Source organism: Pseudidiomarina sp. (assembly GCF_048267825.1).
Classification (GTDB): domain Bacteria; phylum Pseudomonadota; class Gammaproteobacteria; order Enterobacterales; family Alteromonadaceae; genus Pseudidiomarina.
The window spans coordinates 1-57,382 of the sequence record NZ_JBLWWR010000011.1; the positions used below are offsets into that span (position 1 = coordinate 1).

The window sequence follows — 57,382 nt, forward strand, 5'->3', positions numbered from 1 at the left end:
CCCGCCTCTGCAAAGAGGCGGGCTTTTTTTATTTATATTTACAATCAAATGGTTTAATTGCACTTCTGGGCTTGTGAAACGGCTTTGTTTTAATTAATATCGGGTGATGTCGGGTGTTTTTTATGCATGCGAATGCGTTAAAACGCACGATTTATAAGACGCACGCGGGCGTTCACGTGCCGACTTTAAACCTAGTAAATCACGTATAAGTGATCCAGGGAGAACACAGTATGTATACTAATAATAAATTAGCTAAGTCTATCCGCTTGGCTCTTATGTTCGGTGGCGCTTCACTTGCGTTGTCAGGCACTGCGGCAGCGCAGGACCAGTCTGGCGATGACCAAGCTGAAGAAGCTCAAGAACGTATTACCGTAACAGGTTCACGTATCAAACGTACTGACTATGAGTCATCTAGCCCAGTACAAATCACCTCTTCTGAAGAAATCAAAAACTCTGGTTTTACCCGTATCGAAGATTTGATGAACAGTCTTCCACAGGTAGAAGCAGCACAAACGTCATTTATTGCGAACGGTGCATCTGGTGTAGCAACACTTGACCTTCGTGGTATCGGTACGAACCGTACCTTGGTACTTATGAATGGTCGTCGTCTGCAATCAGGCGGTATTTATTCGCAAGCAGCTGACGTTAACCAAATTCCATCAGCTTTAGTTGAGCGTGTTGAAGTGCTTACCGGTGGTGGTTCTGCAACTTACGGTGCTGACGCCGTAGCTGGTGTTGTTAACTTCGTAATGAAAGATGATTTCGAAGGCTTAGAAGTTAATGTAGGTGCCTCTGGTTACCAGCACAGCAATGGCAACGACTACATGCAAGGCCTGATGGATGACGCGAACTTCGGTTACCCTACTGGTGGTAGCGGTATCGACGGTAAGTCGTACAACATCGACGTAACCATGGGTAGCAGCTTCGCTGGCGGTAAAGGTCACGCAACTGCATACGCAACATGGCGCCAAATTAACGAGCTTCGTCAGGCATCACGTGACTATTCATCATGTGCTCTGAACGCAGCCGGTACTGCTTGTGGTGGTTCATCTACTGCGCCATTACCAAACACGTTCTTCGCGCCAATCGTTGACGGCGAATACGATCTGAGCCAAGAAGTTTGGTGGTCATTGAATGGTGACGGCAGCTTCTCTCCGTATGACGGCACCAACGTTTATAACTACGCGCCAGTTAACCACTTCATGCGTCCAGACACCCGTTACACTATGGGTGCGTTCGTAGACTATGAAGTAAACGACTCATTCCGTCCGTACATGGAATTGAGCTATATGCATGACCGTACTGTTGCTCAGATCGCTGAGTCAGGTACTTTCTACGCATTCCGTCAAGATATCGACATCAACAGCGCGCTATTCAGTGACGCACAACGTGCTCAATTCCGTAGCGAATTCGGGCCAGACGTTGAAACTGTTGGCGCTTACATCGGTAAGCGTAACGTTGAAGGCGGCCCACGTATGAACAACCTGGAACACAGTGCGTTCCGTATGGTTGTTGGTGCTGAAGGTTACTTGAATTCAAACTGGTCATATGATGCGTCATTCCAGTATGGTTCAACTTCTTCAAACACTGCGTATGTAAATGACTTCTACATCAAGTATGTACAAGATGCGTTAGAAAATGCTGAATACGACGTGTTCACGCCAGGCGGTGTTACTGCAGAATCTGCTGATGCATTAGGTGGCGTTGCAATCATGACCGGTATCACTTCACAGCGTATCGTGAACGCATTCGTGACCGGTGAATTGGGCGCAAGCTTACCATCTTCTGATTTGCCAATGGCTGCAGTATTTGGTGTTGAAAACCGCGAAGTGGATTTCGAGCGTACTGCTGACACTATCTATCAAGAAGGCGCGTTGGCTGGCCAAGGTGGCCCAACTAACAGTTTGACTGGTGGTTACAACGTTAAAGAATTGTTTGGTGAGTTGAGCGTACCAATTGCTGAAGGCCGTGACGGCATTGATAGCATGACCTTAGATTTAGGTGTACGTTTCTCTGACTACAGCACTTCTGGTAACGAAACGACTTATAAAGCAGCTTTAGATTACAACATCACTGCTGACTGGAAAGTTCGTGCAAGCTACAACCGTGCAGTACGTGCTCCAAACGTTGGTGAATTGTTCGCTGCAACCTCTATCGGTTTGTGGGGTGGTACAGACCCATGTGCTGGCGATACTCCTGAGTTCACTGCAGCGCAGTGTGCGAACACTGGCGTAACTTCAGCGCAATACGGTAATGTTGATGCTAACCCTGCATCACAGTACAACGGTTTGTTCGGTGGTAACACTGAATTGCAACCAGAAGTAGCTGATACCTTAACATTCGGTGTTGTTGCGAACCCAATGGACAACTTGAACTTCACAGTTGACTACTGGATGATCGAAATCGACGAAGTTATCGGTACCTTAGGTGCTTCAAACACACTTCGTTTGTGTGGTGAAACTGGTCAAGCAGTTTACTGTGACAACGTAAACCGTGCGCCATCAGGCAGCTTGTGGCGTGGTAACGATGGATTCGTTCGTGCAACTAACATCAACGTTGGTTCAGAAGAATATAGCGGTGTTGACTTAAACGCTAACTATACTCTGGAAAACGTTCTTGGCGGTACTATTACTGCGCGTATGAATGGTTCATTGTACCTTGAGAAGTACGCAGATAGCGTAGGTCAAGACTGTGCGGGCTTAATCAGTTCAAACTGTTTCCCACAGCCAGACTGGCGTCACTCGTTAACCATGACGTACACTCCGGATGATATCTGGACTGCACAGTTGAAATGGCGCTACTTCGGTGGTGTTGACTATGAAGGATCTACTGACCAGTTATTGGTTGGTAAAGGTATTGGTTCACAAAGCTACTTAGACGTAGTAGGTACGTTTGATGTGAACGAAAATACTTCACTTCTTCTTGGTATCAACAACATCTTAGATAAAGAGCCACCATTGGTTGGCGGTTCACTGTCTACTAACGCAAACACTGTTGCTGGTTTCTACGACACATTGGGTCGTTACATCCACGCAAGCGTAACTTTCCGCTTCTAATAGCGAAAGAATTAGCGTTTAATAAAACGGCGACATTAGTCGCCGTTTTTTATTTCCGCTTCAGTAAAACAACAGCATTCCAGGATAAGTAACATGAGTGAGCAGTCATCGGTAACCGATATTCAAACCATAACAAAATACGTATCTACACTCGTGAAAGGCGGGCAGCACCAAGCCGCACGCGACTACATTGACGATGCGCTCGGCAAAGCGCCAGATTCGGCTGCATTACTTCATCTGGCTGCGCAGGTATGCAATCAGCAAGGCGACCTGCAGGGCGCGTTGGCTTATTTGACCCGCGCAATTAAAGCCATGCCAGAGCAAATCGTATTCCATATTGACCGGCTGTATGTGCTTGACCGCTTGAATGAGCGCAAACAATTGGCAACTGCGCTAGAAGCTGCAACCAAGCTCGCGCAAGACAATAAACAGTACCAACAACAGCTCGCACGTTTTTATACGCAGCTGGATCAGCCAGCGAACGCGTTGGCGATAATTGAAAACCTGCTCAAACAGCACCCAGACGACGTTGTTTTAGCCTTCGATGAAGGCCTGAACCGCTGGTTCTTGGGCGATACCAAAGCTGCTGAAAAAATAATTAAGAAAGTTTGTGATAACGAGCAAGCGCCGAGCATGGCGCATTACGTGCTGGCGTTGCTGCGCAAGCAAACCAAAACGCGTAACCATATTGATGCATTGAAAGAGCGGGCGCGCGCCGACCAGGTTGCGGATACGCCGCTATGGTTCGCATTGGCAAAAGAATATGACGACCTTGGTGAACATGAGCTGGCATTTAATGCTGCTAGCACGGGCAATGCGTTGCAGAAGAAAATCACGCCATATAACGAAGCTGCAGAGCTTGACGCGCTGCAGCAACTCACCCAAGTTGCGAAAACCTGGAACACACAAGGGCGTGGCAATAAGAAGACCGCGATAACACCTGTATTTGTGGTGAGTATGCCCAACAGCGGTGCGACCTTGGTTGAGCGCTACTTAGCGGCACACCCAAATGTTAAGTCACTGGGTGAGTTTGCTGATTTCCCGTTACTCCTTAACGAAGCGATAGCGAGCTACCTAGCTGAACACAGCGGGGCGACACGCGAACAAGCGCTGCAGAATTTAAACTACACCGACCTTGGCAAAGCGTATTTGGCTAAAGTTTCAGAAGTTGCTGATGGGCACGAATTTGTTGTTGATAAACTGCCATTCAACTTCTTGTACTGCGGCTTGATCAAAAAGGCGCTGCCAACCGCGAAAATCATTCACGTGCAACGTGATGCGTTGGACACCTGTTGGTCAATTTACCGCACATTGTTCAGCGACCGTTATGCCTACGCGTACGATCAAGCTGAACTGGGCCATTACTATTCGCACTACCAGGCCTTAATGAGCGCGTGGCAATCAACACTTGGTGATGAGATGCTTAGCGTTGATTATGAAGCCATGATTAGCGACAGCGCAGCAACTCAGCAACAGTTGCTTGAGTTCTGCGGCCTAACCGCTGACTCTGCGCAAGATGACTATGTAAGCATTGCGACCAGCGTTACTACAGCGCGGGGCGAGCCTATGAGTCAAAAGGTGTACGCGAAAGCTAAAGGCCGCGCGAGTGCCTACAGTAAACACTTGGCGCCCTTAACTGACGCTTTAACTGCGCTTAAATAACTATTGGGGTTAATGCGGTGACACCTCAGGGCTTACAGACACAACTTGAACGCCTTTGCCAGCAGTTGGTTGAGCAGCCAAATAATCTTGGTCTGCTTGACCAAGCTGCTGCCGTGGCAAGTCAGTTGAAGCTGCCTGAGCAAGCCGCTGAGCTTTACCGTACCTATGCACACCACCATAAGCAGCATGCTGGCGCGCACTTCAATTGCGGTTATTATTTGCGTGTTGCCGGGCGTTATGCCGAGGCGATTGAGTATTACCGACAGGCGCTCGCCTTGGGTATCAGCCAGCCGGAAGAAGTACACACGAACATCGGCGTTATTTATAACGAAGGTTTGTTGGATAACCAGCAAGCACAGCAAGCTTTTTTTCAGGCACTAAAAATTGCGCCGAACTATGTACCCGCTTTGTATAACTTGGCAAATAGCTACGAGCAAGACGGCGACAAGCAGCACGCCGCGCACTATTTCAATGAAGTAATAAAACGCCACCCTGATTATGCCATGGCGTATGTGCGACTTGCTGATGTGCAAAAAGCCGAACGTAGCGATGATGCCTTGATTCGTCAGTTGCGAGAATTTTTAGAAAGCGGCAAGCAACCTTTAAACGAACGCATTGATATTGCGTTTGCGTTGGGCAAGCTGCATGACGATTGCGGCAGCTATGACTTAGCCTGGCAATTTTACCAGCAAGCCAACACGTGGAATGCGACGACCATGCCAGCGTGGGATGTTGCACAGCAAGAGGCTTTGCTTCGAACCATTACAGAGCATTATGCGGCGCCAGTTGCGGTGACAGGTGGCGTAAGCCAACCCAAACCGTTGTTTATTTGCGGCATGTTTCGCTCGGGCTCTACGTTATTGGAGCAAATGCTGGGCGCCCATGACGGGGTAACCAGCGGTGGCGAGCTGGAGTTCTTCCCACGCCTTTGGCAGCAGGTGCAGCGCGAAGGCATCGCCGCTTTTAGCCAGCGTACAACTGTGCAAGACTATGCGGCAATCGGGCAGGACTACCTTGATTTCGTGCAGCAGCGCTTCGGAAGCCAAGGTTGGGTGACGGACAAGCGCCCAGACAACATTTGGTTGTTGGGCCTTATTAAACGGGCGTTACCTGATGCGAAGTTCATCGTCACGCGTCGGCAGCTTTTGGATAACTGTTTGTCGGTGTATTTCACCCGTTTAGGTGCATCAATGAATTATGCCAATAGTATTGAACACATCCAGGCGTTCTTAGCACTCGAGCAGCAGTTGCTCGCGCACTGGCAACAGGTGTTTGGCGATGACCTGCATGTGGTGGACTATGATGCCTTGGTGGTGGACCCCGAAACCGAGTTAGGCCGCGTGTTGAAGTGGTTGGAATTACCTTGGCAAGAGCAGTGCCTGGCGTTTCATGAACGCACTAACGCCGTGCGCACGGCGAGTGTCTGGCAAGTGCGACAACCTCTTTATAAATCATCGTCGGGTCGCTGGCGGAACTACCAAAAATTTCTAAAGTAAGTACGCACTTACCATGCTGGCGAGATATCGCAAGGTGCTGTCATACGAATGCCGTCACCTTGGAAAGGCACCGTACCGTGGAAGAAGTAGCTAGGAAAGAATACGCAGTACCCCACCTTCGGACAAACCGCATGCACTTTCGGCTTAACATTCGGTAACTGCATGCCCGGATCACCAAATTGAATCCAACCGGCTTTCGTCGTGTCATCAGGCTTTACCTGTGGCGGCAGTTGAATGTAGGTACAGCAAGATATCCAACCCTCTGGGTGCACATGATTGGAGTGGAAGCCCTTTTCGGCTAAGCGTACCGACCACGCTCCAGTAAACCGGGTGCCGAGGCTTTTACGTTGCAGAAATGGATGGCTCGAACTATCGGGGAGGCCGTTAACATACTGTGCCGCAGCCGCCTTAACCATGGCTTCAAATTCGGCGATAATCGGAAGCTTTTGGGCAAACAAGTTGCCGACCGTTTGCGTGCCGTGGCGCACACTTTGATCAAGTGGCTGTTGCTGGGTCTTGTGTAAACCTTGCAGCGCTTGTGCGAGCTCAGCCATGAATTGTTCTGTGTTGGCATAAGTTTTGGGCGCTTGCAGTGGAATGATTTTGACGAATTGGTCGTAATTATTTAGCGCATCGGCTTCAGCACGCCCTAATGCGTGCAAGCAAAGTGCTTTGTAGGCCAAGGCTTCTTGGCTGTACGGGTGAAATTTTTCCACCGCTTTTAAATGCTGTAGCGCAGTTTCGTATTCCCCCAAGCGCATCATGGTGGTGGCGTAATCAATACGATGACGCAATACGTCCGGCTGCAATTTTAGCGCCTGTTCATAGGCGGCTACAGCATCGTCGAGTCGCTCTAGTCGCATGAAGGCGGAACCTTTTAAATGATGAAATTCGGCACCGCCGGGCAAGTCTTTTAGTGTTTCTTCGCAGGATTCCAAGCATGCCTGCGGCTGATTCGACATTAACAAATGTGCCGCGAGGCTATAGCGTAATTGACGCGACTGCGGTAATTTTTCCAGCGCTTTGGTTAATGAAGTCAGAAATTTTTCCTGCGGGCCGTGTTCCCAATACAATTTATTCAAGGCAACATGCGCGTCAATATATTCAGGAATTTGGCTGACGAGGTTCTGCAATATCGCTTCGGTTTGCTCGTACTGGGCCAGATCGTAATGAATGCAGGCTAAGTAGTAGTCAACAATTGGCAGCGGCTTGGCCAGCCGTTGGCGTGCCTTTTCAATGGCCTGCAGTGCCTCGTCGGTTAACCCCATCGTGCGATATAACTGAGCCTGCAATAAATAGGGTTCAAATTGTTCCGGTTGTTGCTCACGCAGTGTGTCGCATTCAGTTTGCGCACCAGCAAAGTTACCCTGCTGGATATAAAGCGAAATTAAACTTTTGCGTGAAGGTGCATGGTTGGGGTTATGTTTGAGTGACGTTTTTAAGTAATCAGCTGCAGCTTTAGGTTGATGTTGATTCTGTAAACACAGCGCAAGAATATGCAGTACATCGGGGTGCTTTGCGTTAAACCGCAATAAATGACGGAACTGTTGTTCGGCTGAGCTAAACTGCCCAGCCCGAAACGACGCAACTGCTTGCTGGAATAACTTCTGAATATCAGCCATAACGACACTTTCTATTATTATTATTGTGTAGTTTTTGTACCAGAGTGCGACGAACTAATCAAGTATTGCGATGAATTGCGGGTAAAGTGCGATTTGGCGTCCCCGGCAGGAGTCGAACCTGCGACCTGCCCCTTAGGAGGGGGCTGCTCTATCCAGCTGAGCTACGGGGACCTTGCGGTGATTCTTACTTTTATATCATAGGCACAAAAAAACCAGCCGCAGCTGGTTTTTTCAATCAAACGCGGCTGTGTATTACAGCGCGTTGATTTTTGCGTTCAAACGGCTCTTATGACGAGCAGCTTTGTTTTTACCGATAAGACCTTTTGTTGCGTAACGATCCATAATCGGTTGAAGGCCAGTAAATGCCTGCTGAGCAGCCGCTTTATCGCCTGCTTCAATTGCAGCAGTTACTTTCTTCAACAAGGTACGCATCATTGAGCGACGGCTCGCGTTGTGGCGACGGTTTTTTTCCGCTTGAACCGCACGCTTTTTAGCAGACTTAATGTTAGCCAAGGTGAACTCCTAAAATTCGTTATCTAAATGCAATGGTTTATTAGGGCGGGGAATATGCCTGTTTTTGCCCTTAAAGTCAAGTCCGATATTAGCTATTAGCCATTAGATATTAGAAAAATCAGGCTAAGATTATGCGTGACATGGAGGTGGTTATGTTTAAAGATTTGAAAGTTTACCAATCAGCAATGGACTTGTGTGTATCAATCTATAAGATAACAGACAGTTACCCAAACCATGAGCTATTTGGCCTCGTGAGTCAAATGCGCAGAGCTGTTGTTTCGGTTCCGAGCAATTTAGCTGAAGGGGCTGGTAGAGGTTCATATAGAGATCAATTGCGGTTTTACTATATTGCTCGTGGCTCCTTAGCTGAACTCGAAACTCAGTTAGAAATAAGTTTCCGACTAGGTTATGTCGAGGGTAGGTTGCACAAAGAAACTCGTTTTGTGTATCGGTTGCTCAATGGTTTAATAAGTGCAACCAAGAAAATGATAGTAGTAGATTCAAATAACTAGGTTTTACTAATATCTAATGGCTAATATCTAATATCGCGCTCGGGGCTCTCTTGTCAAAATCACTTGCAAAATCCGGCATTATCGTAAGCTTCATGACGCTTATTTCGCGCGTTATGGGGTTGGTGCGTGATGTGGTGATTGCCAATTTGATGGGGGCAGGGGCTGCGGCGGATGTGTTCTTCTTCGCCAATAAAATTCCGAATTTCTTGCGCCGTTTATTTGCTGAAGGCGCCTTTGCGCAGGCGTTTGTGCCGGTGTTAACTGAGTACAAGCAGGGGCAGACCATTGAGGCGCAGCGGCTGCTGATTGCGCGCGTGGCGGGTACCTTGGGCACCTTGGTGACGATTGTTACCTTGATTGGTGTGATTGCTTCGCCGGTGGTGGCGGCTATGTTTGGTACGGGCTGGTTTCTTGATTGGTATCACGATGGGCCGCAAGGGCATAAGTTTGTACTGGCCTCTGATTTGCTGCGAATTACCTTTCCTTATTTGTGGTTTATTACTTTTACGGCGTTAGCCGGTGCGATTCTAAATACCATCGGTAAGTTTGCTGTGGCTGCGTTTACGCCGGTATTTTTGAATATTGCCATTATTGCTTTTGCAATATGGGTGGCGCCGCAATTAGAGCAGCCTGAATATGCGCTTGCTTGGGGCGTATTTGTGGGTGGTGCGGTTCAGTTTTTGTTCCAGATTCCTTTTTTAAAGCGCGCTGGGCTTTTGGTTTGGCCGCGGTGGGGGTGGCGTGATCCTGGCGTGACCAAGATTCGCACCCTGATGATTCCCGCGCTGTTTGGGGTGTCGGTGAGCCAAATTAACCTGCTCTTTGATACGTTTATTGCTTCGTTTTTAATGAGCGGTTCGATTAGTTGGCTGTATTACTCTGATCGACTACTGGAGTTTCCGTTGGGGCTATTTGGCATTGCCATTGCGACGGTTATATTGCCCGCTCTGAGTTCGCGCCATGTGGATAAATCATCGGATGAATTCAGTAAAACGCTGGACTGGGGCATTCGTACTGTGGTGCTACTGGGTTTGCCAGCCATGAGCGGTTTGATTGTACTGGCTGAACCTATGCTGATGGTGCTATTCATGCGTGGTGAGTTTACCCCTGAAGATGCGCGCTTAGCGTCGTATAGTTTATTCGCGTATGGTTCAGGCTTGTTGAGTTTTATGTTGGTGAAGGTGCTGGCAACGGGGTTTTACTCGCGCCAAGACACCAAGCGGCCCGTTAAGTACGGCATTATTGCCATGGTTACCAACATGGTGTTTAACGTAATTTTCGCGATTCCTTACGGTTACGTCGGCCTCGCTATAGCGACCTCGCTGTCCGCCGCGGTTAACGCAGGCCTGCTGGGTTACAATTTATGGCGCGACGGCGTACTTAAACGTTACCCTGGAACTTTAACGTACCTCACAAAAGTAGCGCTGGCAGTCGCCGCAATGGTCGCTGCGGTGCTCTATCTTGTTCCTGCTCGTCCGTGGTGGCTGGCTGCTGAATTCATTGATCGCGTCTGGCAGTTGACGCTGTTGATTGGCGCTGGTGCGGGAACCTATCTTCTGTCGCTCCTGCTGCTGCGCGTTAAGATCCGTTAATCGTTAGCCGTTAATGAGCCTTAGTGTCTGGTTAGCTTTTGGCTAGCCTGTTATAATCGCCGCTTTGTTAATCACTCGACTCACGACACGTAACGACAGGTTTGCTAAGCATTGATGCAACTGATTCGCGGAATTCATAACATTCGCCCTAAGCACCGTGGGTGTGTACTGACTATTGGTAACTTTGATGGTGTGCATTTAGGCCATCAGGCGGTGCTGGCACAGGTGAAAGCGCAAGCTTTGGCGCGCGGTGTTCCAGCAACGGTGATGACCTTTGAACCGCAGCCGCAGGAACTGTTTCAGCCAGATAAAGCTCCGGCGCGCTTAACCAACTTTCGCGAAAAACATTTAGCGCTTCGGGCGCAAGGCATTGACCGGCATGTGGTGATTGAGTTTAGTCGTAAGTTCGCCAACTTGCCGGCGCGGGAGTTTATTGAAAAGGTGCTGGTTGAACAACTTGGCGTGCAGTTTTTGGTGGTTGGCGATGATTTTCGTTTCGGTCACGGTCGCGAAGGTGATTTCGCGATGTTGCAACAAGCCGGTGCTGAGCTAGGCTTTGAAGTAGTTGATACACACAGTTATCGACAGCAACAGCAACGGGTTAGCAGTACTGCAATTCGGCAAGCTTTAACTGCGGGGGATTTCTCCCAGGCCGCGGCAATGTTAGGTCGGCCCTATGCATTTGAAGGTAGAGTAGTGCATGGCGAGAAAAAAGGCCGTACTATTGGCTTTCCAACCGCAAATATCCAGTTAAAGCGCTTGCATTCGCCCCTACAAGGCGTGTTTGCTGTAACTGTTGAAACCGCGGATGGTCGTAGGCACGCTGGCGTCGCAAATGTTGGCCGTAGGCCCACGCTGAACGGCGAACGGATGCAACTGGAAGTACACATTTTTGATTACACTGGTGACTTGTATGGTCGGCAGTTGAAGGTAATACCAACGCAATTTATTCGCGGCGAACAGAAGTTCGCGGATTTCGCGCAGTTGAAGCAGCAAATCGAAGCCGACGCTGAAAAGGCAAAGGCGATATTAGCGGTTGGATATTAGAGCTGATGTATCGGGTATTTATGTTTTGTCTAATATCAAATATCCAATAGCTAATATCCTATTCGCATTCAAACATTGAAATAAGTCATGGGGCAAGTAACTCCCCCGAAAAAGGAACCAACAAAAATGACCGACTACAAACACACGCTGAATCTGCCGGAAACCGAGTTTCCGATGCGCGGTAATCTTGCGCAGCGTGAGCCGCAGATGTTGAAACAGTGGTACGCGGACGACGTGTATGGCTTGATTCGCGAAGCGAAGGCGGGTAAGCCAGTGTTTATTTTGCATGACGGACCTCCGTATGCGAACGGTGATATTCACATTGGTCACGCAGTTAATAAAATTCTAAAAGATATGATTGTGAAGGCGAAAACCTTGGGTGGGTTTGATGCGCCCTATGTTCCAGGCTGGGATTGCCATGGGCTACCGATTGAGCTGCAAGTTGAGAAAAAACACGGCAAGCCGGGCAAAAAGCTGACCGTTGCTGAGTTTCGTCAGAAGTGCCGCGAGTATGCGTTGACGCAAGTTGATGGTCAGCGTGAAGACTTTAAACGCTTAGGCGTGTTTGGTGATTGGGATAACCCTTACCTGACGATGAATCCACAGCAGGAAGCCGATAGTATTCGTGCGCTGGGAAAAATTATTGCCAATGGGCACATGCAGCAAGGCTTTAAGCCCGTGCATTGGTGTACTGATTGTGGTTCTGCTTTGGCTGAAGCCGAAGTTGAGTATCAAGACAAACGTTCGCCAGCTATTGATGTTGGTTTTACTGCGGTAAACGAAGCTGAGTTGGTGGCAAAGTTTGATCATCCGCATGGTCACGCTGGTGAAGGCGAGGTGATGGTGGTTGTTTGGACCACGACACCTTGGACTATTCCTGCCAACCGCGCTATTGCACTGCATCCGAGCTTGGATTATGCCTTGGTGCAAGTAGAAGCAACCGATGAAAAGCCTGCGCATCGTTTGATTATTGCCGACGAATTGGTGACGTCTTCGATGGAGCGTTGGGGTATTGCCGACTATCACAAGTTAGGCTTCGCGAAAGGTGAAGCACTGGAAAACTTAAAAGTGAATCATCCGTTGTTTGCGGATATTCAAGTGCCCCTTATTTTAGGTGAGCACGTTACCACTGAGTCAGGCACGGGCTGCGTGCATACCGCCCCAGGGCATGGTGTGGATGACTTTATTGTGGGCCAGCGTTATGGCATTGAAGTTTATAACCCTGTTGGTGACAACGGTGTGTATAAAGACGACACGCCAATGTTTGCTGGCCAGCATGTGATGAAGGCCAACCCAAATATTGTTGATGCGCTGCAAGAAGCAGGGCGCTTGGTACACCACGAAGCATACAATCACTCGTATCCGCATTGCTGGCGCCACAAAACGCCAATTATTTTCCGTGCAACGCCACAGTGGTTTATTAGCATGGATAAAAAGCATTTACGTGCGACCGCACTGGAGCAAATTAAGCAAGTGCGCTGGGTGCCTGAGTGGGGCCAAAGCCGCATTGAAAGTATGATTGATGGGCGCCCGGACTGGTGTATTTCGCGTCAACGCACTTGGGGTAACCCTATTGCGATATTTGTGCGCCGTGATAATGACGAGTTGCACCCGCGCACGCTGGAACTCATGGAAGAAGTCGCCAAGCGCGTTGAGAAAGATGGTGTTCAGGCTTGGTTCGATTTAGAGCCCGAAGAGTTGTTAGGCGATGAAGCGAAAGATTACCGCAAGGTAACCGATACCTTAGATGTGTGGTTCGACTCGGGTGTGACGCATGAAGCCGTTTTGAATAAAACGCCGGGTCTGCAGTGGCCTGCCGATTTGTATCTTGAAGGGTCAGATCAGCACCGTGGCTGGTTCCAGTCTTCATTGCTAACCGGTGTGGCGATGTATCAGCAAGCGCCTTATAAACAAGTGCTTACGCACGGTTTTACTGTAGACGGGCAAGGCCGGAAAATGTCGAAATCTATCGGCAACGTCATTGCTCCGCTGGAGGTTATGAACAAACTTGGTGGCGATATTCTGCGCTTGTGGGTTGCTGCTACCGATTACTCCGGTGAAATGACCGTTTCTGATGAAATTTTAAAACGTGCGGCGGACAGCTACCGTCGTATTCGTAATACATCGCGCTTCTTACTGGCGAATATTAATGAATTTGAGCCGAGCAAACACGCGGTAGCGCCTGCCGATATGGTGGCCATAGATAAGTGGATTGTGGCGCGCGCAGTGAGCCTGCAAAAAGAAATTTTATCCGCTTTAGATGATTACCAGTTCCACGTGGTGGCGCAAAAACTCATGCACTTCTGCTCAATTGAACTGGGTAGCTTCTATCTGGATGTCATTAAAGATCGCCAGTACACCGCGAAGCAAGACAGTGTTGCGCGCCGTTCGTGTCAGACGGCCTTGTACCATATCGCTGAAATGTTAGTGCGTTGGTTAGCCCCTATTTGTAGCTTTACCGCCCAAGAAATTTGGGATGCATTGCCACAACAATTATCTGACGGTGGCGCACGCAGCAAGTACGTTTTCACTGAAAGCTGGTACTTAGACGCAGAACACATCAGTGTTAGCCCGGCCGACAATGAGTTGTGGCAAACCATTTTAGAAGTGCGTGATGAAGTAAACCGTACGTTAGAGCAAGCGCGTCGTGACGACGTGATTGGCGGTTCACTGCAAGCCGAGGTGACCGTCTTTGCGGTCGACGATATTGCCGCGCAACTGAAAAGCTTGGGCGAAGAACTGCGTTTTGCCTTTATCACCTCTGCTGTGTCAGTAGAAACCGTCACCGAAGCGCCAGCGGGCGCTGTTGCGACGGAACTCAAGGGCGTGTGGGTGAAAGTGGCTAAGTCGGCCCATGCCAAATGTGATCGTTGTTGGCATCACCGTGCCGAAGTTGGCACGATTGCCGCGCATCCAACCTTGTGTTCACGCTGTGTGACCAATGTGGATGGAGCCGGAGAGGAGCGTCGCTTTGCCTAAATCAACTGTCGAATTAAAGAAGCGTGTGAGTGGGCTACGATTTTTGTGGCTTACTTTCATTCTTATTGTGCTGGATCAATTTACCAAGCAATGGGTGATTCGCGTATTCGATTTATACGAAAGCATTGAGGTGATGCCGTATTTAAATCTGACTTATGTGCGTAACATGGGCGCCGCGTTCAGCTTCTTGAGCGATCAAGGTGGCTGGCAGCGTTGGTTATTTACATTTTTCGCGATTGCCATCAGTGTTGTTTTACTGGTTTGGTTACGCCGCAACCCAGTGAACTTATGGCGTCAGAATACTGCCTTTGCGCTCATTTTAGCGGGCGCCATCGGCAATGTTATTGATCGTATTATGTATGGTTATGTTATTGATTTTCTTGATGTGTATGTAAATGATTGGCACTGGCCGGCATTTAATGTGGCCGATATGGCAATTACTATCGGTGCGGTATTAATGTTACTAGAGGCGTTTTTTGAACAACGTCAGGAGCCCCAAGCATGATCAGTCGTCTCCCGATCGAACACGGTCGCGAAGTGGTTTTGCATTTTACGATAAAACTTACCGATGATTCCGTTGCGGACAGCACCAAAATGTCTGGAAAACCGGCTAAATTTCGGATGGGCGATGGCTCATTAACCGAGAATTTTGAAGCCTGTCTGGTTGGTTTAAAAGCAGGCGATGACCGCGAGTTTGAGCTGGCGCCGGAAGATGCGTTTGGCATGCCGAACAAAGACAACTATTATCAGGTAGACACCACAAAATTTGGCCAGGATAGGCCTGCGGTAGGGCAAATATTTACCTTCCCGCAACCCGATGGCACTGAGTTGCCAGGCATTGTGCGGGCAATCAATGATCAGTTTGTGACCATTGATTTTAATCATCCGTTGGCAGGCCAACGAGTACGATTTGCCGTTGAAATTATTGAGGTAAATCCTTAGGAAAACGAAAACGATATTAGCTATTGGATATTAGATATTAGCTCGAAAATATCGGCTTTTTTTAATATCTAATATCCAATAGCTAATATCGTAGTTGGAGTTTTTATGAATATTGTGTTGGCGAATCCGCGTGGTTTTTGTGCCGGTGTTGACCGGGCGATTACTATTGTTGAGCGCGCATTAGAGATATTTGAACCGCCTATTTATGTGCGTCATGAAGTGGTGCACAACAAATATGTGGTGGACTCGTTGCGAAACCGCGGTGCGGTATTTGTGGATGAGCTGCACGAAGTGCCGGACGACAGTATTGTGATTTTCTCAGCACATGGTGTTTCGCAAGCGGTGCGTCAAGAAGCGAAAGACCGCGGATTGCGCGTATTTGACGCAACCTGCCCATTGGTGACAAAAGTGCATATGGAAGTGACCCGTGCCAGCCGTAAAGGGCATGAGTGTGTATTGATTGGCCATGCGGGGCATCCGGAAGTAGAAGGCACCATGGGGCAGTACAACAACGCTCAGGGCGGTATTTATTTAGTCGAGTCGACTGATGATGTTGCCAAATTAACGGTTAAAGACCCAACGCAACTGCATTACATGAGCCAAACCACGTTATCCGTTGACGATACCGCTGATGTGATTGATGCCTTGCGGGAAAAATTCCCTGAGGTACAAGGGCCACGCAAAGACGATATTTGCTACGCCACTCAAAATCGTCAGGATGCCGTGCGCGAGTTGGCTGCTGAGGTTGATGTATTGTTGGTGGTTGGCGCGCGTAATAGCTCCAATTCCAACCGTTTGCGCGAACTTGCTGAAAAAATGGGCACCCCAGCTTATTTGATTGATGATGCAACCTGCATCGATAAAGCATGGTTGGACGGTAAAATGAATATTGGTGTCACCGCCGGCGCGTCAGCGCCTGAAGTGCTCGTGCGTAACGTGGTGAAGCAATTGCAAGCTTGGGGCGGCACAACGGCGCAAGAGCGCAGTGGCCGTGAAGAAAATATTACTTTCTCCATTCCCCCAGAACTGCGAGTCGTCGAACTCTAACGACGTTACTGCCAGCAGGTAGCTGGCGTTTTTTGATCGTTTTGATTAATGCTCATCGTGGCGCAATCGGTGTCCGAAGTTTGGGCTCCGGTTGCTGTAGCCGTTAACGTATAGGTTTCTGCGCCTATATTGGTAACGCTGAAAGTGTAAAACTCACTTGACGATGTAAAGCCCAAATCAGCTATAGTTGCATAGCTGGCATTACGTAATCTGTACTCTTCCTGGGCCATCTGTAATTTCATCAATTCGCCCATGGCGTCTGCCCTGCGGCCCTGTTTCACGTAGTTAGTGAAGTTCGGGTAGGCGATTGCTGCAATGATGCCTATAATTGCTACCACAATCATTAATTCGATGAGTGTCATGCCAGATAACTTTTTTTCAACTTGCATTTATTCCACCTGTTTATACTATGATTAATGCATCTGCTCATTAGTACGATAATTTTGGAACAAACGCAATGCGTCAAGGATTTACTTTACTCGAGCTTATCGTCACCTTATTAATTCTCAGTATTGTGCTGGGTTGGGGTGTGCCTGCGACTATTGATTTAGCGCGCACCATGCGCTTGCAAGGCGCTGCTCAAGACACCTATGCGTTACTGCAGTATGCCCGTTCGGATGCACTCAGTAGTGGCGAGAACCGTTTTGTGGTTTGGGATAACCTGAACGGCCAGTGGTGTGCGGCAGTAGCTGACAACGCTGATTGCGATTGTTTAACGGAAGACTGCGCTATTGATGGCGTATTGCGGCAAATAAACGGAAACGAGTATTCTGGCGTCACTTTTGCATCGGCCGCTTTCTCTGCAGGAGACCACACACGGTTTGATGCCATGCGTGGCTTAGCTGAGGGTAATGCGGGCACTGTTAGCTATCAATTAAAAAGTAATAATAATGTTATTGAGCAAGAGGTTCGGGTGGTGGTAAGTCAACTCGGACGCTTGCGTTACTGCCAGGTAGGCGGCGTGGGGAGTTATCCAGCATGTTAAAGCAACGTGGCTTGTCGTTAGTTGAATTGATGATCACGATTACCTTGGGCTTGATTTTGATGGCCGCCTTAACCTCTGTGTTCTCTGCCACTTTGGGTACCAACTCGCGCAGCTTAAAACTGAGCCAGCTGCAGGAAGAGTCAACGGCTGTCATGGATTTACTGGTTGGCGATTTACGGCGGGCTGGCTATCGCGGCAACGCCCACTTATTGGTGGTAGACCCGGATAATGCGGTTACCGGTTTTAACAATTCGATTGTGGTTTCGCAACATCCTAGTGAAGTTGCGGCCAGTTGCTTATTGTTTGATTACGATGCCAACAGCAGCAGCACGCACGACGGCGACCCGGAGCGATTTGGTTATCGCTTGCGCGATGGCCAGGTACAGCGCCGCCAGGCAGGGGCTGCATGCGGCGATGCCGGTTGGGAAGGCTTAACCAGCCCAGACCTCATTCAAGTGGATGTTTTAGAATTTGTTTTAACCGAGCGTATGCTCGATGCAGTGAACGAACAGGTTGTCGAAGTTTTAATGGTGGTGTCCTTGCCAAACGATGCTCAAATATCACGTGAACTTGCAACAGAGGTGGTGCTTCGCAATGCATTCTAAACAAACAGGCTTCGCCACCATCACACTGACTGTGTTGTTATTGTCGATTATTATTTTGGTCACGCTTTATACCGCGCGATTTAAAGTGCAAGAGCAACGTATTATGCGCAACCATGCCAGCATGCAAGAAGCATCGCTGGTTGCTGATGCAGCCATTGAGCAAGTTATTATGGAAGTCGACGGTGACCGCTCAGACTTGAATCGAACCATTGCTGGAACTATTGGCGGCGCGCAGTATTCAGCCATTCTAGCAAGCACACTGTTTGAAGAAACCATTCGTGGCGACGTGGAAATTGTCGATATTGTACTAACAGCAAACTCGGCGGACACTCGCGCTACACGCACCGTGCAGCAACAGATTGCGGTGTTACCGATGATTCGTTCGGCCCCTGATACGCCGGTAGCAATTAAAGGGAGTATGAACGTTTCAGGTAACTTTGAGGTGGTGGCCAATCCTAACGGCGGTGGCGATGGCGTACCGCTATCAATTTGGACCGAAGGTGATGTTGATATCAACGGAAGCGGCACCACCTGTGGGCAGCAAGAATATACCGAAGGCAATTGTTCATCCCAACCTTTTAGTGAGCGTGGCGAACATGGTGTCGATATTCTCGATAATGACCCGAATTTCCCCGATGATTTGTTGGAGTATTTATTTGGTGTGTCCGAACCTAAGTGGCAGGACTTACGTGACTCAGCCACAGCGATTGTTAATGGCTGTGACAGCGTTGGGCCGGCATCTACAGGTTTAATCTGGGTCATCGGTGATTGTGCACCGACAGTCGATATTGGATCTACCGTAAACCCTGTTGCTCTGGTGATTCAAGACGGAAGCTTGTTAATTAACGGTAGTACGGAAATTAATGGCATGGTGTTTGCGTTTAGAACGCCCGGTAGCACGTTGAACCACGCCTTGAAGTTAAACGGCGGCGCGACCATTAATGGCGCGGTGATGGCGAATTTCGACCCTGATTTATCTAACGGTACGCTGTTAGTGCGCTACCATGAAGAAGTGTTGACCAATTTGGTCAACAATGATGCATTTAAGCGAGTGACTCGAGTGGGAGGTAGCTGGCGTGATTTCTAATCTAGCATATGCACCGCGTAAGCGTGGTTTTACCTTTGTGGAAGTACTAGTAGCGCTGGTGATTATCGCCGTTGGCGTGACCGGGTTGGTGAGTTTGCAACGTACCTTTATGCAAAGCTCAACCCGGGCAACTGAGCATTCTGCAGCATTAGAGATTGCGCAGCAACGTCTGGAAGAGCTCAGGTTCCAGCTGTTTGAAGATATCGCGTCGGGTACCGATAACGTGCTGCGCGATGACAAAACCTATGCCGTAAGCTGGGCTGTTGCACCGCAATATTTTGACGGCCTGTGGCGCACGACGGGAGATCCAGACTTACCTAACCCATTGCCACCTGCACCGGATGCCAAGATGGTAACCATTGATGTTGCTTGGCAAATGCGTGGTGGTGAAGATCAAATTTTAACCTTAGAAGGTTGGTTAGGCCGCATCGCGATGCGCGATGGTGGCTTAGCGGTGACCACACCGCCACCACGTAATGAGCCGAGTGTTACTTATAACCCGGGTGCCGCGCCTGAAGTTATTGCGGTAAAGCTAACCGAAGACGACACGGCGCTGAGTTACCAAGTCAAGGAAACGACACGACCCACACCAACAGTTTTTCGCAGCGGTGAACGGCTAACCGTGCGATTTGATACGGTAACCTACGATGAAGCGACGCAGACGCAACGGGTCGAAGACTTTATTACGCTCAATTGCTCATGCATGTTCACTGGCTTTGAGTCGAGCTCGATTACCCCACACCGTTTGATACTAAAAGACGACCGTTTAGTGCTCGACCCAAATGGCGGTGCGGAAACCACCAAAATGACTGGCGTGTTAAATCCAGCAGTTAGTGGGCAGCCGCAGCTATGTGAACAATGTTGTAAAAACCACCATGACAACGGAACCATGGTTAATGAAGGAAATATCTTTAAGAAAGATACGCAACGTAAGCAAAATGGTAACCATCGCCATTTTTATCGCGACGCTAGCGGACTTTTAGTTGAAGCGAACCAAGGCTCGAACAATGTGTACGAAGAGTCGTGTCGCATGCGGCGTATCGACGGATGGTACGCCATGTACCCTGATTGGCAGTTTGACGCGGTGACGGTAACTTCGGCAGATTATCTGATAAATCCAAGTGGTGCAGCCACGTATACGAGTTATGTGCGGGAAGTGGTTAAATCTTTGGTGATGGATTCTGCGTTGCCAGCAGCGCCTTCGGATCGTGATATTACTGTGACGCCAGGCTCGTATCAAATGATAGGCCGTGGTATTTATTTGGACGATATGTCAGCGGACCACCTGCAAACGGTGCGCACGGCAATCTTGAATAACGAAGCCGACTGGATTTCAATGGTGCCTTTTTATGAGGTTAACCTAACCTTATTGGGAGCATGGGAAACATCGAATCAACCCGTGGCTGACATTACCAATGAGCCCGTTCAAACCATTGTGGACCCAGAACTGAATTATTATGGTACCTACAGCCGCGGTCGTGTCAGCGCGCGCGATGCGGGTATAGCGACTGTAACGATGGATGCCAACTTAGGGAATGCCAGTGTGCTTGGTAGTCTACCCGTACATCCGCTAGAAGATAGCGTGCTCAGCAGCACTGTCAATGTGACTGTTGATGCGTCGGAGGGAACGACACCGTTGTACTCCGTAACCGGTGAGATTTATTGCCTGCAGTTTAACGGGCAGCCATGTAAGAACACCCACTACCGTGATGTGAGTGTTAGCGGCGTGAATGTAACCTGTAGTTTCTCGAAACAAGGTAATGCCGATACAGGTTCGTACGCGTGTAATGGTATTCCGGCGGGCACGTCAACGACGATTAATTTTGCCAAGGCTGGTTTTACGTTCACGCCTTCGTCGGTCTCCGTTGTTAACTTAAGTACGAACGAAGTACATAACGTGCGAATGGACGAAAATTGATACGTGAGGCTTATATGGCCTTGCAAACCTGTGGTACTATCGGGTCACTTTTGTTGACCCGATAGGTTGCCTAACTTCCAATGTCTGTTGTTATTGAAACGAAACAACTCACGTCGGTTCGTGCGGGACGCACGCTCTTCTCATCGCTTTCGCTGCAACTTTGCGCCGGGGAAATTCTTCACGTTGAAGGCCCCAACGGTGCTGGCAAGTCGACACTACTACGAATTATCGCCGGTCTTTTGAGTCCGCAAGAGGGGCAGGTACTGTTGTTTGGCCAGTCTCAGCATGAAGACCCTGAACTGTGGCAACGTAACACCCTGTTCATTGGTCATAAGCCTGCCGTAAAAGCTGAACTTACCGCGTTAGAAAACCTGCATTATCAAAGTCAATTCGATGGGGCCGAACATGTTGATGCGTGGCACCTGCTTGAAACGGTTGGGTTATTGGGGTTAGAAGATATTCCAGCCCAGCAACTTTCTGCGGGGCAACAGCGCCGAGTTGCGCTTGCCCGCTTGTGGTACAGCACAGCATCGTTATGGATTCTTGATGAACCCTTTACCGCGCTAGACAGCCGTGGGATTGAATTGCTCCACGAGCGTTTTCAACATCATATTGACCAGGGAGGCACCTTGTTGCTTACCTCGCATCAACGATTAACCTGGCCCGGGGAACGATTACAAAAAATACGCATCGAACCTCATGATGAGGCGCTTGGTTATGAATAACGCAAGCACGTGGCACATATTAAAAACACTGATGCGGCGTGATTTAGCAGTAGCGCTGCGGCGGCGCAGTGATGTGATTAATCCACTGTTATTTGTATTAATCGTGGTCACTTTATTCCCACTGGCCGTTGGGCCGGGGCCTGATATCTTGGGGCGCATTGCCACGGGCGTGATTTGGGTGGCGGCGTTGTTGTCTGCGTTACTTGGTTCTGAGCGTTTGTTTCGGGATGACTTTCTTGACGGCAACCTTGAGCAAATGGTGCTGCTGCCGGCGCCACTTCCGGCACTTGCGCTGGGTAAAATTGTGGTGCACTGGTTGCTAAGCGGGTTGCCGCTAGTGATCTTAGCGCCGCTTTGCGCATTATTATTAAAACTGCCCTTTGAAGCTTGGGGCACGTTAATGCTCACACTCTTAGTGGGTACCCCAATGTTGAGTGCTATGACTGCCGTGGGAGCAGCGCTCACAGTGAGTTTAGGGCGCGGCGGTGCGCTGTTGAGTCTGTTGTTATTGCCGTTGTTTATCCCTTTGTTGATATTTGCTGCTGCGGCAGTTGAAAGTACGCTAGTGGGTACATCTGCATACGGGCAAGTGGTATTATTGGCAGGGTTAATGTTACTGACGCTAACGTTAGCGCCTCTGGCGGTGGCTGCAGCAATACGAGTGAGCGTGAATTAATATGTGGAAATGGTTACATCCATACGCCAAAGGCGAAGCAACGTTTCGACTGTTAGGTACTTGGTTGCCGTGGTTGAGCGGTTTGGCGTTCATCTTGGTTTCCGTGGGTTTGGTGTGGGGGCTGTTTTATGCGCCACCCGATTACCAGCAAGGTGACAGTTACCGAATTATCTTTATTCATGTACCGGCCGCCATGTTCTCGATGGGCGCCTACACTGGCATGGCCATTGCTGCGCTGATTGCATTGGTTTGGCAAATCCGCACAGCTGAATGGGCCATTGCTGCAATTGCCCCTGTTGGCGCGGTGCTAACCTTCGTCGCGTTGTTTACTGGCGCCGTTTGGGGCAAACCCATGTGGGGCACATGGTGGGAGTGGGACGCGCGGCTCACATCGGAATTGATCTTGTTGTTTCTTTATATCGGTGTGTTGGCGCTGTATTACGCATTTAATGATGCACGCACTGGGGCCAAGGCGGCAGCCATTTTGTCGTTGGTTGGCGTGGTGAATGTGCCGATTATTCATTTTTCGGTGTATTGGTGGAACTCGTTGCACCAAGGCGCCACCATCACCAAATTTTCAAAACCTTCGATGCCGCCGGAAATGTTGATTCCGTTGTTAGTAAGCATCGCTGGCTTTTTGTTCCTAACGGCTGCGCTGATCACACAGCGTTTACGTAATGAAATATTAAAGCAAGAGCTGCACCGCCCGTGGGCTATGCAGCAATTGGGTGTGGAGGCCAACAATGGCGTTCAATAGTTGGCAAGAAGTGATTTGGATGGATGGCTACGGATTTTATGTGTGGCTTTCGTTCGGCGTCTCAATTTTAGCGTTAGGTATATTGGTAGTGCACGGGTTGCTCACCAAGAAAACGTTGGCACGCATGGCCGTTCAAGAACAGCAGCGGCAACAGCGGTTGGCGCGTCGTAAACAGCAAGAGCGTAGTAGGAGTAAGAGTACTGATGATTCCACGTCGTAAAAAACGCCTCGCATGGGTGCTGTCTTTAATCATTGGCGTAGCCGCCGCGATAAGCTTGATTCTGTATGCGTTAACGCAAAATATTGATTTATTCTATACCCCATCAGAAATGGTTGAAGGCAAAGGCGCCGACAAGATACGCCCTGAAGTTGGTCAACGATTACGGGTTGGCGGTATGGTGGTTGAAGGTTCGGTTAAACGCGACCCACAAACGTTAGAAGTCAGTTTTCAAGTTACCGATACCGGGCCGGAAGTTACCGTGTTGTATACCGGGATTTTGCCGGATCTATTCCGCGAAGGTCAGGGCATTGTGGCGCAAGGTGTGCTGGTTGAGCCGCGTGTACTGAAAGCCACCGAGGTGTTGGCTAAGCACGACGAAGAATACATGCCGCCAGAATTGGCAGAGGCCATGAAGGGCATTAAGCACGTGAATCCGAACCAACCGGATTATACCGGTTCTGATAGCGACTCGAATGACGATAAAAAAGAGTCGGGGAATTACGAATGATTGCTGAATTTGGTCAATTGACGCTGGCGGTTGCGCTGGCGTTTTCTGTATTGTTAGCGATTTATCCGTTGTGGGGCGCGTGGCGCGGCCACAGCGGTGCAATGTTGTTGGCGCGGCCGCTGGCCTATGGTCAGTTTGTGTTCACCGCGCTTTCATATGCGGCGTTAACGTACGGCTTTATCGTTAATGACTTTAGTATTTCGTACGTTGCTCATAACTCGAACACCGCATTGCCATTGGCGTATCGCATTACTGCGGTATGGGGTTCGCACGAAGGTTCGTTCTTGCTGTGGATGCTGATGCAGGCGGGCTGGATAGCCGCCGTTGCGATGTTCTCACGCCGTATGCCGCTGACCATGATGGCGCGCGTGCTGGCGGTGTTAGGCTTGATAAGTATCGGCTTCTATTTATTTATGATGAGTGTGTCGAACCCGTTCGACCGCGCGCTGCCGCTTATTCCGGTTGATGGCCGCGATTTAAACCCGTTGCTGCAAGACCCCGGCATGATTGTTCATCCGCCTTTGCTGTACATGGGGTACGTTGGTTTCTCGGTTGCCTTCGCGTTCGCGATTGCGGCATTAATTAGTGGCAAGTTGGATGCGTCATGGGCCCGTTGGTCGCGCCCTTGGGCAACAGCAGCCTGGTGTTTTCTAACTGTCGGCATTGCGCTGGGTAGTTGGTGGGCTTACTACGAACTTGGCTGGGGTGGCTGGTGGTTCTGGGACCCTGTTGAAAACGCAAGCTTTATGCCTTGGTTGGTGGGTACCGCTTTAATCCATTCATTGGCGGTTACTGAAAAACGCGGTGCCTTTAAATCGTGGACCGTGCTGCTGGCTATTTCCGCATTTAGCTTAAGCTTGCTAGGCACTTTTCTGGTGCGCTCTGGCGTGATTGTGTCGGTGCACGCGTTTGCGACTGACCCAGCGCGTGGCTTGTTTATTCTTGGATTGCTCGCCGTGGTTATTGGCGGTTCGTTATTGCTGTTTGCACTGCGCGCAGGTGCAGTGAACAGCCATACGAAATATGAAGCGGTGTCACGTGAAGTGATGCTGCTCGGCAACAACATATTATTGATGGCGGCCACCTTGGTGGTGCTGCTCGGTACCTTGTTGCCATTGGTGCATAAAGAACTTGGTTTGGGCTCGATTTCAATTGGCGAACCCTTCTTCAACAGTATGTTTACCTGGCTGATTGTGCCGTTTGTATTTCTGATGGGGCTTGGGCCGCTCTTCCGCTGGCGGCGGCAGGAAGTCAAAGCCATTCGTAGCGACTTGATATTAGCCTTTGTGCTGGCGCTCGGATTAGGCTTGGCGTTACCGTATCTGCTGGCTGATCAAGTGATTGCCATTACGGTACTTGGCTTGGTGATGGCGTTATGGATTGTGTTAACGCTACTCACCGAGTTGAAACAACGAATTCAGCAGCGTGGTCAGGGTTTGGCGAGTTTAACCAAGTTGGGCCGCAGCCACTGGGGCATGGTGCTGGGGCACTTGGGCTTCGCAGTGGCGTTAGTTGGCATTGCCGCGGTAAGCCAATACGAGGTGGAGCGAGATGTAAGGTTAGCACCGGGCGAGTCGGTGCAGATTGAACAGTATCGTTTCCAGTTCGATTATTTAAGCGAACAGCAGGGGCCGAACTACATTGCCGACCATGCAGAATTTTCGGTATATAAAAACGATCGCAAGATAGCCGACTTGGTTACTGAGAAGCGTTTTTATACGGTACAACGTATGAGCATGACCGAAGTGGGGCTGGATTCAGGTTTCTTACGTGACTTGTATGTGGCGTTAGGTGAGCCGTTGCAAGATGCAGACAGCCCTGATGCGTGGGCTGTACGAATTTACATTAAGCCATTTGTGCGCTGGATTTGGTTAGGCGCAATTATTATGGCCCTAGGTGGCGCGCTGGCGATGAGCGACAAGCGCTACCGTTCACAACGCAAACAACGAGGTAGTTATGGCACAGCGTAGTCGATTGCGTTGGGTGGTGTTAGCGCTGCCCCTGTTAGCTTTTTTGTGGTTAACGATATTTCTTTTACGTGGTTTATTTTCAGACCCGACCGAACTCAGTTCGGCGTTGGTGGGTAAACCGGTGCCGCAATTTGAACTGCCCGATATTTATGATACCCAAAAAATTCATACTGAAAGCGTGCTGCAAGGCCGCCCGATGTTGATGAATGTTTGGGCCACGTGGTGCCCGACATGCCGTGCTGAGCACGCGTATTTAAACAAGTTAGCTGAGCAGGATGTGTACATTGTTGGGCTAAATTACAAAGATGACTCACGTGCAAAAGCAGTCAATTGGCTGAATACGCTGGGCGACCCTTACCAGGTTAATCTGTTTGACGAGCGTGGCATGGTTGCGATTGATTTCGGTGTATACGGCGCCCCGGAAACCTTTTTAATTAATGCCGCGGGTGAAGTTGTGTATCGCCATGTAGGTGACGTCAACGAGCGGGTTTGGAATAACGTGCTGGGGCCGCAATATGAGCGTTTAATGGCGGATTACACTGCGGCAGGAGGTACACCATGATACGTTCATTGTGGCTGGCTGCTGTGTTGGCATGCGTGACTGTTATCAGTGTGGCCCATGCGGTGAATCTGGAAACCTACAAATTTGACGACCCGCAAAAAGAAGCGCTTTTTCGTGAACTCATTGACGAAATACGCTGCCCGAAATGTCAAAACCAAACCATCGGTGATTCCGATGCGGCGCTGGCAAAAGACTTGCGCGACAGAACCTATTTGATGGTTCAGCAAGGTGCTAGCAAGCAAGATGTGGTTGACTACATGGTCGCGCGCTACGGCGATTTCGCGTATTATCGCCCGCCAATGAAGCTAAGCACGCTGGTGTTGTGGATTGGCCCTTTGTTGGTGATTGTTATCGGTGCAGGCGTTATTTTTGTGCGCGTTCGTGCGCGCAATAATGCTGAAGTGGAAATGAGTGCGCAGGAGCAACAACAGCTTGATGCGTTACGCGCCGGTAAACAACAGGATAAGTCGTCATGATTGTACATATCGCTTTAATTATCGCTGTGGCATTGGCAGGTGGGCTATTTTTCTTGCTCATCGGTCGGCGGCAGCGTGATCAACAGCGCACGCGACTTGACGTAAACCGTGAATTGTACGAACAGCGTAAGCTTGAACTGGTGCAAGAACGTGAAGATGGCCTGCTGAACGAAAATGCATTTAACCGTGCTAATTCTGAACTGGATAAGCGTTTTGTTACCGAAAACTCGGAATTAGAGCAGGTGCACGATCAGCAAGTAGGGCGCCATATATGGGTGCCAGCGATAGTTATCGTGGTACTTACGGTAACGCTTTATAGTTTGTTTGGCAGTTGGAGCCTGCAACGTGAGGCAGATAATGCCTTAGAGCGGTTGCCCGAGCTGGGCAAAAAGGTTTTAACCAACAGTGACGCGCAAACCACGCGCGAAGAACTGGAGGTTTTCGCTTTGGGCCTGCGTCAGCGTTTAGCGAAAGAGCCTGATGATGCAGTGGCATGGTTGGTTTATGCGCGCTCCATGAGCGCCTTAGGGCAACTGGAGCAATCGATTGATGCATATAAGAAATCATTAAGCATTGAACCGAATCGCGTTGGTACCTTACTGAGTTACGCGCAATTGTTACTGCAAACTGGCGATGAAAGTTTCATGCCAGAAGCAGCGCGTAAGCTGCAACGTGTGTTAGAACAAGAGCCCGCAAACGAAGAGGCACTCTCACTGCTTGGTTTTGTGGCGTTTCAGCGCGGCGATTGGGAACAAGCAATTACTGCGTGGGAATTGCTGTTGCAACAAATTCCAGAAGCCGATGAACGTTACCAGCCAGTTGCAACGGCGGTTGCTGATGCCAAGCAACGTTTATCAGCAACTGAGCAGCAACTCACGGTGACGGTAACCGTTTCAACTGCGATACGCGAGCAAATTCCCGCAGGCGCGACATTGTTTGTATATGTGCGCGCACCCGAAGGGCCTGGCATGCCAGCAGCGGTGATTCGTCAACCTGTAGGGGAATTTCCGGTAACCGTGACCTTATCGGATGCCAATGCCATGTTGCCTGACTATCGCATGAGTCAGTTGAACCAATGGCAGGTGATGGCGCGTATATCTGCTGATGAACAAATTGATGCGGCACCCGGCGACTTTGATGCCGAACCCGTGATTATTGAACCGTCTACCACACAGGTAGAGCTGAAAATTCAATAACCATTAACGAATAACGATCAACGATTAACGATTAACGAATAACGGACATCGGAGTAGTCATGAAACGAATGTTAGCCATCGCTGCAGTTGCCTTGCTGGTAAGCGGTTGCGCCACCACACCCGAAGAAGATACTTGGGCCGATGAGCGCGATCCGTTCGAACAAGTCAACCGCGAGGTATGGGACTTTAACGAAGAACTGGACGATGCTGTACTCCGCCCTACTGCGAAAGCCTACAGCAAGGTGCCGCAACCAATTCGCACCGGTTTGCTTAACGCCGTTGAAAACCTCGATGAAGTGTCATCGATTGTTAATAACGCCCTGCAGGGAAAAGCCGTTGATGCAGGTGTAAGCTTTTGGCGTTTTGCTATTAACAGCAGCGTCGGCGTTTTGGGCGTATTTGATGTCGCAACAGAAATGGGAATCAACCGTCGACAAGAGGGGTTTGGCGAGGTGCTGGCGTTCTATGGCGTTGGTGATGGCCCGTATTTGATGTTGCCAGCTATGGGGCCTACCGTACCGGTCGATCGTGGCGGCGACGTGGTTGATGGCATGTACTTTCCGCTTGATAACCTCAATGGGCCGACAAGCGTGGCGCGCTGGGTGATTAAAGGCTTGGAAGCGCGCATTCAAGTGATGGAACTTGAACCGATGCTGGAAGATTCATTGGATCCGTATTCGTTCGTAAAAGAGTCGTATTTCCAGCGCTGGCAAGACAAAGTTTACGACGGTAATCCACCAGCTCCCCCTGAAGAGGAAGAGCTGGACGAAGATTTTTACGACCAGTTTTAACCCCTGAAGCCTTGCGCCGCGCAAGGCTTCTGCGTTATAAAAGCCAGTCACTTTTATAACTTTAATAACTATAACTAAATTACTTGAGGAATATTTATGAGCCAGGCGCCTTCTAAGTCAGAACTTTGGGGTCACCCAAAGGGCCTGTATGTGCTTTTTACCGCCGAAATGTGGGAACGCTTTTCTTACTACGGTATGCGTGCACTATTAGTTTTAACCCTAGTTGCAGCAACTGAAGCCGCAAACCCTGGTTTTGGTATGACCGACGCAGAAGCGTTGTCGCTGTACGGTATGTATACCGGCTTGGTTTATTTTACGCCGCTTATTGGTGGCTGGTTGGCAGATAATTTCTTAGGCCAACGAAAGTCAATTCTGCTTGGTGGCCTGTTAATGGCGACAGCGCAATTTACCTTATTCGCTGCAACACCACATAGCATTGAGTTGTTTTACGTTGGTTTAGGTATTTTGATTGCCGGTAACGGTCTATTTAAGCCGAATATCTCCACCATTGTGGGTGACCTGTATACGCAAGGCGACGCCCGTCGTGATAGTGCGTTTTCAATTTTCTATATGGGGATTAACCTCGGTGCATTTATTGCGCCTTTGATTACCTCAACGCTGGGCGAAAGTGCAGATTACGGTTGGCGCTGGGGTTACTTCGCCGCCGGTGTGGGTATGACACTTGCAGTAATCACACAAGGCCTGTTTTTCCAAAAATACCTTGGCGATATCGGTAAAGTACCCGGTGCTAAACGAGATCGTGACGCCGCTGGTGGTGTGAAAAAGCCACTGACCAAAATTGAACACGACCGTTTACGCGTTATCTTGTTCTTGTTCGTATTTGTTACCGTATTCTGGCTAGCCTTTGAGCAAGCGGGCGGCTTAATGAATATCTATGCTGACCGTTTCACGGATCGGATGATAGGTACCACCGAAGTGCCAGCAGGTTACTTCCAGTCGTTAAACCCATTATTTATTTTGTTGTTTGCGCCAGTATTCTCGTTTTTGTGGATGTGGTTACACAAAAAAGATAAGAGCCCTGACGCGCCGATTAAAGTATTTACTGGCCTAATTCTTACCTCAATTGGTTTCGTGTTCTTGATTCTCGGCTTGTTCGAAATTCAGGTAACCGGTAAAGCCAACATGATGTGGCTGGTACTTGCGTACATGTTCCATACCTTAGGTGAACTCTGTATCTCACCAGTTGGCTTGTCATTGATGACCAAATTGGCACCGTTACGCCTCGCATCACTGGTTATGGGTATCTGGTTCTTAATGCCTGCTATCGCCAGCTATTTAGCCGGTATGGTTGGTGCATTTAGCGAAGAAGCAGACAAGTATTCGTTCTCGATTAATCTCGCTCAATCGATAGGCCTTGAAGCACAATACTCAGGACTACTTGTTGTGTTTGGCGGTGTCGCGGTAGGGCTGTTGTTCTTTGCCGTGGTGCTGTGGTTGATTTCTGGCATGCTGGTGAACTGGATGCACGGTGCTGAACGCGCTGCACCAACCACCGCAGTTGAAGGTGTTGAGCAAGAACTTGAAGCAGTTGCCGAGCATGAAGGCTTAGGCGACAAAGCAAAAAAACAATAGGACTGTAAAGCATGGTAAAGAAAGTTGTAATTCCGGTGGCAGGTCTAGGGACTCGGATGCTGCCAGCAACCAAAGCAATTCCAAAAGAAATGCTGCCGTTGGTTGACCGGCCGTTAATTCAGTACATTGTTGAAGAATGCGCCGCGGCGGGGCTCACCGATATTATTTTGGTGACGCACTCGAGCAAAGCGGCCATTGAAAACCATTTCGACTCGAATTATGAGTTGGAAGACATGCTGGAGAAGCGCGCGAAAGAGCAACTTTTGACCGAGGTGCGGGCAATTTGCCCGCCTAACGTCACCATTATGGCAGTGCGCCAAGACGAAGCCAAAGGCCTGGGCCATGCGGTGCTTTGCGCGCGGCCATTGATTGACGACCAGCCGTTCGCTGTGGTGTTACCTGATGTACTCGTGGATGCAGCAAGCTGCGACTTAGCCCGCGATAACCTGGCTGAAATGGTGGCAAATTTCAATGCCTCGGGCGCAGCCCAAGTCATGGTTGAGCAAGTGCCGCATGCGTTGACGAATCAGTACGGTATCGCTGATATCAATGGCGTGGCGTTGCAGCCAGGTGCGCAAGCACCGATAAAACGTTTGGTTGAAAAACCGCCCGTAGACGAAGCACCATCGGATTTAGCTGTGGTTGGCCGCTACGTGTTTCCTGCTGCCCTGTGGGCTTTGTTAGAGCGTACACCCGTTGGTGCCGGCAATGAAATTCAATTAACCGATGCCATGGCTATGCTGCTCGAGCAGCAACCGGTTAATGCGTATTACATGAAAGGTCGCAGTCACGACTGTGGTAACAAGCTTGGCTACGCACAAGCTTTTGTCGAGCATGCAATGCGCCACCCGGCCATTGCTGACGACTTTAAGGCATGGCTGTTAACCAATAACGATTAACGATTCGCTATAATCACTGCGCGGCGGGGGGCTGGGAAGCCCTCAATCGTGCGTGTGGCATCGTTCGGATCTAAAAAGTCTGCTAATGACTGGCCTTGCATCCACTCGGTGGCGCGTTGTTCTTCAAGTGAGGTGACGGACTCGTCCACCACACGGGCATTTTTAAAGCCACAGCGCTCCATCCAATGCAGTAACGCAGCAGTGCTTGGAATAAACCATACGTTGCGCATTTTGGCGTAGGTTTCGCCGGGCACTAACACGGTATGTTCGTCGCCTTCTACCACCAGAGTTTCTAAGACAAGCTCGCCGCCGGGCTTCAATTGAGCGCGCAACTGCGTGAGAAAATCAATGGGGGAGCGACGGTGGTACAGCACGCCCATACTAAACACCGTGTCAAAAGCGCGCAGCTCGGGTAAGTCTTCGACGCCTAGCGGAAACCAATGCGCGCGCTCTGCGAGCTCTTGCGGCATAAAGTGGCGTATGGCCATAAACTGAGCCATAAACAGCTGGCCGGGATCAACGCCCCAAACCTGTTCCGCGCCGCTCTCAAGCATGCGCCACAGGTGGTAGCCACTGCCGCAGCCGATATCTAGCACTTGGCGTCCGCTTAGGTCGCCGTTGTTACTTAAGTGTGGTGCGACGCGTTGCCATTTAAAATCTGAGCGCCACTCTGTATCAATGTGTACGCCGTGCACGTTAAATGGGCCTTTGCGCCAGGGAGTGAGCTGCATCATAAGCCCGCGTATGCGGTTTTGTTGGCCCTCTGAGATATCGTCGCTGGTAACGGTCACGGTGTCGGCTAGGCTGACATGCTGCGGAGCGAGCTCAGGCAATTGCGCGACACAACGCAGCCACTTGGGCAACTCACCGTGCTGCTGTTCTTTTTGCCAAGTTTCGAGTTGCGCCGGTAACGTCGTTAGCCAGTGTTGCAGCGGTGAATCTGCGACAGCAATAAGGTCTTTGGCAAAAAGGTTCATGGTTTCTCCGGTTATTTTGACGGCCAGTTACTTGACCGCGAGCATGGCGGCGAAATTGTAGCACTGGAACCACACTTGGGTGTGTTGAAAGCCAATGTCGCGCAGGCGTTCATGGTGTTGCTCGAGCGTATCGACGCGCATCACATTCTCGATGGCTGCTCGTTTTTGTGCAATTTCTAGTTCGCTGTAGCCGTTGGCGCGTTTGAATTCATGATGAATATCTACGAGCAAGTCATTCATTTGGGAATCGCTGCTACGAAATTTTTCGCTTAATAGCAGCACGCCACCGGGTTTTAAGCCGTCATAGATTTTTTTCAACAGGTCGTAGCGTTGCTCCGGCGGCACAAACTGCAGAGTAAAGTTCATTGTGACTACCGACGCATCGCGGATGTCTGACTGCTGAATGTCTTCGCAGCGGATAGTTACGGGTACGTCGCTGCGGTAACCTTGCAAGTGAAGCTTGCAGCGTTCAACCATGGCGGCCGAATTATCAATGCCAATGACGGTAACGCCGCTTAAATGTTGGCTGTTTTGGCGCATCGCCAAGGTGGCGGCACCCAGCGAGCACCCGAGGTCGTATAAATTCGAGTCGGGTTGGGCGAAGCGTTTGGTTAGCTGACCGATGCCTTGCAGAATGCTTTGATAGCCAGGTACTGAGCGATTGATCATGTCGGGGAATACTTCCACGACGGTTTGATCAAAAACAAAGTCGCTAACTTGTGGCAGTGGCTCGGCGAAGATTGAATCTTTTTTTATCATAGACAGGTTTAATCTTTGGCTGACGGTCAGGTGGGACATTTTAGCCTAAGGTGAGCTTAAACTAAATTTTTTCTCATTGATGCGCTTCATTCCGGCTTCAACTACTGACAATCAGCGCCAGTCCGTTATAATGTGCTGCTTTGTAATTTCTTAATTTGTGTTAGGGACAATCCCATGCGTAGCCATTATTGTGGACAGCTTGATAGTAGCCTTGTAGACCAGTCAGTAACTCTTTGTGGTTGGGTGAATAAACGCCGTGATTTGGGCGGTTTGATTTTTATCGATATGCGCGACCGCACCGGTTTGGTGCAGGTGGTGTTTGACCCGGATCAGCAGGCGTTATTTGAAACAGCAAACAAGTTGCGTCAAGAATTCTGCATTCGATTAACCGGTACTGTGCGGGCTCGTCCTGAAAGCCAGGTGAATAAGAGCATGGCGACGGGTGCGGTGGAATTGATGGCGACCGAATTAGAGATTATTAGTCGTTCAGAGCCGTTGCCGATTGATTTCAATCAACACGTGAGTGAAGAGCAGCGGTTACGTTTCCGTTATTTGGACTTACGCCGTCCGAATATGAATCACAATATTCAGTTTCGCGCGAAAGTAACCAGTGCGGTGCGTCGCTTCCTTGATGACAGCGGCTTTTTGGATATTGAAACGCCAATGCTAACGCGCGCAACGCCGGAAGGCGCCCGTGATTATTTGGTGCCAAGCCGGACGCATAAAGGCAAATTCTTTGCGTTGCCGCAATCGCCGCAGTTGTTTAAGCAGTTGCTGATGATGTCGGGCTTTGACCGTTACTATCAAATTGTTAAATGTTTCCGCGATGAGGATTTGCGGGCAGACCGCCAGCCCGAATTTACCCAGATTGATATTGAAACCTCGTTCATGAGTTCTGATCAGGTGATGGCTGTAACGGAGCAAATGGTTCGTGAGTTGTTTGCTGCGATGCTAGACGTTGATTTAGGCGACTTTCCGCGCATGACTTGGCACGAAGCGATGCGTCGTTTCGGCAGTGACAAGCCGGATTTGCGGAACCCGCTGGAATTGGTTGATGTTGCTGACTTATTAAAAGACGTTGAGTTTAAGGTTTTCGCTGGGCCTGCAAATGATCCGAAAGGGCGCGTCGCGGCCTTGAAAGTGCCGGGCAAAGCAGAGGCTATTTCGCGTAAAACCATTGATGAATACACGAACTTTGTTGGTATTTATGGCGCCAAGGGTTTGGCGTGGATGAAGGTTAACGACGTTGCTGCGGGTCGCGACGGCATTCAGTCACCGGTACTGAAATTTATTCCTGACGACGCGTTGAGTGCTATTTTAGAACGCACGCAAGCAGCCAACGGCGATATTATTTTCTTTGGTGCTGATAAAGCAACAACGGTTGCCGAAGCGATGGGCGCACTGCGTTTGAAAGTGGGTCAAGACTTTGACTTGGTCAGTGATGAATGGCGCCCATTGTGGGTGGTTGATTTCCCAATGTTTGAAGAGCATGAAGGCCGCTTGCATGCCATACACCATCCATTTACAGCACCAGTTGGTGTTACGCCTGAACAGCTTAAAGCGAACCCGGAAGAAGCGCTTTCAAATGCCTATGACATGGTATTAAACGGTGTTGAAGTGGGTGGTGGTTCGGTGCGTATTCACAATAACGAGATGCAGCAAGCTGCGTTTGAGATATTGGGTATTGGCAAAGACGAGGCGCAAGAAAAATTCGGCTTTTTGCTTGAGGCATTAAAGTACGGTACGCCGCCGCATGCCGGGCTCGCTTTCGGTTTAGACCGTTTAGTCATGTTGATGGTCGGCGCTAGCTCGATTCGTGAAGTGATTGCGTTCCCGAAAACTACGACTGCGGCGTGTGTGATGACAGATGCGCCTGGGGTGGCTAACCCTGAAGCATTGGCAGAACTTAATGTTGCTGTTACGGTTAAGGACAACGACTAATAATTTATTCAGCCAGGAGCGAATCATGACCATCATACTGGGAATTGACCCAGGTTCACGCCTAACCGGCTATGGTGTGATTCGCCAATCTGGCAATCAAATCACGTATTTGGGCAGCGGTTGCATCAATGTGATGCGTAGCCTAAAAGGCGAAGCTGAACCAACACTTGCCGATAAGCTCAAGGTCATCCATGATGGTATTGCAGAGCTTATCGCGCAATTCCAGCCGAACGAATTTGCGATAGAACAGGTATTTATGGCCCGCAACCCTGACTCAGCGTTAAAGTTGGGGCAGGCACGTGGTGCTGCGATTGTCGCTGCAGCAAGCGCAGGCTTACCGGTTGCTGAGTATGCTGCGCGCTTGGTCAAACAAGCTGTGGTGGGCACGGGTGCTGCCGATAAAACGCAAGTGCAACACATGGTTATGGCTATGTTGAAGTTGCAGCATAAGCCGCAGGCAGATGCTGCGGACGCGTTGGCGGTGGCTTTGTGCCATGCACATACGCGAACCCAGCTTATTGCCAGAAAAACAACATCAAGGGGACGTGCGTGATCGGACTATTGACGGGCACTTTGATTGCCAAACAACCACCGGAAATTTTAATCGATGTGCAAGGTGTCGGCTACGAAGTACAGATGCCGATGACGTGCCTGTATGAGCTGCCTAATATTGGCGAACAGGTGAAAGTAATTACCCATTTTGTGGTGCGCGAAGATGCGCAATTGTTGTATGGATTTAATACGTTTGCGGAGCGCACCTTATTTCGCCAATTGATTAAGGCGCAAGGTGTTGGGCCGAAACTCGCGCTGACGATTATGTCCGGCATGACCGCGCATCAGTTTGTGCATGCGGTTACCCACGATGACGTGACAAGTTTAGTTAAATTGCCAGGGGTAGGCCGAAAAACAGCCGAACGCTTGGTGGTTGAAATGCGTGATCGGTTAAAAAATTGGGGTACGGTTACACCAGCCACCGATGCCGCGCCGGTCGACTTTGGCGATATGAATCCAACCGTCAGTGCGGGCTCGCCGCGTGAGGATGCGTTGAGTGCGTTGTTAGCCCTTGGCTATAAGCCAGCGCAGGCAGACAAGGCAGTGGCTGCAGCAGCCAAGGCAGAGCCAGATGCTGCCAGCGAAGTGCTTATTCGCTTCGCCTTGAAGAACATGTGATAAAGATGAAAGTCGTTATTGGATATTCGTTATTGGTTATTCGAACAACGACTGACGAATAACGGATAACGCTTTTAAAGGTGTCAAAATGATTGAACCAGACCGCATTAACCAACCGCAGGCCACCGTCGATGATGAAGTTATCGATCGCGCGATTCGGCCGAAGCATCTTGCCGATTATACCGGCCAGAAGCATGTGGTTGAACAGATGGAAATCTTTATTCAAGCGGCCAGGCAGCGCGAAGAAGCACTTGATCATTTATTGATTTTTGGCCCGCCGGGGTTAGGTAAAACCACGTTAGCAAACATTGTGGCGAATGAGTTGAACGTAAATATCCGGCAAACTTCGGGCCCCGTGCTGGAAAAGGCGGGTGATCTTGCGGCATTGTTAACCAACCTTGAAGAACATGATGTGTTGTTCATTGATGAAATTCATCGGTTAAGTCCGGTGGTTGAAGAAATTCTTTATCCAGCGATGGAAGATTATCAGCTAGATATCATGATTGGTGAAGGCCCCGCGGCGCGTTCGATTAAACTGGAATTGCCGCCGTTTACTCTTATTGGCGCAACGACTCGCGCAGGGGCTTTAACTTCACCGCTGCGAGACCGCTTCGGCATTGTGCAGCGCCTTGAGTTCTACAACGTTGAAGAACTGACAACGATTATTCGCCGTTCGGCCAAGTATTTAAATTTAAACCTGGAACCTGCAGGTGCTTTGGAAATAGCGCGACGTTCGCGTGGTACACCGCGTATTGCGAACCGCCTATTACGCCGTGTACGCGATTTCGCCGAAGTAAAAAACAATGGCCACATCGATGAAGTTACGGCGTCTGCTGCATTGCTTATGGTGGATGTTGACGAAGCGGGCTTTGATTACATGGATCGTAAGCTGCTGTTAGCGATTATCGAGAAGTTTATGGGCGGGCCAGTTGGTTTAGATAATCTGGCAGCCGCTATCGGTGAAGAAAAAGATACCATTGAAGATGTATTGGAGCCGTATTTGATTCAGCAAGGCTTCTTGCAGCGCACGCCGCGCGGTCGAATTGCAACGCCGCATGCATATGCGCACTTCGGTTTGGGGAAAGATTAAAAGCGTTATTGGTTATTGGTTATTGGTTATTGGTTATTCGAAAAAGCGAAACAGCGAAACTCACGAATAACTAATAACTAATAACTAATATCGCCTTTGAATTTAGAACAAAAAAAAGCCCGCTCAGGGAGCGGGCAAAATACAGAACAACAAGGAAGTTAAATCCAGGGAACAATAACAGGAAGAAGTGACAACCGGTCTCTTCGTATCTGGTATATGCAGCGCATTATACGGAGGACAGACCAGCTTTCAAACGAGAAAAATTGTATTTCACATTACTTTTACTAATGAGTTGATGTGTGAGCTGGTTAAAAACTGTTCTTGCGAAAATTGGTCTGACCAAGTTAAAGCCCGAATATTAAGGGTTTTGTAAAAATTGGTCAGATCGTTAAGATGAAAAAATATCTGGTGTAAAATTGAACAAGTTAACATTTGAATGGCCGATACGGGTTTATTACGAAGACACAGATGCTGGCGGTATCGTTTATTATGCCAACTATCTCAAATTCCTTGAGCGAGCACGCACAGAATGGCTACGCTCTCTAGGGATTGAACAAAATACTTGGCTTGAACACCGTATTGGTTTTGTTGTGCGTCAGGTGCAAATGGATTTGATTGCGCCGGCTCGGTTTAATGATGAACTGAAGGTGACTGTTGTGGTCGAACGCCTCGGTAAGGCTTCGGTAGTGTTTTCGCAGCAGGTACTGCATAGCGATGGAAGAATTTTTTGTGAGGCGCAGATTAAAGCAGCCTGTGTGAATTTAGGGCAATCGGGTGAGTCTGTAAGAGCAGTGCCTATGCCAATGGAAATTTTTGAGGTGTTGAAACGTGCAAACTGAATTATCGATAACCGCGCTTATTTTAGAAGCTAGCATTGTTGTACAGCTAGTGATGTTGTTACTGCTGGGCTTTTCAGTGGTGGGTTGGATGATGATTTTTCAACGCGCAAAAGTATTAAAAACTGCGTCACAAAGTGCTTTGCAATTTGAAGATAGGTTTTGGTCTGGTGTTGATCTGGCGCGCTTATTTCAAGAGGTTTCAGCCCGTGCGCAGAATGCGTCAGGCATGGAAAAGTTGTTTCATGCGGGCTTTAAAGAGTTTGCGCGGTTGCGTAACAACCAAGGGCTGGAGCAACAGCAAGTGTTGGACGCGTCGTACCGTGCGATGCGGGTGGTGCATTCCCGCGAACTGGACCGCTTAGAAAGTAATTTGTCATTTTTGGCCACTATCGGCTCGATAAGCCCTTATGTGGGTTTGTTCGGTACGGTGTGGGGCATCATGAACGCATTTATTGGTTTGGGTGCTGTGCAACAGGCAACCTTAGCCATGGTGGCGCCAGGTATTGCGGAGGCGTTGATCGCAACGGCAATGGGCCTATTTGCAGCGATTCCAGCAGTTATTGCATACAACCGCTTTACCTATCGGGTAGAAAAAGTTGATAACCAATACGTGAACTTTATGGATGAGCTAATGGCTATTTTGCAGCGCCAAGGTTCACAAGTTAAAGCGAGCAAGCCGGCATGATGACGGTGACGCGCAGACGCCGTAAACAGGTGTCCGAGATTAATGTGGTACCTTACATAGACGTTATGCTGGTGCTGCTAATCATTTTCATGGTTACCGCACCGCTGATTACGCAAGGGGTAAAGGTTGATTTACCGAAGGCCTCAGCAGAGCCGCTTGACCCTGAAAGTAAGCCACCGATTGTGGTTTCCGTTGATAAAGACGGAAATTATTTTTTAAGTACCGCCAATGACCCGAATGAAGCGATTGACGTGGTTGATTTGGCTGTGGCGGTGCAAGCTGAGTTGCAAGTTAGCCCTGAACGACCGGTGGTGGTGAAGGGGGACGGTGCGGTACAATACAACCAAGTGGTTCAATTGATGGTATTGTTGCAACGTGCGGGTGTACCTCAAGTTGGTTTGATGACGGATAATTCGGCAGGTGAGCAGTAGTGGCAAAGAAAGGTTGGTCGTGGCCAAGTGAGTGGACAGTTCCGCTGGCACTTTCTGTGTTGGTGCATGTTGCCATTGTTGGGTTAATGATTTTTGGCATGCATTTTCAAATGCCATTTGATAAAACGCCGCTTCAGGTTGAATTAGCGACACCTGATGAGCCGCAACCGGATAACCGGGAAATTGTGCAAGCTGTTACGGTTGATCAATCTGCTGTTGAGCAGCGGGTTAATGAAATTCGCGAGCGTGAACGGCAGCAAGATTTGGCCGAAAAACGCCGCCAGGAAGAATTGGAACGACGCGCAGTTGAAGCGCGTAAAGCACGTGAAGCTGAACAGCAACGTTTACGCGAGTTACAGCAACAACAAGAAGCTGAACGGCGCAAGTTAGAACAAGAGAAAGCGGCGGCCCAGAAGCAACGCGAAGAAGCCGAACAGGCCGCAGCTGCAGCAGCGGAACGCCGCAAGCGCGAAGAAGAAGCGGCGGCTAAAGCCGAAGCAGAACGCAAGCGTAAAGAAGAAGAGGCGCGTAAGGCGGAAGCTGAGCGGAAAAAACGTGAGCAGGAAGCGCGCGAGCGTGCTGAGCGCGAACGCCAGTTGCAAGAAGAACTGGAACGCGAAGCACAAGCACGTGCGTCGGCGCGCCGGCAACAAGTTCAGAGCGAAGTTGATCGCTATTCAGCGCTGATTCGAAATACTGTGACACGCAACTGGATTGTTGATGATTCGATGCGTGGTAAAGAATGCCGATTAAACATCACCTTGGCACGGAGTGGTTTTGTGACTTCCGTTAGCGAAGGCGAGGGGGACCGCGCGGTTTGTGAGTCTGCACGCCGTGCGATTCTAAAAGTAGGTACGTTACCTATGTCGAAAGACCCCGATGTTTATGAACAAATGAAAGACATTACTTTTCCTTTTAAAGCGGAATAAATAAAGAAGCTTATGATGAAAAAACTGCTAATTTGTGTTGTAGCCGCTGCGGGCATGCTTATTGCGAGCCAGCAAGCGCGAGCGTCGCTCGAGATTGTTATCACCGGCGGAGTTGATTCCGCGCGGCCGATTGCTGTGGTGCCATTCCAATGGAAAGGCACGGGCCCAAAACCTGACGGATTAACTGAGGTGGTGGCTGCCGATTTGATGCGCAGCGGGAAATTTAATCCTATTCCAATTACAGCGATGCCGCAGCAACCGACTAGCTCAGCGGAAATTGATTATACTGAATGGGCAAGTTTAGGCGTTGAAGCCGTTTTGGTGGGAACCATCGAACCGCACTCAATGGACCGGTATACGGTTTCTTTTGAAATTGTTGATATCTTGCGCGGGCAAATTACCAGTGGCACGCAGGTGCTGCGTAACGGCCAGTTAGTGACGTCTGAAGATCATATTCTGGACGCGCGTTCTAGCGTGATCTCAGGTGATCAGTTCCGCCAATATTCGCACCGTATTTCAGATATTTTTTACGAAACCTTAACCGGACAACGCGGTGCGTTTATGACACGTATAGCGTATGTTACTGTTAATCATAACTTAGATAAGCCGTATGAATTGGTTGTTGCGGATTATGATGGCTACAATGAACGTGTACTGTTACGTAGCCCAGAACCGCTGATGTCGCCGTCATGGTCGCCCGACGGTAATAAGTTGGCTTATGTCAGTTTTGAGAATAAAAAACCAGAGATTTTCATTCAAGACATCTATACTCGTAGTAGAGAACGAATGACGAACTTCCCTGGTATCAACAGCAGTCCAGTGTTTTCGCCTGATGGTAAAAGCCTGGCAATGGTTCTTTCGAAAGATGGCAACCCTGAGCTGTATGTGATGGATTTGGCAAGTAAGCGGCTACGTCGTATTACCAATCATCACGCTATTGATACGGAACCAAGTTGGTCGCCAGATAGTAACTCGCTGATTTTTACGTCAGAAAGGGGTGGAAGACCGCAACTTTATAGCGTAAATTTAAGTGCAGGCCAAGTTCGCCGATTAACCTTTGAAGGTGAGCAGAACTTGGGGGGAACGTATTCGCCAGATGGTAAGCAAGTGATTATGGTAAACCGTACACAGGGAAACTATCACATTGCGCGCCAAGATTATCCAAACGGTACTATGCAAGTTTTAACGCAAACCGCTTTGGATGAGTCGCCAAGTCTGGCTCCTAATGGCAGTATGGTGATTTATAGCACCACCCATAATAACCAGCAGGTGTTAGCGCTGGTTTCGGTAGATGGACGGTTTAAAGCGCGTCTACCGGCGCGCGAAGGTGAAGTTAAATCACCGTCGTGGTCACCATTTTTACGTTAGAAAATGTGTTTAACATTGAAAGTTTAATCACTTACATGAAAGAAAGGAACGCGGATATGAACGCAAATAAAGCCTTAAAAAGTCTGTTCATTGCAGTACCTATGCTGACTTTAGCAGCATGTAGCTCTAACCAAGGTGCTGAAGAAGCTGTTGATCAGCAAACAAATCAACAACAGGAACAACAGCAAGACCAATCAGGTGTTGATGTTGGCGCAGTAGAGCGTCAGAAAACTCCTGAAGAAATTCGTGCTGAGAAAGTTGCTGAATTACGTCAAGAAAACATGGTTTTCTTTGCATTTGACGATTCACGTATCTCTTCTGAGTACGCACAAGTACTTGCTGCACACGCGGATTTCTTAGTTGAAAACCCAAATGTAACTGTGACTGTTGAAGGTCACTGTGACGAGCGTGGCACGCCGGAATACAACATTGCATTGGGTGAGCGTCGTGCGAAAGCTGTTGCTCAGTACTTGCAAAACTTGGGCGTAAGTTCAAGCCAGGTTACAACCGTTTCTTACGGTGAAGAAAAGCCGTTAATTAACGCTTCAAACAACGACGCCTACGCGAAAAACCGCCGCGGTGTTCTCGTTTACTAAGTAACTGGTTGAGCCAATGCAAAAAGTAATCTTAGTATTGGCCTTTCTGATTCCCGGTGTCCTGCATGCGCAGGCACCGGTTTCTAAGTTAGGCAGTGGTTCTCTCGAAGAACGTTTAAATCAACTTGAACGTGTCATGGATGCCCGTAATTCGGCACAGATGGCGCTTCTTGATCAAATGTCGCAAATGCAAGATGAGGTTGCTGATCTTCGTGGTAAAACCGAAGAGCACGCGTATCAAATCGAGCAAATTCTTCAGCGTCAGCGCGAAATCTACCAAGAAATTGACCGCCGCTTAGCTGCGCAGCCACAATCGCAGTCGCAGTCGCCAACGGTTGACCCGACGCCAGTTTCGGCGACCAGCACTTATTCATCCGATGTTTCTGAAAATGACGCCTACGAGCAAGCGATTCAGTTGGTTCTGCGCGACAAGCGCTATGATGCCGCTGTGCCTGCCTTTGAGTCATTTATCAAAAATTATCCAGACTCAACCTATGTGCCAAATGCGCATTATTGGTTAGGGCAATTGCTATTTGCTGAAAGCAAGTATGACCAAGCGAAGGTTCACTTCTCGACCGTCGTTACCGATTTTCCTGATAGCAACAAGCGTGGTGATTGTATTCTGAAGCTTGGCATTATTGCTCAGCAGCAGAATCAAACTGAACAAGCGCGTGAGTTATACAATCAGGTCATCACCGAGTATGCGGATTCGACTGAAGCCGGTTTGGCTCGCAAACGGTTATCGAATTTGTAAATATCCTGTAGAAAAATCGGCTAAACGTTCGCAAATTGAGCAAACGCACCCGATTCCTTCAATTTACAGTTGCAACGAGCGGCTTTTTAAGTAAACTATGCCGCCGTTGCCACTGATAAGTGCGCAGCAAGATAGTGATGGGTTGTTAGCTCAGTTGGTAGAGCAGTTGACTTTTAATCAATTGGTCGCAGGTTCGAATCCTGCACAACCCACCAATCACTCTCACCTTCTTCAAAATTATAACGTGGGTTGTTAGCTCAGTTGGTAGAGCAGTTGACTTTTAATCAATTGGTCGCAGGTTCGAATCCTGCACAACCCACCACTATTTTCCCCCTGCAAGATTTTGATTTATACTACCGCAACTTTTCCTATGCACTGAAGTGGTACCATGAGCATTACGGCAGAAATTCAAGCACGGGTGATTGATAGTTTGGACTATCCGTTCCCGCCAAAACCAAAAGTTTTAACCGACGCGCAAAAGGCAGAATACATTGCCCGCATTAAGCAATTATTGCAGGAAAAAAATGCGGTGTTGGTTGCTCACTATTATACTGACCCTGAAATTCAGGCGTTGGCTGAGGAAACCGGCGGTTGTGTTGCTGACTCACTCGAAATGGCGCGCTTTGGCGCCGAACATAAAGCCGAAACATTAATCGTTGCCGGCGTTAAGTTTATGGGCGAAACTGCCAAAATATTGACCCCAAATAAGCGCGTATTAATGCCAACCTTAGAGGCAACCTGCTCACTTGATTTGGGTTGCCCAATTGAAGAATTCTCAAAGTTTTGTGATGAACATCCAGATCGCACTGTGGTGGTGTATGCCAACACATCGGCAGCTGTGAAAGCGCGTGCGGATTGGGTGGTTACCTCAAGCATTGCGTTGGAGGTTGTTGATCACCTCGACGCAAACGGTGAGAAGATTCTGTGGGGGCCGGACAAGCACTTAGGCGCTTACATTCAAAAGCAAACAGGTGCCGACATGATTATGTGGCAGGGCGCCTGTATTGTGCATGATGAATTTAAGATGAAGGCGCTCGAAGACCTCAAACGCGTTTATCCGGAAGCTGCTATTTTAGTGCACCCTGAGTCGCCACAGGCGGTGGTTGAATTAGCGGATGCGGTGGGGTCTACGTCGCAACTGATTAAAGCCAGCCAAGAATTGCCGAATGAAACCTTTATTGTGGCAACGGACCGCGGCATTTTTTACAAAATGCAGCAATTGTCACCGAATAAGCACTTCATTGAAGCACCAACAGCTGGTAACGGCGCAACCTGCCGCAGTTGTGCGCATTGCCCTTGGATGGCAATGAATGGTCTTGTAGCTATCGCTGAGGCACTAGAGAGCGGTGGTGCAGGCCACGAGGTTCATGTGGATGCTGCGCTTGCTGAGCGCGCGTTAAAGCCCCTGAACCGAATGCTGCAATTCAAAGGCTAATAAAACCCGTTGTTCGTTATTCGATCGCTTCGCTTGTCGTTGTTCGTTCACACCAACGATTAACCAATAACGATTAACGATTAACGATTAAAGTGTTGGGTGCTTTAGAACGTAACCGGTTGCGCGCATCAGCTTGTTGCTTAAGCGCTTGCTGCCGCGCGGGCCGACTTGGTCCGTTCGTTTTAAATTATCGATGGAAACCCCAAGACGCGTGGCCATGCGTTGATAGGCATCGGCTTGCAACAATGGCTCATCATCGGTAACCAGATAAACCGGCGCATTGTGCGCCGGGTTTTCCAATAAAAACGCGATAAAACCGGCAACATCGTCGCTATGAATGCGATTCGTCCACGCGGGCGTAATTACGGCCGAGCCTTCGCGTAATTGTTGCTGAAGTCGCTCACGACCCGGGCCATAGATGCCCGAACACCGCAAAATACTGACAGCCGCCGGGCTGCCTTGAATCACTTGTTCAGCCTGCAGCAGCATTTCGCCGCTGTCACTGTCCGGTTTCGTTGGGCTGTTTTCATCAACCCATTCGCCGTTGCGATGGCCATATACGCCTGTGCTTGAGATATAAAGTACCCGTGGCGGATTTGCCAGTTGATGCAATAGGTGTTGCAGGTGCCGACAGGGCACTACATAACCTTGGTGATAGCCTTCGCGACTGTAGTCGGAGGGTGTCAGAGTAACGACCACGGCGTCGAATTCCCGCGCTAACAAGGCGCTCAGTTCACGTTCGTTGTTGGCGTCCGCTGCAACCAACTCAACGCCACTCATGGTGGGCTTGCGATCGGGGTTGCGGCATGCGCCAACCACATGCCAGCCTGCTGCCACCATAAGTGGCGCGGCACGCTGCGCGATATCCCCATAACCTAAGAATAATACTTTAGCCTGACTCATACCGCTCCTAACCAAACATCGAGAAATAACATAACCACCAAACCAACCATTAAACCTGCGGTGGCACGACTATGATGACCGTGGCGGTGGGTTTCGGGAATAATCTCATGGCTGATAACAAATAACATGGCCCCAGCGGCGAAAACTAGTCCCCAAGGTAATAGAAATTCCGAAATGTTGACGAAAACTCCGCCAAACAGGCCGCCAATGGGCTCAATCAAGCCCGTCAATGCGGCCACGGCAAAGGCGAGCAGTCGGGAATAACCAACCGCGACCAAGCCAACAGCTACTGCGAGCCCTTCAGGTAAGTTCTGCAAACCGATACCCAAAGCTAATGAGAAAGCTGTTTCTTGTTGGCCACTGCCGTAAGCGACGCCAACCGCTAGCCCTTCGGGAAAATTATGAATGGCGATGGCGAATATAAACAGCCATACGCCAGCTATTTTTTCACTGTTTCGGCCCTCGCGGCCGCTGATGAAATGACGGTGAGGCAGCAACCGATCAAGCGAAAAAATAGCGATGGCGCCGAGTAAAATTCCGGCTACAGCAATGACTGCAGGTAAGGGGCCGGCGCCATATATTTCGGTAGAAATATCGATTGAAGGAATGATCAGAGAGAAGAACGAAGCGGCTAGCATGACGCCAGCCGCAAAACCTAACAAGGTGTCGTTAAAGCGTTCTGAAGGCTTTTTACCGACTAAAATAGGAAGCGCGCCTACAGCCGTGAGTCCACCGGTTACGGTACTGGCTATCAATGCCGTAAGCACTAAATCCATTGTGGTAGATCCTTATACGATTAATACCCTGCTGCATGTCCGTCTTTGCGGCTCTCTGATGCACCGTAATATACGCCTTCTTCGTGGTTGCGCCAAATGGCTTGGTAGCCACCGTAAGGCCCAACAGCTTCTTGTAACGTGTGGCCCATTTTAATCAACTCACGACGGGTATGGTCAGAAAAACCATTCTCGAGGCTAATGGCGCCACCGTCACGCATGATTTCGCCGGTTGGCTGACTTGAACCCGTGTGCAGGATTCGTGGTGCATCACCAGCTTCTTGCAAGTTCATACCAAAATCAATCATGTTAATAAGGATTTGCGCATGCATTTGTGGCTGTGTCGCGCCACCCATAACGCCATAACTCATCAACGGTTTACCGTCTTTGGTTACAAACGCTGGAATAATAGTATGAAACGGACGTTTGCCCGGCTCATAAACATTTCGGTGACTCTTGTCTAACGAGAACAGCTCGCCACGGTCTTGAATGACAAAGCCAAGGCCTGTCGGCGTTACGCCTGAGCCCATGCCGCGGTAGTTGCTTTGAATCAGCGACACCATATTGCCTTCGGCATCAGCTGTAGTCAGGTAAATTGTATCGCCTTCGGTTGGCGGGTTACCCGGCTCGTAAGCTTTGCCAGCGCGTTCCATATTAATAAGTTTGGCGCGTTGCTTGGCATAGTCTTTATCCAACAATCCTTCAACCGGCACATCATTGAAATCTGGATCGGAGTAATATTTGGCGCGGTCTTCAAATGCTAACTTCTTCGCTTCGACAAATAAGTGCACGTACTCAGGGCTATCGAAGCCCATGCTTGCAAGGTCGTAGTTTTCCAGAATATTCAAAATCTGCTGGGCAGCAATACCTTGAGTGTTCGGCGGTAATTCCCACAAATCGTAACCGCGATAGTTGGTTGAAACCGGATTAACCCACTCTGAGCTGTGGTTGGCTAAGTCGTCGTAGCTTAGAAAGCCACCGTGCTCTTGCACGAATTCGCCGATGGTTTCAGCAATTTCGCCTTTGTAAAAAGCATCACGACCGCCTTCAGCAATTTTGCGCAGGGTATTGGCAAGGTCAGGGTTTTTGAACATTTTACCCTTTTGCGGCGGCACGCCATCTTTCAAAAATACATCCGCAAAGCCCGGTTCGTCTTTCAACACTTGCGCATTACGTTCAAAATAGTAAGCAATAACCTCAGTGACTGGAAAGCCTTGCTCCGCATATTCAATAGCTGGAGCCAGTATTTGGCTCATGGGCAGCTTGCCAAACTTTTCGTGCAACTCAAACCAGCCGTCTACGGCACCAGGCACAGATAGTGGCAATACACCCCGTGGCGGGATTGACTCGTAACCATTTTCAATAAAATAGTCGAGCGTCAGTGATTGCGGGGAGCGCCCTGAAGCATTCAAACCATGCAGGCGCTTCCCGTCGGCATCCCAAACAATGGCAAACAAGTCACCACCCATACCGTTACCGGTTGGCTCAACCAAACCCAACAAGGCATTGGCTGCAATGGCCGCGTCAATGGCATTACCGCCCGCTTGCATGATGTCGAGAGCAACTTGTGTTGCCAGGGGTTGGCTGGTCGCTGCCATCGCGTGTGGTGCCATAGCCTCTGAGCGTGTTGCAAAATGATGCCCGGTTAGCCGGTCTGCGGCTGAACTTGAAAATGATGCAAAACCGCAGGCAAGCGCGAGCGCACAGCTTGCGATGGCGGCTTTGGACCCTGTAACGAGATGATTCATGGTGTTCACTCCATAGTATGTACGTGCAAACCACTATATGAAGTGCTGCCACAATGAGCAATGTTTATAACCGCACTAAAGGGGCGAACCGTCGCGAAGCACCAAACTGAAGCCACAAAAAAACCGCCACATGGGCGGTTATTTTGTATCTGGCGGAGAGAGAGGGATTCGAACCCTCGATACGTTGCCGTATACACACTTTCCAGGCGTGCTCCTTCAGCCACTCGGACACCTCTCCTGAAGTGGCGGGTATGATAGGGAAAAGCCCTGAGTAAATCAACATCGTTATTCGTTATTCGTTATTCGTTAATCGTTAATCGTTAATCGTTATTGGTTGTTGGGGTTTAACGAATAACGACAAGCGAAGCGATCGAATAACGAACAACGCCCTTCGCCTTCATACCTAAGTCGTATGGGAAAAATCCCGTAACACGCTACATTAAAGCAAGTAGTAGTAAACAAGGAATTTACCATGAGTTACCCGCGGGAATATGAGTCTTCATTACAACGCACTGAAGCATTTTGGTTAAAACGAGCAGGGCAGCTGCATTGGTTTAAGGAACCGACCAAAGCTTGCACGTTAAAGCCAAGCGGAATGGCGGACTGGTTCGCCGATGGCGAGTTAAATATTTCATTTATGGCACTTGATTATCACGTTGATAATGGCCGTGGTGAGCAGCTTGCGTTGATTTATGATTCCCCGGTAACTGGGCAAAAACAAACGTACACCTACCGCCAGCTACGGGATGAAGTTGCTTTGTTTGCTGGCTTGCTGAAAAAGCTGCATGTTAAAAAGGGCGATCGGGTTGTTATTTACATGCCCATGATACCGCAGGCGGCCATAGCGATGCTGGCCTGTGCCCGTTTAGGCGCGATTCATTCAGTGGTATTCGGCGGTTTTGCACCGCATGAGTTGGCGGTACGCATTGATGATGCCAAACCTAAACTGGTGGTTACGGCCTCGTGTGGGGTTGAGGTGAATCGCGTGATTGCCTACAAACCGTTGGTGGATAAAGCGGTGGACGAAGCCAAACATAAGCCAGCCAATGTGATTGTATTTCAGCGCGAGCAGTGTAAAGCCGATTTAAGCCGGACTGGCGATATTGACTGGCAGCAAGGTTTAAAGGGTGTAACCCCGGCAGAGTGCACTGTGGTGACCAGTACCGACCCTTTGTATGTGTTGTATACATCGGGAACCACCGGCAAGCCTAAAGGCGTGGTGCGCGATACAGGTGGTTATGCGGTGGCACTGAATTATTCCATGCAGACGGTTTATGCCATCGCGCCGGGGCAAGTGATGTTTACCGCCTCTGACGTCGGTTGGGTAGTGGGGCACTCGTACATTGTGTATGGGCCGTTATTGGCTGGCGCGACCACTATTATGTATGAAGGCAAGCCCGTACGAACGCCCGATGCGGGCGCTTTTTGGCGCGTGTGCGCTGAGTATAAGGTGAATGTGCTGTTTTCAGCGCCAACGGCATTCCGCGCCGTTAAAAAAGAAGATCCCGAAGGTAAGTTGCTTGAAAACTATGATTTAAGCGCGCTGGAGCGCATTTATATGGCTGGCGAACGGTTAGACCCGCCAACCTATGACTGGACCACCGACATAACCGGTAAACCCGTGTATGACCACTGGTGGCAGACCGAATCTGGCTGGCCAATTTGTGCGAACCCAGTGGGTATTGCTGAGCATCCGATAAAGCCGGGCTCTGCAACCTTGCCTTTACCGGGGTACGACGTGCGTATCTTAGATTATAAAGCGCAGGAAGTTGCGCCTAATGAACAGGGGGCGGTGGCAATAAAATTACCGTTACCGCCGGGTTGTTTAACCACCATCTGGAATGACGACGACCGCTTTATTAGCGGCTATATGAGTGAGTTTCCGGGCTATTACAGCACCGGCGACGGTGGCTATAAAGATGACGATGGTTATGTGTTTATCATGGGCCGTACGGATGATGTCATTAATGTAGCGGGGCATCGGTTATCAACGGGCGAAATGGAAGAAGTGTTGGCACAAGATGCAGCAGTGGCTGAATGCGCTGTTATTGGTGTGCAAGACGCGCTGAAAGGGCAAGTACCTGTTGGCCTGGTGATAACCAAAGACGGCGTAACGATCAGTGACACAGAGCTGGCAGACCGCTTGGTGCAACGGGTGCGTGACGCGATTGGTGCGGTAGCCTGTTTGAAGAAAATTTTAGTGGTGCCACGTTTGCCAAAAACGCGTTCGGGTAAAATTTTGCGCAGAGTATTACGGCAAATTGCTGATGGTGATGACGTGGTGGTGCCATCAACCATTGATGACCCCACCTGCATTGACGAGATTCGCGAACGCCTAAGTTAAACTAAAGCTCCTCGGCAGCATCGTTTTCAGGGCGTTTGCTTTTATCTGATTTGGTGCTGCGCTTTTTGTTCTTGGCTTCCAAAACGCCCGTTTGCAAGCGGGCATCTTCCGCCCAGGAGCGAATGTGCAAGTCGCGCTGAGGGAACGGAATTTCAATGTCATATTCTTCGAGCGACGTATGAATCTCCCACATAAATGCTGCTTTAACCGCGCTGGGGCGGTTCACCGCTTCCGGCTGCAACCATACGACCAACTCAAAATTTAAGGAACTGTCACCGAACTCAGTGAGCCACACCTGAGGTGGGCGGTGACTGCCATCGTCGAGCGTATGGGGCACGCGCGAGGCGGCTTCTAAAACAGCCTTGCGCACTAACTCTTTGTCGGTTCCGTAAGCGACACCAAACTCAACTTTTAAACGACGAATAGTGTCGCGCATGGTCCAGTTGGTGACGCGACCATTGACGAACTCAGAGTTCGGTACCACGATATCGATGTTGTCATTGGTGGTAATAATGGTGCTGCGAATATTTATTTCTTGCACTTCGCCCGTAACACCGGATTCCAGTTCAACAAAATCACCCACTTTTAAGGTTTTTTCGAACAGCAACATAATGCCCGCGGTGAAGTTGCTGATGAGATTCTGCAAGCCAAAACCAACACCAATACCTAAGGCACTGGCAAAGATGGCAAACTTGGTAAGATCAATACCGATGGACGAGACAGCAATCAATGCACCGACTAACATCACCACGTAGTGGGTGATTCGCGTGAGTGCGTACACCGACGATTGAGCCAGTGATTTACGATATGACGCGAAGCGGCGTAAAGCATTTTGCAGCACCCGCGAGATAATGTACGTGACGATGAGGATAATCAGAACACGGAAAAATGACCCGTACGTAATTGCGGTTTCGCCCACTTTAAACAGCTCAGTGTTGAGCCAACTAAAGAGCTGGCGCACTTCTGCCAAAAATTCGTCCATCTGTGATTATCTCACTTGTGCCTGTAAATACAGTTGTAGCCCCAACTTATCAATGAGCTCAAGTTGCTGACGCAGCCAATAAGCATGATCTTCTTCGGTATCTTTTAAAATCCCAACCAGCATGTCGCGGCTAACAAAGTCGCCGGCTTGTTCGCAAAAGTTAATCACTTCACGCAAGGTTTTCGCGTTGTTGTACTCAAGCTGCAAGTCATTGGCCAGCATGGTTGGCACATCGTGAGCGATGGTGTGTTGTTCGCGGCCATTCATATTCGGTTGGCCACCTAAAAATAATATGCGACGAATGAGCAAGTCGGCATGGCCGCGCTCGTCATCTACCTCATGATTAATGCGCTCGTAGAGTTTATCAAAGCCCATGTCTTCGTATTCGCGCGAATGCGCTGTGTACTGGTCAATCGAAGTGAGTTCGAACGCCAATAGTCGATTTAATTGTTCAATAATGGCCTGATGGTCAAGACTCATAGCTGCTCCTTTATGCGTCTAACTTGGTTTGCAAGTAATTAGCAATGCCAATTTTCTCAACCAGATCCAGTTGGGTTTCAAGCCAATCCAGTTGTTCTTCTTGTTGTTCGAGAATTTCCGTCAACTCATCACGGCTGACATAGTCTTGAGCGCTTTCGCACGTTTTGATTGCCTTGCGAATTTCAACCACATCATCGAGTTGCACTTTGTGATCGAGTTGCAGCATTTCGTGCGGGTCTTCGCCAATGTAGAGTTTGCCGAGATCTTGCAAGTTAGGCAGGCCACCAAGAAATAAAATGCGCTCAATGATGTCATCGGCGTGTTTCATTTCATAAATTGAGGCTTTATAGATGGTGCTATTTAGCTCACCAAAGCCCCAGTTTTTGTACATGCGGGCGTGTAGGAAATATTGATTAATGGCTGTGAGCTTGCGGGTAAGTATGCGATTGAGCTCTTGTAGAACTTTGCTGTCACCTTTCATGGGTACTACTCCTTGCTGCTTTTTTTTTAACAGCTTAAGCGTAGCACACCTCGATTGGCAATAAAGTTTCAGATTTGAGTCGGGCATTGCGCTCGGCAACTGCGTCTTTGACGACACTTTTCGCACATTGTGTACAGCAACCACACTGCGTACCCACACCATATTGCTGGCGTAGCTCGCGCATGCTGCTGAGGCCGTCATCGACGGCGCGGCGAATCGTTTTATCCGTGACGCCTTTACAAAGACAAACGTACATAGATAGCTCCGTATAGTTACTGAGCTAATGATAACGCAAACAAGAACGATTCGCAATAGCGAAAAGAGAAGAGCGTTATTCGTTATTGGTTATTCGTTATTGGTTGCTCGTTATTGGTCTTGGCTTTAACGAATAACGAATAACCAATAACCAATAACGGTTTTTGTACTTAAATGCTTATGATGATTAGGATGACGTGCAGCGCTACAACGGTGAACGTGAGGCGGCTACGTAGCTCGAGATACCAATTGTGAGCCGCTAGCTTTCTGCGTTCGTAGTTGAGCCAAAACAGGTGAAGTAGCGCCAGAATGCTCAAAAAGGCAAGGGTGTAGTCGCAGCATAATGGCAGGGCAGCAATGAGTAAAATGCCAAAGCCTGCCACTGAGGGCAGCATGCTCCACTGCAGTGCGCGGCGCTGATCGTTGTCTGCATCGGCCATGCACAAGCCCCAATGAATACCGCCAAGGAAGCTAAAAATGATTGCGCTGTAAATTATAAATAAACGTATGGCGAGCTCGCTGTTAAGGTCGAGCAGCGCCACCAGCGTCAGCACAATAAACGGGATCAGGCCTGCAAAGCCAAGCCGCTGCGCCGTATATTGCGAAATTAAATTCATACGTTAAATCCTGTTTGCAGCAAGTACACCGTGTAACCAATGTAACAGGCTATAAATATTCCACCATGAATACGGTTGAGCCGATTCGGGCGGCTATTTGGGCGAAAGGCAAAAATCAGCAACAAGAACGTCAGCACGGTCATTACCAACCAATCGCGTTGCAACACCAAGGGTTCTAAAGGAATCGGTGTTATCGCACCGGCGATACCCACCACAGCCAAGGTGTTAAACATGTTGGAGCCGATGACATTACCCAGCGCCAAATCATGTTCATTTTTGCGAACTGCGGCAATGGCCGATGCCAATTCAGGCAACGAGGTGCCAACAGCGACCACCGTTAAACCAATAATCAAGTCACTTACACCAAGCGCAGTGGCGATATCGACCGCGCCCCAAACAAGTATACGTGAACTTATAATCAGTAAGATCAAACCAACGACAAGCCATGTGACTGCGCGCCTGATTGGCATGGCTGAAGCTTTTATCTCTTGATCGTACTCCGTACTGAGTACGTCAGTGCTGCCGGTCATACCTTGGTAAATGCTCCAGCCAAGGTAACTGGCGAATATTGCGAGTAAGACCCAAGCCTCGAGCTCAGTAATGACGCCGTCCATCAGTGGCCAAGCTGCCAATAATGTGATGGCGATAAGCATCGGCGCTTCACGCTTTAATACTTGGCTGGCGACCGAAATAGGGGCAAGCACTGCAGTGATACCTAGAATTAAGGCTATATTGGTGATGTTGGAACCGTAAGCGTTCCCAAGTGCCAGCCCAGGGTTACCTTGCGAAGAAGCGAGTGCTGATACCACCATTTCAGGTGCAGACGTACCAAACCCGATAATCACCATGCCGATAAGCAGTGCTGGCATGCCTAAGTGATTCGCGGTGGCGGCTGCGCCTTCAACAAAACGGTCTGCGCTCCAGACTAATAACGCGAGGCCAAAAACAATCGCAGCAATGGCAAGCAACATAATATTCCTTGGTATTTTTTGAAGTTGGTCAATATTTTAACGCGAATTGATAGTACTTGTGAATGCACCTTGTGAACGTCTAGACTGATTATATTCGAATGAAGAGGAATTTAGGCATGACGGACAAGCAGTTAGCACGCCCAGAATTTATGATCGACAGCTGGGATTTCAGCAGTCATCCAGCAGAACCGATTCACGATGCGTTTCATACACGCCAAAACAGTTGGTTTCATTTTCAACGCAATATTGCCGGATTATCTGCGTGGCTGGAACAGTCGGGTATTCCTGATCCTGTTATAGATGCGGTTTTGGAAGAGGACACGCGGCCGCGGTTTGATCGAATCAATGACGGTTTTCTGTTGATATTACGGGGCGTGAATAAAGCCGACGGTGATAAGCCGGAAGACATGATAAGTCTGCGTATTTTGTATTTCAAAGGCAATCTCTATAGCTTCCGTCGCCGTCCTGTTACTGCGGTACGACTCATTCAAGGCTTGCTTGAAACGCAACAGGGGCCGCAGTCTTTACCTGACTTTATTTTGCAGCTGGTTGATGAAATGACCAATAACATTGAGTTGCTGCAAGATAACATTGAAGTGGAAATGGAACGGCTTGAAGACGATGAGCGTGGCACCACCAGTGACCGTCAGCGTGCGCTGACGAATCTGCACCGGCGCTTGTTACGGTTAACGCGCTTTGTGCGTCCGCAATTGGCTGCATTGGATAAATTGGCTGCCGACGGGCCCAAATGGTTTGATACGGAGTGGGCGCAGTGGTTACTGAACGAGCGTGACAACACCCATCGTGAACTTGAAAACATGGAAATGTTGCTGGAACAGGTGTGGATGCTGCGCGAGCACCTGCATCAAGATTTGGCTGAAAAAATGAACCGCAACACCTATTGGTTATCGATGGTTGCAGGGGTGTTCTTGCCAATCAGTTTTTTAACTGGGTTGTTTGGAATTAATATTGGTGGCATGCCGGGTGTTGATGACAGCAACGCTTTTTGGATATTTAGCGGCGCGTTGCTTATCATCGCGGTTATCGAGTTTTTGCTGTTACGCCGACTGCGATTTTGGTAAAACGCTCGGTAACGGCTGTACTGTAGGTGCTTGCTCGTGAAAACCGGGTAGTTCGCAGTGATCTGCTGCGAATACGACGAGATGGTCAAACTCTGCGCGCAGGCCAATATCTGCGCCAACGTCAAGTACTTCATGCGACGGACTCAAAGTGAGCAATTCAATACCACTGCTTAGCTGCACCGTGTAGAGGTTGTGCGCACCACGAAAACCACGGGCCTTGATCTTGCCGCGCAAGCGTGACTCAGGGTCTGGCACGATGTCATCAGGGCGCACAAGAAAGCTTACCGGTGTACCACCGGCTACCTGCATCAGGCTTGGGTGTTCAAGCATGCCTAGTGGCGATGCCAGCGAGCCTTGGGTATTGACGGTGCCTTGCAATAACACACCGTGACCAATGAAGTCAGCCACTAATTGATGGCGTGGTTGGTGGTATAGCTGATACGGCGTATCCCATTGCAATAACTCACCCTGATACATCACGCCTGCTTTGTCGGCCATGGCGAAAGCTTCTTGTTGGTCATGAGTAACCAGCAATGCAGTAATGCCTTCATTTTTTAATAATTCGCGAACTTCCACTGCCAAACGTTCGCGTAGCTCTGCGTCCAGGCTCGAGAATGGTTCGTCAAGCAGAAGCAGGCCGGGCTTGGGCGCCAAGGCTCTTGCCAGTGCGATACGCTGTTGCTGGCCGCCTGATAATTCATGCGGGAACCGTTTGTGATAACCGGGCAGGCCAATTCGGTCGAGCAACTCATCAACACGCTTACGGCGTTCGGTTGAACTCGCCTTACGCATGCCAAAGCTAATATTATCGGCCACATTCAGATGCGGAAATAACGCAAAGTCCTGGAATACCATACCGACACCACGCTGTTCTGGTGGCACGGTTTTGTTACTTTCTGAAACGGTATTGTTGTCAATGCTGATGCTGCCAACCTGCAGGCTTTGAAAGCCGGCTATTGCGCGTAACAATGTGGTTTTACCACAGCCGCTTGGCCCCAGAAGACAGCCAATTTCGCCTTGCTCAAGTTGTAAGCTGACGCCGTTAACAATGTGTGCGGCGCCAAAGCTAATATGAATTTTATCAAGCTGTAACCGGGACAAACTCTTGCTCCTTCAGCGCAGATTGTTGCGACTTTAACATAGCGCGTGACAATAAAATAACTGGAATTAAGCCAACTAAAACCATCATCAAAGCCGGTGGGCCAGCATCGGGCAGCCGCTCGTCGCCAGCCATTTCGTATGCGCGAACGGCTAACGTATTAAAATCAAAAGGTCGCAGTACCAGCGTTGCGGGCAGCTCTTTTAGCACATCTACGCCCACTAAAATGAGCGCGGTGAGAACGCTGGGGCGCAGCAGTGGCAAATGTATTTTACGCAGCACTTGCAGCGGCGAGTAGCCTTGAATACGCGCGGCTTCGTCCATGCTGGGGCGAATTTCACCTAAGCCAGCATTAATGGTTTGCAGTGACACACTTAAAAAGCGAACACTGTAGGCAAACAGCAGGGCGAACAAGGTGCCTGAAAGCAGTAGGCCTGGATTGTAGTCAAACCATGCCTTGCTGAGCGCGATAATGCCGTGATCCAATGTGGTTAAAAACACCATTAAGCCAACCGCGATAACAAGCCCCGGAATAGCATAACCTAACCCTGCGAAGGCGACGCTGGTGCGGACAATTCGGGTGGGTAATTGGCGCCGACCATAAGCCAGCCACAAGGCCATAATGACCACCAAAACAGCAGCGAGAACAGCGAGCCCAAAACTGTTGAATGTGAGCTGCCAAAAGGCGCTATCGGCCCATACTTCGCGCCGTTCAAGCGACCAGCTGGCCAGCTGCAGTGCGGGCAGTAAGAAGCCAAATACTAGCGGCAACCAGCAGGCAATACTCGCTGCGATGGCTTTCCAGCCTGTCAGTTGAAAAGGTGGAGCAGGGCGATTGCTACGCTGGTCATAGCGCGCTTGGCTACGCGACCAGCGTTCGATAAAAATTAATAGAATTACCGCAACCAGTAGCATGCCCGCCAGTTGCAATGCGCCTTGCAAATCGCCCAACCCGTACCACGTGCGAAAAATGCCGGTGGTAAAGGTGGTGACACCGAAATATTGCACCGTACCGTAATCGGCGAGGGTTTCCATCAATGCCAGCGTGGTGCCAGTTACTATGGCTGGGCGCGCCAGGGGCAGCGCTAGCCGTAAAAAGCATTGCCACGGGTTAAGGCCTAAACTGCGACCTGCTTCTAAGGTGGTTGCCGATTGCTGGATGAACGTAGCGCGGGTGATTAAGTAAACATAAGGAAATAATACCAAACTCAATACGAGTATGGCACCGCTTAAGCTG

56 protein-coding genes and 4 tRNA genes (1 of these 60 cut by a window edge) are annotated in these 57,382 nt (G+C 49.4%); 42 read left to right on the plus strand and 18 right to left on the minus strand.

All coding sequences use genetic code 11. The features are described from left to right. The first annotated feature begins 230 nt into the window (after positions 1-230). The 3 genes from ACN0UN_RS09100 (at position 231) to ACN0UN_RS09110 (ending at position 6,214) form a co-directional block, all read left to right on the plus strand. Positions 231-3,056: a TonB-dependent receptor domain-containing protein gene (locus ACN0UN_RS09100; RefSeq protein ID WP_417659701.1), complete on the plus strand. Its 2,826-nt coding sequence runs from the start codon at positions 231-233 to the stop codon at positions 3,054-3,056. 93 nt (positions 3,057-3,149) lie between these two features. Further along, the gene (locus ACN0UN_RS09105; protein WP_417659702.1) at positions 3,150-4,718 is read left to right on the plus strand and encodes a sulfotransferase; all 1,569 of its coding nucleotides are present in this window, start codon (positions 3,150-3,152) and stop codon (positions 4,716-4,718) included. A 17-nt stretch (positions 4,719-4,735) separates the two neighbouring features. After that, on the plus strand, positions 4,736-6,214 hold the full coding sequence (locus tag ACN0UN_RS09110) for a tetratricopeptide repeat-containing sulfotransferase family protein (RefSeq protein ID WP_417659703.1): 1,479 nt from the start codon (positions 4,736-4,738) through the stop codon (positions 6,212-6,214). A gap of 8 nt (positions 6,215-6,222) precedes the next feature. Here ACN0UN_RS09110 and ACN0UN_RS09115 read toward each other — a convergent pair whose 3' ends face one another. From ACN0UN_RS09115 to rpsT, 3 genes are all read right to left on the minus strand, one after another. Further along, positions 6,223-7,836, minus strand: coding sequence for a tetratricopeptide repeat protein (locus ACN0UN_RS09115; RefSeq protein ID WP_417659704.1), 1,614 nt, complete (start codon positions 7,834-7,836; stop codon positions 6,223-6,225). Positions 7,837-7,930: 94 nt separating this feature from the next. After that, positions 7,931-8,007, minus strand: a tRNA-Arg gene (locus ACN0UN_RS09120). Between the two features lie 81 nt (positions 8,008-8,088). Beyond that, complete coding sequence (rpsT, locus tag ACN0UN_RS09125) at positions 8,089-8,349, minus strand: 30S ribosomal protein S20 (protein ID WP_128351236.1); 261 nt, start codon at positions 8,347-8,349, stop codon at positions 8,089-8,091. 152 nt (positions 8,350-8,501) lie between these two features. Between rpsT and ACN0UN_RS09130 the strand changes: the two genes are divergently transcribed. The 7 genes from ACN0UN_RS09130 (at position 8,502) to ispH (ending at position 16,468) form a co-directional block, all read left to right on the plus strand. Beyond that, on the plus strand, positions 8,502-8,861 hold the full coding sequence (locus tag ACN0UN_RS09130; RefSeq protein WP_339879615.1) for a four helix bundle protein: 360 nt from the start codon (positions 8,502-8,504) through the stop codon (positions 8,859-8,861). A 50-nt stretch (positions 8,862-8,911) separates the two neighbouring features. Then, positions 8,912-10,453 carry a murein biosynthesis integral membrane protein MurJ gene (murJ, locus tag ACN0UN_RS09135; RefSeq protein WP_417659705.1) on the plus strand — a complete coding sequence of 514 codons (1,542 nt, stop codon included), beginning with the start codon at positions 8,912-8,914 and terminating at the stop codon, positions 10,451-10,453. Positions 10,454-10,567: 114 nt separating this feature from the next. Beyond that, positions 10,568-11,500, plus strand: coding sequence for a bifunctional riboflavin kinase/FAD synthetase (ribF, locus tag ACN0UN_RS09140; protein WP_417659758.1), 933 nt, complete (start codon positions 10,568-10,570; stop codon positions 11,498-11,500). Positions 11,501-11,626: 126 nt separating this feature from the next. After that, positions 11,627-14,479, plus strand: coding sequence for an isoleucine--tRNA ligase (gene ileS / locus ACN0UN_RS09145; protein WP_417659706.1), 2,853 nt, complete (start codon positions 11,627-11,629; stop codon positions 14,477-14,479). Further along, positions 14,448-14,984 carry a signal peptidase II gene (gene lspA, locus ACN0UN_RS09150; RefSeq protein WP_417659759.1) on the plus strand — a complete coding sequence of 179 codons (537 nt, stop codon included), beginning with the start codon at positions 14,448-14,450 and terminating at the stop codon, positions 14,982-14,984. Before ileS ends, lspA begins: the two co-directional genes overlap by 32 nt. Beyond that, positions 14,981-15,421, plus strand: a complete 441-nt coding sequence (fkpB, locus tag ACN0UN_RS09155) for an FKBP-type peptidyl-prolyl cis-trans isomerase (RefSeq protein ID WP_417659707.1) — start codon at positions 14,981-14,983, stop codon at positions 15,419-15,421. The genes lspA and fkpB overlap by 4 nt, the downstream gene beginning before the upstream one ends. A 105-nt stretch (positions 15,422-15,526) precedes the next feature. Next, a complete protein-coding gene (ispH, locus tag ACN0UN_RS09160) occupies positions 15,527-16,468 on the plus strand; it encodes a 4-hydroxy-3-methylbut-2-enyl diphosphate reductase (protein ID WP_417659708.1) in 942 nt (313 codons plus the stop codon). 5 nt (positions 16,469-16,473) lie between these two features. Here ispH and ACN0UN_RS09165 read toward each other — a convergent pair whose 3' ends face one another. Beyond that, a complete protein-coding gene (locus tag ACN0UN_RS09165) occupies positions 16,474-16,857 on the minus strand; it encodes a type IV pilin protein (protein WP_417659709.1) in 384 nt (127 codons plus the stop codon). Between the two features lie 68 nt (positions 16,858-16,925). On the opposite strand from ACN0UN_RS09165, the gene ACN0UN_RS09170 reads away from it, so the two are divergent. From ACN0UN_RS09170 to galU, 16 genes are all read left to right on the plus strand, one after another. After that, the gene (locus tag ACN0UN_RS09170; RefSeq protein WP_417659710.1) at positions 16,926-17,453 is read left to right on the plus strand and encodes a GspH/FimT family pseudopilin; all 528 of its coding nucleotides are present in this window, start codon (positions 16,926-16,928) and stop codon (positions 17,451-17,453) included. Next, positions 17,447-18,058 carry a prepilin-type N-terminal cleavage/methylation domain-containing protein gene (locus tag ACN0UN_RS09175; protein ID WP_417659711.1) on the plus strand — a complete coding sequence of 204 codons (612 nt, stop codon included), beginning with the start codon at positions 17,447-17,449 and terminating at the stop codon, positions 18,056-18,058. Before ACN0UN_RS09170 ends, ACN0UN_RS09175 begins: the two co-directional genes overlap by 7 nt. Next, on the plus strand, positions 18,048-19,145 hold the full coding sequence (locus ACN0UN_RS09180; protein ID WP_417659712.1) for a hypothetical protein: 1,098 nt from the start codon (positions 18,048-18,050) through the stop codon (positions 19,143-19,145). The genes ACN0UN_RS09175 and ACN0UN_RS09180 overlap by 11 nt, the downstream gene beginning before the upstream one ends. Beyond that, positions 19,135-21,063, plus strand: coding sequence for a type IV pilus modification PilV family protein (locus tag ACN0UN_RS09185; protein WP_417659713.1), 1,929 nt, complete (start codon positions 19,135-19,137; stop codon positions 21,061-21,063). The genes ACN0UN_RS09180 and ACN0UN_RS09185 overlap by 11 nt, the downstream gene beginning before the upstream one ends. Before the next feature lie 80 nt (positions 21,064-21,143). Further along, the gene (ccmA, locus tag ACN0UN_RS09190) at positions 21,144-21,788 is read left to right on the plus strand and encodes a cytochrome c biogenesis heme-transporting ATPase CcmA (protein ID WP_417659714.1); all 645 of its coding nucleotides are present in this window, start codon (positions 21,144-21,146) and stop codon (positions 21,786-21,788) included. Next, positions 21,781-22,464 carry a heme exporter protein CcmB gene (gene ccmB / locus ACN0UN_RS09195; protein ID WP_417659715.1) on the plus strand — a complete coding sequence of 228 codons (684 nt, stop codon included), beginning with the start codon at positions 21,781-21,783 and terminating at the stop codon, positions 22,462-22,464. Before ccmA ends, ccmB begins: the two co-directional genes overlap by 8 nt. A 1-nt stretch (position 22,465) precedes the next feature. Next, positions 22,466-23,221 carry a heme ABC transporter permease gene (locus ACN0UN_RS09200; RefSeq protein ID WP_417659716.1) on the plus strand — a complete coding sequence of 252 codons (756 nt, stop codon included), beginning with the start codon at positions 22,466-22,468 and terminating at the stop codon, positions 23,219-23,221. After that, positions 23,208-23,441 (plus strand): heme exporter protein CcmD, encoded by a 234-nt coding sequence (ccmD, locus tag ACN0UN_RS09205; protein WP_417659717.1) that lies wholly within the window; start codon positions 23,208-23,210, stop codon positions 23,439-23,441. The genes ACN0UN_RS09200 and ccmD overlap by 14 nt, the downstream gene beginning before the upstream one ends. After that, positions 23,425-23,949 carry a cytochrome c maturation protein CcmE gene (gene ccmE / locus ACN0UN_RS09210; RefSeq protein WP_417659718.1) on the plus strand — a complete coding sequence of 175 codons (525 nt, stop codon included), beginning with the start codon at positions 23,425-23,427 and terminating at the stop codon, positions 23,947-23,949. Before ccmD ends, ccmE begins: the two co-directional genes overlap by 17 nt. Further along, a complete protein-coding gene (locus ACN0UN_RS09215) occupies positions 23,946-25,919 on the plus strand; it encodes a heme lyase CcmF/NrfE family subunit (RefSeq protein ID WP_417659719.1) in 1,974 nt (657 codons plus the stop codon). Before ccmE ends, ACN0UN_RS09215 begins: the two co-directional genes overlap by 4 nt. Continuing rightward, positions 25,906-26,481, plus strand: a complete 576-nt coding sequence (locus tag ACN0UN_RS09220) for a DsbE family thiol:disulfide interchange protein (protein WP_417659720.1) — start codon at positions 25,906-25,908, stop codon at positions 26,479-26,481. Before ACN0UN_RS09215 ends, ACN0UN_RS09220 begins: the two co-directional genes overlap by 14 nt. After that, positions 26,478-26,957, plus strand: coding sequence for a cytochrome c-type biogenesis protein (locus ACN0UN_RS09225; RefSeq protein ID WP_417659721.1), 480 nt, complete (start codon positions 26,478-26,480; stop codon positions 26,955-26,957). The genes ACN0UN_RS09220 and ACN0UN_RS09225 overlap by 4 nt, the downstream gene beginning before the upstream one ends. Beyond that, complete coding sequence (ccmI, locus tag ACN0UN_RS09230) at positions 26,954-28,153, plus strand: c-type cytochrome biogenesis protein CcmI (protein ID WP_417659722.1); 1,200 nt, start codon at positions 26,954-26,956, stop codon at positions 28,151-28,153. The genes ACN0UN_RS09225 and ccmI overlap by 4 nt, the downstream gene beginning before the upstream one ends. Before the next feature lie 59 nt (positions 28,154-28,212). Then, positions 28,213-28,944 carry a VacJ family lipoprotein gene (locus tag ACN0UN_RS09235; protein WP_417659723.1) on the plus strand — a complete coding sequence of 244 codons (732 nt, stop codon included), beginning with the start codon at positions 28,213-28,215 and terminating at the stop codon, positions 28,942-28,944. 96 nt (positions 28,945-29,040) lie between these two features. Beyond that, on the plus strand, positions 29,041-30,537 hold the full coding sequence (locus ACN0UN_RS09240) for a peptide MFS transporter (protein ID WP_417659724.1): 1,497 nt from the start codon (positions 29,041-29,043) through the stop codon (positions 30,535-30,537). 11 nt (positions 30,538-30,548) lie between these two features. Then, positions 30,549-31,436: a UTP--glucose-1-phosphate uridylyltransferase GalU gene (galU, locus tag ACN0UN_RS09245; RefSeq protein ID WP_417659725.1), complete on the plus strand. Its 888-nt coding sequence runs from the start codon at positions 30,549-30,551 to the stop codon at positions 31,434-31,436. Here the strand turns inward: galU and cmoB are convergent. After that, positions 31,433-32,413 carry a tRNA 5-methoxyuridine(34)/uridine 5-oxyacetic acid(34) synthase CmoB gene (gene cmoB, locus ACN0UN_RS09250; RefSeq protein ID WP_417659726.1) on the minus strand — a complete coding sequence of 327 codons (981 nt, stop codon included), beginning with the start codon at positions 32,411-32,413 and terminating at the stop codon, positions 31,433-31,435. The genes galU and cmoB overlap by 4 nt on opposite strands. A gap of 27 nt (positions 32,414-32,440) precedes the next feature. Next, positions 32,441-33,172: a carboxy-S-adenosyl-L-methionine synthase CmoA gene (gene cmoA / locus ACN0UN_RS09255; protein ID WP_417659727.1), complete on the minus strand. Its 732-nt coding sequence runs from the start codon at positions 33,170-33,172 to the stop codon at positions 32,441-32,443. A 174-nt stretch (positions 33,173-33,346) separates the two neighbouring features. Between cmoA and aspS the strand changes: the two genes are divergently transcribed. From aspS to nadA, 14 genes are all read left to right on the plus strand, one after another. Further along, complete coding sequence (gene aspS, locus ACN0UN_RS09260) at positions 33,347-35,113, plus strand: aspartate--tRNA ligase (RefSeq protein ID WP_417659728.1); 1,767 nt, start codon at positions 33,347-33,349, stop codon at positions 35,111-35,113. Positions 35,114-35,138: 25 nt separating this feature from the next. Beyond that, positions 35,139-35,666 (plus strand): crossover junction endodeoxyribonuclease RuvC, encoded by a 528-nt coding sequence (ruvC, locus tag ACN0UN_RS09265; RefSeq protein ID WP_128351207.1) that lies wholly within the window; start codon positions 35,139-35,141, stop codon positions 35,664-35,666. Continuing rightward, positions 35,663-36,283, plus strand: coding sequence for a Holliday junction branch migration protein RuvA (ruvA, locus tag ACN0UN_RS09270; protein WP_417659729.1), 621 nt, complete (start codon positions 35,663-35,665; stop codon positions 36,281-36,283). The genes ruvC and ruvA overlap by 4 nt, the downstream gene beginning before the upstream one ends. Positions 36,284-36,371: 88 nt before the next feature. Continuing rightward, positions 36,372-37,373, plus strand: coding sequence for a Holliday junction branch migration DNA helicase RuvB (gene ruvB / locus ACN0UN_RS09275; RefSeq protein WP_417659730.1), 1,002 nt, complete (start codon positions 36,372-36,374; stop codon positions 37,371-37,373). Between the two features lie 416 nt (positions 37,374-37,789). Then, positions 37,790-38,212: a tol-pal system-associated acyl-CoA thioesterase gene (ybgC, locus tag ACN0UN_RS09280; protein WP_417659731.1), complete on the plus strand. Its 423-nt coding sequence runs from the start codon at positions 37,790-37,792 to the stop codon at positions 38,210-38,212. Continuing rightward, the gene (tolQ, locus tag ACN0UN_RS09285) at positions 38,202-38,897 is read left to right on the plus strand and encodes a protein TolQ (protein WP_417659732.1); all 696 of its coding nucleotides are present in this window, start codon (positions 38,202-38,204) and stop codon (positions 38,895-38,897) included. Before ybgC ends, tolQ begins: the two co-directional genes overlap by 11 nt. Next, the gene (tolR, locus tag ACN0UN_RS09290) at positions 38,894-39,328 is read left to right on the plus strand and encodes a protein TolR (RefSeq protein WP_417659733.1); all 435 of its coding nucleotides are present in this window, start codon (positions 38,894-38,896) and stop codon (positions 39,326-39,328) included. The genes tolQ and tolR overlap by 4 nt, the downstream gene beginning before the upstream one ends. Then, on the plus strand, positions 39,328-40,257 hold the full coding sequence (gene tolA / locus ACN0UN_RS09295; protein ID WP_417659734.1) for a cell envelope integrity protein TolA: 930 nt from the start codon (positions 39,328-39,330) through the stop codon (positions 40,255-40,257). Before tolR ends, tolA begins: the two co-directional genes overlap by 1 nt. Before the next feature lie 15 nt (positions 40,258-40,272). Continuing rightward, positions 40,273-41,625 carry a Tol-Pal system beta propeller repeat protein TolB gene (tolB, locus tag ACN0UN_RS09300; RefSeq protein ID WP_417659735.1) on the plus strand — a complete coding sequence of 451 codons (1,353 nt, stop codon included), beginning with the start codon at positions 40,273-40,275 and terminating at the stop codon, positions 41,623-41,625. Positions 41,626-41,681: 56 nt separating this feature from the next. After that, positions 41,682-42,221, plus strand: a complete 540-nt coding sequence (pal, locus tag ACN0UN_RS09305; protein WP_128351200.1) for a peptidoglycan-associated lipoprotein Pal — start codon at positions 41,682-41,684, stop codon at positions 42,219-42,221. Between the two features lie 16 nt (positions 42,222-42,237). After that, entirely contained in the window at positions 42,238-42,975 is a 738-nt protein-coding gene (gene ybgF, locus ACN0UN_RS09310; protein ID WP_417659736.1) for a tol-pal system protein YbgF, read from the plus strand. Positions 42,976-43,114: 139 nt separating this feature from the next. Further along, positions 43,115-43,190, plus strand: a tRNA-Lys gene (locus ACN0UN_RS09315). Between the two features lie 31 nt (positions 43,191-43,221). Further along, a tRNA-Lys gene (locus tag ACN0UN_RS09320) sits at positions 43,222-43,297 on the plus strand. Positions 43,298-43,363: 66 nt separating this feature from the next. Next, on the plus strand, positions 43,364-44,410 hold the full coding sequence (gene nadA / locus ACN0UN_RS09325) for a quinolinate synthase NadA (protein WP_417659737.1): 1,047 nt from the start codon (positions 43,364-43,366) through the stop codon (positions 44,408-44,410). A gap of 87 nt (positions 44,411-44,497) precedes the next feature. Here the strand turns inward: nadA and ACN0UN_RS09330 are convergent, their stop codons facing one another. The 4 genes from ACN0UN_RS09330 to ACN0UN_RS09345 all read right to left on the minus strand — a co-directional run bounded on the left by ACN0UN_RS09330 (position 44,498) and on the right by ACN0UN_RS09345 (position 48,072). Beyond that, a complete protein-coding gene (locus ACN0UN_RS09330) occupies positions 44,498-45,313 on the minus strand; it encodes an SDR family oxidoreductase (RefSeq protein WP_417659738.1) in 816 nt (271 codons plus the stop codon). Then, a complete protein-coding gene (locus ACN0UN_RS09335) occupies positions 45,310-46,089 on the minus strand; it encodes a ZIP family metal transporter (RefSeq protein WP_417659739.1) in 780 nt (259 codons plus the stop codon). Before ACN0UN_RS09335 ends, ACN0UN_RS09330 begins: the two co-directional genes overlap by 4 nt. Positions 46,090-46,109: 20 nt before the next feature. Then, positions 46,110-47,834, minus strand: a complete 1,725-nt coding sequence (ggt, locus tag ACN0UN_RS09340) for a gamma-glutamyltransferase (protein ID WP_417659740.1) — start codon at positions 47,832-47,834, stop codon at positions 46,110-46,112. A 150-nt stretch (positions 47,835-47,984) separates the two neighbouring features. Beyond that, positions 47,985-48,072, minus strand: a tRNA-Ser gene (locus ACN0UN_RS09345). Between the two features lie 234 nt (positions 48,073-48,306). On the opposite strand from ACN0UN_RS09345, the gene ACN0UN_RS09350 reads away from it, so the two are divergent. Then, positions 48,307-50,178, plus strand: a complete 1,872-nt coding sequence (locus ACN0UN_RS09350) for an acetate--CoA ligase (RefSeq protein ID WP_417659741.1) — start codon at positions 48,307-48,309, stop codon at positions 50,176-50,178. 1 nt (position 50,179) lies between these two features. Here ACN0UN_RS09350 and ACN0UN_RS09355 read toward each other — a convergent pair whose 3' ends face one another. The 6 genes from ACN0UN_RS09355 to ACN0UN_RS09380 form a co-directional block, all read right to left on the minus strand. Further along, a complete protein-coding gene (locus ACN0UN_RS09355) occupies positions 50,180-51,160 on the minus strand; it encodes a mechanosensitive ion channel family protein (protein WP_417659742.1) in 981 nt (326 codons plus the stop codon). A 6-nt stretch (positions 51,161-51,166) separates the two neighbouring features. Beyond that, entirely contained in the window at positions 51,167-51,640 is a 474-nt protein-coding gene (bfr, locus tag ACN0UN_RS09360; RefSeq protein WP_339878795.1) for a bacterioferritin, read from the minus strand. A gap of 10 nt (positions 51,641-51,650) precedes the next feature. After that, entirely contained in the window at positions 51,651-52,121 is a 471-nt protein-coding gene (gene bfr, locus ACN0UN_RS09365) for a bacterioferritin (RefSeq protein WP_128351192.1), read from the minus strand. Between the two features lie 34 nt (positions 52,122-52,155). Beyond that, on the minus strand, positions 52,156-52,377 hold the full coding sequence (locus tag ACN0UN_RS09370) for a bacterioferritin-associated ferredoxin (RefSeq protein ID WP_339878798.1): 222 nt from the start codon (positions 52,375-52,377) through the stop codon (positions 52,156-52,158). A 169-nt stretch (positions 52,378-52,546) separates the two neighbouring features. Next, complete coding sequence (locus ACN0UN_RS09375; RefSeq protein WP_417659743.1) at positions 52,547-52,993, minus strand: DUF3429 domain-containing protein; 447 nt, start codon at positions 52,991-52,993, stop codon at positions 52,547-52,549. Next, complete coding sequence (locus ACN0UN_RS09380) at positions 52,990-53,964, minus strand: calcium/sodium antiporter (RefSeq protein ID WP_417659744.1); 975 nt, start codon at positions 53,962-53,964, stop codon at positions 52,990-52,992. The genes ACN0UN_RS09375 and ACN0UN_RS09380 overlap by 4 nt, the downstream gene beginning before the upstream one ends. 116 nt (positions 53,965-54,080) lie before the next feature. Between ACN0UN_RS09380 and ACN0UN_RS09385 the strand changes: the two genes are divergently transcribed. Continuing rightward, positions 54,081-55,046, plus strand: coding sequence for a CorA family divalent cation transporter (locus tag ACN0UN_RS09385; RefSeq protein WP_417659745.1), 966 nt, complete (start codon positions 54,081-54,083; stop codon positions 55,044-55,046). On the opposite strand, the gene ACN0UN_RS09390 is transcribed toward ACN0UN_RS09385, so the two are convergent. Continuing rightward, positions 55,023-56,147, minus strand: a complete 1,125-nt coding sequence (locus tag ACN0UN_RS09390; protein WP_128351187.1) for an ABC transporter ATP-binding protein — start codon at positions 56,145-56,147, stop codon at positions 55,023-55,025. The two genes, ACN0UN_RS09385 and ACN0UN_RS09390, sit on opposite strands and share 24 nt — an antisense overlap. After that, on the minus strand, positions 56,128-57,382 hold the 3' portion of the coding sequence (locus tag ACN0UN_RS09395; RefSeq protein ID WP_128351186.1) for an ABC transporter permease. Its footprint extends 416 nt past the window's final position; only the last 1,255 of its 1,671 coding nucleotides appear in the window; its start codon lies off the right edge, out of view; its stop codon occupies positions 56,128-56,130. The genes ACN0UN_RS09390 and ACN0UN_RS09395 overlap by 20 nt, the downstream gene beginning before the upstream one ends.

Excerpts from the sequence above, each read along its gene's own strand:
- ACN0UN_RS09100 (WP_417659701.1), top strand. The coding sequence starts at position 231 with ATGTATACTAATAATAAATTAGCTAAGTCTATCCGCTTGGCTCTTATG.
- ACN0UN_RS09105 (WP_417659702.1), top strand. The coding sequence starts at position 3,150 with ATGAGTGAGCAGTCATCGGTAACCGATATTCAAACCATAACAAAATAC.
- ACN0UN_RS09115 (WP_417659704.1), bottom strand. The coding sequence starts at position 7,836 with ATGGCTGATATTCAGAAGTTATTCCAGCAAGCAGTTGCGTCGTTTCGG.
- ACN0UN_RS09130 (WP_339879615.1), top strand. The coding sequence starts at position 8,502 with ATGTTTAAAGATTTGAAAGTTTACCAATCAGCAATGGACTTGTGTGTA.
- ribF (WP_417659758.1), top strand. The coding sequence starts at position 10,568 with ATGCAACTGATTCGCGGAATTCATAACATTCGCCCTAAGCACCGTGGG.
- ileS (WP_417659706.1), top strand. The coding sequence starts at position 11,627 with ATGACCGACTACAAACACACGCTGAATCTGCCGGAAACCGAGTTTCCG.
- lspA (WP_417659759.1), top strand. The coding sequence starts at position 14,448 with ATGGAGCCGGAGAGGAGCGTCGCTTTGCCTAAATCAACTGTCGAATTA.
- fkpB (WP_417659707.1), top strand. The coding sequence starts at position 14,981 with ATGATCAGTCGTCTCCCGATCGAACACGGTCGCGAAGTGGTTTTGCAT.
- ispH (WP_417659708.1), top strand. The coding sequence starts at position 15,527 with ATGAATATTGTGTTGGCGAATCCGCGTGGTTTTTGTGCCGGTGTTGAC.
- ACN0UN_RS09165 (WP_417659709.1), bottom strand. The coding sequence starts at position 16,857 with ATGCAAGTTGAAAAAAAGTTATCTGGCATGACACTCATCGAATTAATG.
- ACN0UN_RS09170 (WP_417659710.1), top strand. The coding sequence starts at position 16,926 with ATGCGTCAAGGATTTACTTTACTCGAGCTTATCGTCACCTTATTAATT.
- ACN0UN_RS09175 (WP_417659711.1), top strand. The coding sequence starts at position 17,447 with ATGTTAAAGCAACGTGGCTTGTCGTTAGTTGAATTGATGATCACGATT.
- ACN0UN_RS09180 (WP_417659712.1), top strand. The coding sequence starts at position 18,048 with ATGCATTCTAAACAAACAGGCTTCGCCACCATCACACTGACTGTGTTG.
- ccmA (WP_417659714.1), top strand. The coding sequence starts at position 21,144 with ATGTCTGTTGTTATTGAAACGAAACAACTCACGTCGGTTCGTGCGGGA.
- ccmB (WP_417659715.1), top strand. The coding sequence starts at position 21,781 with ATGAATAACGCAAGCACGTGGCACATATTAAAAACACTGATGCGGCGT.
- ACN0UN_RS09200 (WP_417659716.1), top strand. The coding sequence starts at position 22,466 with ATGTGGAAATGGTTACATCCATACGCCAAAGGCGAAGCAACGTTTCGA.
- ccmD (WP_417659717.1), top strand. The coding sequence starts at position 23,208 with ATGGCGTTCAATAGTTGGCAAGAAGTGATTTGGATGGATGGCTACGGA.
- ccmE (WP_417659718.1), top strand. The coding sequence starts at position 23,425 with ATGATTCCACGTCGTAAAAAACGCCTCGCATGGGTGCTGTCTTTAATC.
- ACN0UN_RS09215 (WP_417659719.1), top strand. The coding sequence starts at position 23,946 with ATGATTGCTGAATTTGGTCAATTGACGCTGGCGGTTGCGCTGGCGTTT.
- ACN0UN_RS09220 (WP_417659720.1), top strand. The coding sequence starts at position 25,906 with ATGGCACAGCGTAGTCGATTGCGTTGGGTGGTGTTAGCGCTGCCCCTG.
- ACN0UN_RS09225 (WP_417659721.1), top strand. The coding sequence starts at position 26,478 with ATGATACGTTCATTGTGGCTGGCTGCTGTGTTGGCATGCGTGACTGTT.
- ccmI (WP_417659722.1), top strand. The coding sequence starts at position 26,954 with ATGATTGTACATATCGCTTTAATTATCGCTGTGGCATTGGCAGGTGGG.
- ACN0UN_RS09235 (WP_417659723.1), top strand. The coding sequence starts at position 28,213 with ATGAAACGAATGTTAGCCATCGCTGCAGTTGCCTTGCTGGTAAGCGGT.
- ACN0UN_RS09240 (WP_417659724.1), top strand. The coding sequence starts at position 29,041 with ATGAGCCAGGCGCCTTCTAAGTCAGAACTTTGGGGTCACCCAAAGGGC.
- galU (WP_417659725.1), top strand. The coding sequence starts at position 30,549 with ATGGTAAAGAAAGTTGTAATTCCGGTGGCAGGTCTAGGGACTCGGATG.
- cmoB (WP_417659726.1), bottom strand. The coding sequence starts at position 32,413 with ATGAACCTTTTTGCCAAAGACCTTATTGCTGTCGCAGATTCACCGCTG.
- cmoA (WP_417659727.1), bottom strand. The coding sequence starts at position 33,172 with ATGATAAAAAAAGATTCAATCTTCGCCGAGCCACTGCCACAAGTTAGC.
- aspS (WP_417659728.1), top strand. The coding sequence starts at position 33,347 with ATGCGTAGCCATTATTGTGGACAGCTTGATAGTAGCCTTGTAGACCAG.
- ruvC (WP_128351207.1), top strand. The coding sequence starts at position 35,139 with ATGACCATCATACTGGGAATTGACCCAGGTTCACGCCTAACCGGCTAT.
- ruvB (WP_417659730.1), top strand. The coding sequence starts at position 36,372 with ATGATTGAACCAGACCGCATTAACCAACCGCAGGCCACCGTCGATGAT.
- tolR (WP_417659733.1), top strand. The coding sequence starts at position 38,894 with ATGATGACGGTGACGCGCAGACGCCGTAAACAGGTGTCCGAGATTAAT.
- tolB (WP_417659735.1), top strand. The coding sequence starts at position 40,273 with ATGAAAAAACTGCTAATTTGTGTTGTAGCCGCTGCGGGCATGCTTATT.
- pal (WP_128351200.1), top strand. The coding sequence starts at position 41,682 with ATGAACGCAAATAAAGCCTTAAAAAGTCTGTTCATTGCAGTACCTATG.
- ybgF (WP_417659736.1), top strand. The coding sequence starts at position 42,238 with ATGCAAAAAGTAATCTTAGTATTGGCCTTTCTGATTCCCGGTGTCCTG.
- nadA (WP_417659737.1), top strand. The coding sequence starts at position 43,364 with ATGAGCATTACGGCAGAAATTCAAGCACGGGTGATTGATAGTTTGGAC.
- ACN0UN_RS09330 (WP_417659738.1), bottom strand. The coding sequence starts at position 45,313 with ATGAGTCAGGCTAAAGTATTATTCTTAGGTTATGGGGATATCGCGCAG.
- ACN0UN_RS09335 (WP_417659739.1), bottom strand. The coding sequence starts at position 46,089 with ATGGATTTAGTGCTTACGGCATTGATAGCCAGTACCGTAACCGGTGGA.
- ggt (WP_417659740.1), bottom strand. The coding sequence starts at position 47,834 with ATGAATCATCTCGTTACAGGGTCCAAAGCCGCCATCGCAAGCTGTGCG.
- ACN0UN_RS09350 (WP_417659741.1), top strand. The coding sequence starts at position 48,307 with ATGAGTTACCCGCGGGAATATGAGTCTTCATTACAACGCACTGAAGCA.
- ACN0UN_RS09355 (WP_417659742.1), bottom strand. The coding sequence starts at position 51,160 with ATGGACGAATTTTTGGCAGAAGTGCGCCAGCTCTTTAGTTGGCTCAAC.
- bfr (WP_339878795.1), bottom strand. The coding sequence starts at position 51,640 with ATGAGTCTTGACCATCAGGCCATTATTGAACAATTAAATCGACTATTG.
- bfr (WP_128351192.1), bottom strand. The coding sequence starts at position 52,121 with ATGAAAGGTGACAGCAAAGTTCTACAAGAGCTCAATCGCATACTTACC.
- ACN0UN_RS09370 (WP_339878798.1), bottom strand. The coding sequence starts at position 52,377 with ATGTACGTTTGTCTTTGTAAAGGCGTCACGGATAAAACGATTCGCCGC.
- ACN0UN_RS09375 (WP_417659743.1), bottom strand. The coding sequence starts at position 52,993 with ATGAATTTAATTTCGCAATATACGGCGCAGCGGCTTGGCTTTGCAGGC.
- ACN0UN_RS09380 (WP_417659744.1), bottom strand. The coding sequence starts at position 53,964 with ATGTTGCTTGCCATTGCTGCGATTGTTTTTGGCCTCGCGTTATTAGTC.
- ACN0UN_RS09385 (WP_417659745.1), top strand. The coding sequence starts at position 54,081 with ATGACGGACAAGCAGTTAGCACGCCCAGAATTTATGATCGACAGCTGG.